Raw genomic sequence first — 57,671 nt, 5'->3', positions numbered from 1 at the left:
TGCGCTTTTTGGACATTGAGTACCAGGAAACTGACGAGAAAGATAACACTGTAACAAAAGTCAAAGAGAACGTCAAGGGTGTGTATGTGGTTTACGGAGGACAGTTGGAATTTGTGCAGGTGTTCACGGAAAAGGATGTAAACGGCTACGCGGTCTGCAAGCTCGAGCTTAGTGAAGACGAGCAGAAGAACCTGGTAACAGACCACACAATACGGCTATATGACAAGGTAGTAGTGGGAGGAGTTGATTTATATGACGGAAAAATTGTTCGCTGACCGTTTTGAGGCTTTTGACCGGAACTATCAGGAAATAATGGAGCAGATAGCCTGGGCAGCGGAGCGTTCAGGCCAAAGGCCGGAAGACATCACCCTGCTGGCAGCTACAAAGACTGTGCCGGTTGAAGTGATAAACTATGCTATCTCAAAAGGGCTGACATGTCTTGGCGAAAACCGTGTACAGGAGTTTTTGGACAAATACGACCGCCTCGACAAAAGCGGGTGCGACCTGCAGTTTATCGGACAGCTGCAGACAAATAAGGTAAAGTATCTGGTAGGCAAGGTGAACTGTATCCAGTCAGTGGACAGTGTGAAGCTGGCGGGGGAGATATCTCGGCTATGTGTTAGAGAAGGCCTGACGATGGATGTGCTGGTAGAGGTGAACATCGGGCGGGAGGAGAACAAGGGCGGCATTGACCCTGAGCGTTTGGTGGAGTTTATCGAGCAAATCCGGGTTTTGCCGGGCATACACGTCAACGGGCTCATGGCAATACCCCCAATATGTGGTGACAAAAAAATTCTTTGCCGCTATTTTTCTGCAATGAAGCAATATTATGTTGACATACAGGGGAAAAGCATGGATAATGTAGATATGGTCTGCCTTTCTATGGGGATGTCATCGGACTTCTCCAAGGCCATTGAGTGCGGCGCGACCATGGTTCGTGTAGGGTCATCTCTGTTTGGGGCTAGGTTGTAATCTTATAGGGAGGTTTTGTTGTATATGGCAGGGCTTATGGATAAGCTGCAAAAGATGTGGAATCCGCCTGAGGATGAGTACGAGTATGAGGAGTATCCAGAGGAGACGCAGACGGAAACGGAGGACACCCAGGACTACGGCTCAAGCCGTGAGGAGTCCCGCAGGGCCGCTCCGATTTCATCGTTTTCATCGTTCTCCGGGTATACGCCTAAGGAACCTACGTCCCGGGATTTTTCTTCCAGGGAATACACACCCCGGGAGGCAAGTCCCGGGCGGGTGGTGAACATCAACGCTAAGACACAGCTGCAGGTGGTGGTGCGTAATCCGGTGTCCTTTGGCGAGGAGGTTCGCTCTATAGCCGACGAGCTGCTGCGCAGGCATACCGTGGTGCTCAATTTGGAGAAGACTGATAAGGAGACCTCCAGACGCATTGTAGATTTTCTAAGCGGCGTCGCCTATGCCAATAACGGTAAAATCAAACGCATAGCGACCTCTACATTTATCATCACGCCGTATACTGTTGACCTCACCGGCGACGACGTCCTGGACGAGCTGGAGAGCAACGGGCTGTACTTCTAAGCTATGGACGGCCAGAGAGAATTGCTTTTGGCAAAGCTTCGGGACTGCCTTAGAACTGGTCAGCGCAGGCCCTGCTATATAGGATTTCTTGATGAAAGCGAGGCCACATTTTGCCGTGATTTTCTCCGTAAAGAGCCTGCCGGGTATTTGCTCTGGGGCGGTTATGAGGAAGCAGAACGAGTCATGGCAGGCTTTTTTCCCGACTATATGGCGCCATCTGCAGACAGTTTCCCGCTAACTGCGCTGACATTTAAGTATCGGCCCGTGGACAAGCTGGGACACAGGGATTTTCTTGGCGCATTTATGCAGCTAGGCATAGAACGCAGCGTTATCGGCGATATTTTAGTGGGAGAGGGATACACGGTGGCCTTTATCCGTCAGGAGATGGAGAGGTACTTTTTAGACAATTTAAGAAAAATAGGCCGGGTGGGCGTGAAGATTGCGGTTGGATACGAGGAGCCGTTGCCGTCTATCCGTGAGTATGAAGACATAAGCGGCGTTGTGGCCTCGGATAGGCTGGACTGCATAGCGGCGCTCTTATGCCGTACCAGCCGTGAAAAGGCCGCAAGGCTCATAATCTCAGGGGCGGTTATGGTGGACCATCAGGAGGTCCTCAGTGTAGACCGGCGGCTGGAGGAGGGCGATGTAATCTCCGTTAGGGGACATGGGAAGTTTGTATTGGATTCTTTCGGGCCGTTGACCGGAAAGGGACGGCTTACAGTAAAATGCAGGAAATATCAATAGGGGAGGAACATCCAAGATGCTGACGGTAAAGGAAATAAATGAGGTGAGCTTCGGAAAGGCTGGCTTCTCTGGTTATAAGCCGGAGGACGTGGATAATTTCATCGACCAGGTAGCCGCGTCTTTTCAGGAGCTCCTTGGACAGAGGGACACAGCAGTAAAGCAGACCGAGGAGCTGGCAGCGCTAAATTCAGAGCTGGCGGCGAAAAATGCGGACTGCCAGCGCAAACTCTCTGTCTTGGCCCAAAAGGTTGAAGCTTACCGTGCAGATGAGGATGGTATTAAAGAAGTGGTTTTAAGCGCCCATCACATGTCCAAGGCGCTGATGAAGGAGGCCGAGCAAAAGGCCGCAGATATCGTGCGGGAAGCCCGCGCCCAGGCAGACGCAAAGCTGCTTGAGGCCAATGAGGAAGCCCGCAGAATCAGGCAGAGTGCCGAGAATGATGTAGCCAAGTCCGCAAAGGAGTATGCACGGCTGGCAGATACCAAGAAGACAGAGCTGGAGGAGATAAAGAAACAGGTAACAGCCTTCCGCTCGTCCCTCTTAGAGATGTATAAAAAACATCTGGAGTGCATTGAGCATATCCCAACGTTCAAGCAGAAGGATGAGCCTGATGAAGCCAAGCCGCTGGCTGTTTCGGAGCCTGTGAAGATTCCCGAGCCTGCTTTGGAGCCGACTGTCAAAACTGCTGAGCCGGAGTTTTTCTCAGAACCAGAGCTCCAGGAACCTGTATACTCAGCTGAACCTGAACTCGATATAGAGCCTCAGCCCCAGGCAGGGCCTGAGCTGGAGCCTGTACAGCCGATACAGGAGTACAGAGAGCCCCATACACCCAGACATGCCCAGCAGCCCCCAAGATCTGCAAGGGAAAAGCCTCCTGTGCAGCAGCCTCAGAGCCCTCAGCCAGTCCAGAGGTCGGCTGCAAGGCCCAGCACCCCCAGCCGCCGCCAGGAACAGCCACAGGCCCGTACCCTAAATGACACTTATAATTATGTCCAGGAGCAGCTGCAGCCTTCGCGCCTGCCTGAAAGCTACCTAGAGGACAACGATTTAACTTCAATCGGTATAGACCTGAACGCCCATACCGATATCCCCGAGGCCCTGCGCCGGGAAAAAAACAACAATTACAGCAACCTCCCTTTTGGGGACGGCGTGGAGGTGGATGGCAGGAAACGCAGGCGCTGACAAGTCTTAGCATCCAGGAGGAGTATGAATTGAGCAGAAAAGCGGTTAAAATAACGGTCTTAGTCGTGGCGGCAATACTTATCGTCATAGACCAGGTTACAAAATTTTGGGCAGTAACTCTTCTGCGGGACGGTGCTGGCGGTACGTCTGTTACCGTGATTCCCGGGCTCCTGAAATTTGACTATCTGGAGAATGCCGCCGCTGCCATGGGAATGTTTGACGGAATGATATACCTAGTCATGATTATGAGTGCGGCAGTCTCAATAGCGATTATTGTCGGGGGCTTTCTATACAAAAACCACACTTGGGCAAGCTATACCTCTATGGCTCTGTTGCTTGCGGGAGGCATAGGCAACCTGATAGACCGCCTTATAAATGTGAATCCTAACGGCGACCGTGTGGTTGTTGATTTTATCCATATTGAGTTCTTTCCGTATATTTTTAACTTCGCTGACTGCTGCGTGACTATCGGTGCAGTTTTACTATTGCTCCACGCCTTTATACTTGCCCGGCGCGAAAAGAAACTGAAAGAACAGGCCGGTTAAAATGGATGACCCAAACTTTACATTCATAGTAGACGACGGTGGGATTCGGCTTGATAAGCTGCTTGCGGCACATCTTGACGGTATAAGCCGGTCAGCTATCCAAAATCTCATAGCGGATGGACGCGTGACAGCAGGTGGAAGACCCTTAGCAAAAAGCGCTAAATTATCTGCCGGACAAATAGTGACAGTGAGCATGCCAGAGCCTGTTGAGCTTGACGTTTTGCCAGAGGACATCCCTCTGGATATAGTATACGAGGACGTCGACATGCTGGTTGTCAACAAGCCAAAAGGCATGGTGGTACACCCGGCCCCTGGAAACTACACAGGCACTCTGGTAAATGCACTGCTCTGCCATTGCGGGGAAAGCCTTTCAGGTATTAACGGTGTGCTACGTCCGGGTATAGTACATCGAATCGACAAGGATACCAGCGGGCTGCTTCTTGTAGCAAAAAACGACATGGCCCACCGCAGCCTCGCTGAACAGATACAGTCCCACAGCTTAACGCGAGAGTACCGTGCCATAGTATACGGAAACCTCAAAGACGATACCGGAGCAGTAAATGCACCTATAGGGCGCCACCCATCCGAACGAAAGAAAATGGCTGTACAGCTTAACGGCCCTGGCGCCAGGGAGGCCGTTACACATTATTTCGTTGAGGAACGTTTACAGGGATTCACTTATCTGCGCCTGCGCCTTGAAACTGGCCGTACGCACCAAATACGCGTCCATATGGCGTATACCGGCCATCCTATCGCCGGAGACCCGGTATACGGCCCTAAGAAAGTTATCACTCAGCTGAATGGCCAGTGTCTTCACGCCGGGCTTATTGGCTTTATTCACCCTAGAAGTGGAGAATATATGGAGTTTTCTGAGAGCCTGCCGGAATATTTCAGTGCTTTTTTGCAAAAATTGAGGGTAAAGGAGTATGAATGATGATTGAAATATTGCCAATGTCCGACCGCGAGCAGGAGCGCGCTATATTGAGCGGGGTAAAGTGTGCCGGGCCAGAGGCGAGAGTTTTGGCTATGTGTGAACGCGGTGATACTCTTGGAATTGTAGCTGTGGAGCTGGAGGGTACTATTCTGCGCATTTTGCGGATTACTGCTGACGGGTATAACTTTACAGAGGCTCCCAAGGGGGAGACTGTATTTATCCTGGACTCCCTAATGCGCTCTGCGGCCTCATATGGGGAAAATTTCGGTGCAGACCGCATTGAGACAGCCTTCCCGGACTTCTTTGGCTTCTTTAAGGCCAGAGGTTTTGACAGCGATGATACCCATGCTTTTACGCCCATGAGTACCATTGTTAGGTACGAGTTTCATTGATATTCGACAAATACCTGCGGCCACAGCAAGAGGCGCGCGGGTTTTTTCTTAAAAATCTATGAAATCTTCGAAAAATCAGTTGCAAGAGAGCCCGGGAAATGGTAAAATTTCTTGGTTAGGGTTATGCCACTTGAAAACATATAGAAATGGAGCGGTGCGGCCCCGGGCACCGCGGGGGAGGCGGACATGCTAAAAAGTATGACAGGCTACGGCAGAGGCGAGGGCATGGTAGGAACAAGGCATATTGTGTTCGAGGTAAAATCCGTAAACCATAAATTTTTTGAAGTCAACTCCCGAGTGCCAAGAGGATATATGTTCCTGGAGGACAGGCTAAAGAATTACCTCCACGAACGGGTAGCAAGGGGAAAGCTTGATGTGTTCCTGCAGATAGAAAACCTTGGTGAATCTGCTGTAGAAGTCGGGGTTAATCACTCCCTGGCTGCAGGGTACTACAAGGCCCTTTCGGAGCTTCAGGAAAGCTATAGCCTTCCTGACGGCCCAAGCTTAGCTTTGCTGAGCCGCTATCAAGATATCTTCACCATAAGCAAAGCCCCTGAGGACGAGGAAGCTCTATGGCAGGACGTATTGGAAATAATCGTTCCCACTGTGGAGTCCTTCCTTCACATGCGTGAAACAGAGGGCGCAAGGCTTAAAGCCGATATTATGAGCAGGGCTGAGCGTATTCTGTCACTGGTGGACCAGGTAGAGCAGCTGTCCCCAGGTACTGTGGCAGATTACCGCGAGCGCCTGCAGAATAAGATACAGGAACTTCTGGGCGACAGCCGGTTTGATGAGCAGCGTGCCCTTACGGAAGTTGCCGTGTTTGCCGACAAGGTGGCGGTAGACGAGGAGACAGTGCGCCTGCGCAGCCACTTTGCACAGATGGAAAAGCTGGCAGAGTCCGAAGGGCCTGTGGGTAGGAAGATTGACTTTTTGGTTCAGGAGATGAACAGAGAGGCAAACACCATCGGCTCAAAGTCACAGAATACTGAGATAGCATATCTGGTGGTTGAGATTAAGTCTGAAATTGAGAAAATACGGGAGCAGATACAGAATATTGAGTAAAAATGCAGAAGGGGGCTGTATATGAGACTGGTAAATATCGGGTTTGGCAATATGGTCTCGGTGTCCAAGGTGGTGGCTGTGGTGAGCAATGAGTCGGCCCCAATAAAACGCATGGTCCAGGAGGCCAAGGAGCGCGGTGCTGTTATCGACGCAACCTTTGGGCGAAAGACAAAAGCGGTCATTATCATGGACAGCGGCAGCATTGTGCTGTCCGCCATAATGCCCGAGACAGTAGCCGGACGCTTTAATGACCGGGAAGATACAGCTGACGGAGGGGAAGAAGATGAGTAAAGGCCTGTTACTTGTGGTGTCAGCACCATCGGCAGGGGGCAAAGGGACCATACTAAAGGAACTGTTCCAGAGGAATGAGAACCTTCGCATGTCTGTCTCTGCTACTACACGCCAGCCAAGAGCTGGTGAGGAGCATGGAAAGCACTATTACTTCATTAACCGCAAGGAATTTCAGCAGTTGATAGACAGCGGCAAAATGTTGGAGTATGCGGAATATGTGGGCAACCTGTACGGCACGCCAAAGGGCCCGGTGGACCAGTGGCTGGATGAAGGCCATGATGTTGTGCTGGAGATAGAGGTGCAGGGCGGAGCACAGATAAAGGAGATAGTGCCGGACTGTGTGTCAGTGTTCATAACGCCCCCATCTCTTGAGGTGCTGGAAAAGCGCCTTCGTGGACGAGGGACCGAAGAGGAGGGCACGATACTAAAGCGCCTTGCGACTGCCAGGCAGGAGCTGACCCAGGCTGGAAACTATGACTATGTGGTAGTCAACGACCGCCTGGAGGACGCTGTGGACGATATGCTGGCTATATTGCGCAGCGAGAAGCTACGGTATGCAAGAGACCCAGGATTTGTAGAAGGCTTATTAGCCGCCGAAAAAGCATAGCTTAAATCAGGCGGCTGAATATAACCACTTAAAGAAAGGAAAGTGCTGCAAGTATGTTGAAACCATCCGCAAATATTATTAGAACCCCGCATATGAACCAGTATTCCCTGGTTATCGCGGTGGCCAAACGGGCCAGGCAAATCTCCGAAAGGGCGGAGGATGAGGGGGTCAAGCTTATTGACAAGCCGGTAGATATGGCCGTACAGGACTTTGTCCATGAGCGTTACCGCATTATTGAGCCGGAAAACATTGAGGAAGGATGAGCATTTTTGTCCAAGTGGCAGTGGAAAACACCGTCTATCACTTTGACAAGCTGTTCACTTATCTGGTGCCGGAATACCTGACGGTGAAAGTCGAGCCAGGAGTTCGGGTGACAGTACCATTTGGCGCCGGTAACCGGGAGCGCGTTGGGATAGTATTTTCCCTCAACGGAGAGGAGAGCTCAGGATTAAAGCCAATTCTTTCCGTGCTGGACCGTGAGCCAATACTGGACTGTAACGCCCTGGAGATGGCTGTCTGGATGAAGAAACGGTATTTCTGTACTCTTTTTGAGGCGGTTAAGCTGATGATTCCTGCGGGGCTTCAGTTCCGGTTAAAGGACAGCTATGTGCTCAGCACTGAATTTACCAATTTCGACCGCGAATGCTATGACGACCTGTCCTGGCAGATAATAATGACCATGCGCGCAGCAGGCCGTGCCGTATCCATGGAAAAGCTCTCCTCAGACATTGGTATAAAACAGGAGTGCCCGGAATTTCAGAGGCTTCTGAAAAATGGAGTTATTTGCAGGGTGAATCTTGCCACCAGCAGGGCGCGGGACGCCGTCTCCAAAATGGTACGGCTAATCCCCGATTTCTCTGGTAAGCTAACTCCCAGACAGAAGGACGTGTACCAGGTGCTTACTGATGCCGGTGAGGTCTCGGAAAAGGAGCTTTGCTACTTTACGGGAGCGTCCCCGGCGGTAGTTAGGGCACTGGCAGAGAAGGGCGCTGCGGAGATTTTTCAGTATGAAGTTTACCGGAGGCCTGAGACCTTTGTTTCAGACAGTGTGGGCGCTGACGCACTAACGCTTTCTGAAAGCCAGCAGCAGGTGCTGGAGGAATTGACCGATGAATACGAGAATGCAGTTGAGGGCAGCCGGTGCGCGCTGTTATACGGCGTCACTGGCAGCGGCAAAACCTCAGTTTTCTTAAAGCTTATCGAGTATGTGCTGGCTAAAGGCCGCGGAGTTATCGTCATGGTGCCGGAGATATCTTTAACGCCGCAGACGCTGCAGCAGTTCCAGCATCAGTTCGGAGACCAGGTTGCTGTGTTCCACAGCGGGCTCTCTTTGGGGGAGCGAATGGACGAGTGGAAACGTGTGCGAAGGGGTAAAGCAAAGATTGCCGTTGGGACACGCTCGGCGGTATTTGCGCCAGTTCAAAATCTGGGCCTGATAGTTATTGACGAGGAACAAGAGCACACCTATAAGTCCGAATCCAGCCCGCGCTACGATGCCAGGGAGGTGGCCCGCTACCGCTGCTCAAGCTCAAATGCTTTCTGCCTGCTGTCCTCGGCAACACCGTCTGTAGAGACATTTCACATGGCCAGAGAGGGAAAGTTTCGCTTCCACAAGCTTGAGGACCGGTTTGGCCTGGCAACTATGCCGGAGGTTGAACTGGTAGATATGAATTGGGAGGACCATCCCGGAAGCGAACACGCCGTGGGGATGTCGTTAGGGGAGGCTTTGCTGGAGAACTTCCAGCAGGGCAGGCAATCAATAATCCTGCTTAACCGCCGGGGATATCACACTTTTGCCAGCTGCCGAAGCTGCAGGGAGGTCATAAAATGTCCTAACTGTAGTATTTCGTTGACGTATCACACTGCTAACCACCGGCTTATGTGCCACTACTGCGGATATTCTGTGCCGCTGATGAAAAAGTGCCCCTCCTGTGGAAGCGAAAGTATCGCCTTTCGGGGGCTCGGTACACAGAAGGCAGAGGAGCAGCTTAAAGAGTTGCTTCCTGAAGCCCGAATACTACGTGTGGATACCGATTCCATGTCCGGCAGATATTCTCTTGAGCGCCGATTGGAGGAGTTCGCCCGAGGGGAATACGATGTGATGGTGGGAACACAGATGGTGGCAAAGGGGCTGGACTTTGAGAATGTGACCCTAGTAGGAGTTCTCTCAGCTGACCAGACGCTGTATAGCGATGACTTCCGCAGTAATGAACGCACCTTTGACCTGCTCACTCAGGTGGTAGGCCGTGCCGGTCGGGGGAAATTGCCAGGTCGTGCGGTAATACAGACCTTTGTGCCGGAAAACCCGGTGCTGCACTTAGCGGCGAAGCAGGACTATTTCAGCTTTGCCAAAAGAGAGCTTGCCTATCGGAAAGCGCTTATGTATCCTCCCTTTGCAGACCTTCTTGTAATCGGAGTTGTAGGAGGAGAGGACAATCTGACCCGCTTGGCTGCAGAGCGTTTCTTGCATGAGCTTGGGAAGCTTGTAGAGAGCGAATACCAGCAGCTGCCAATGCGGGTGCTCAGGCCGTCTCCGGCAGCTATAGCTCGGGTGAGCGGGAAATACCGCTACAAGCTTATTATCAAGTGCCGCAACAGCCCGAAATTCCGTGAGATGATAGCGAGACTGCTCACAGAATTTGCGGGAATCAAAGACTTTCAGCGGGTGACGGTCTATGCAGACCCAAATCCTGACCGTATAATTTAGAGCATCAAATTGAGAAAGGAAAGTGACGGGTAAGAATGGCAATTCGTAACATTGTTAGGGTTGGGGATGATGTCCTTGCAAAGGAGTGCCGGCCGGTGGAGGTATTCGACAATAAGCTCCGCCAGCTTCTGGACGATATGCAGGACACCTTGTATGAGGCCAATGGGGCCGGTTTGGCGGCTCCTCAGGTGGGGGTTTTGAGACAGGTATGTGTCATAGACGTTGGCGATGGGCTTGTGGAGCTTATCAACCCGGAGATAGTCCATGTTGAAGGGGAGCAGTCCGGGGCCGAAGGCTGTCTTTCCCTGCCGGATGAATGGGGGATGGTGTCAAGGCCTCAAAGGGTAACGGTCAAGGCACAAAACCGCAAGGGAAAGTGGTTTGAGACAACCGGAGAAGATTTATTCGCAAGGTGCATTTGCCATGAGGTCGACCACCTGCACGGAATTGTCTTTACTGATAAGGCGAGCAGAATGCTCACGCCTGAGGAAATTGAACAGATGCAGAAGGAGCAGGAACAGCAGGAGCAAAAGGGAAAGAGAAGAAAACGCCGGAGATAAGAAAGGAATGCTATGCGGATAATATTCATGGGTACGCCTGATTTTGCGGTACCGTCACTCCAGGCGGTCATTGACCGAGGGGATGAGATATGCGCAGTTTTTACGCAGCCCGATAAACCCAAGGGGCGCGGACACAAATTGCAGCCGCCGCCGGTAAAGGAATTGGCTTTACAGCATGGACTGCCAGTGCTTCAGCCAGCTTCTTTGCGGGACGAAGATGTGCAAAAAGCTATTGCTGACCTGAAGCCTGAAGCAATAGTAGTTGTAGCATATGGAAAACTGCTGCCGCCTAGCGTGCTTGCTGTACCGCCGCTTGGATGTATCAATGTGCATGGCTCGCTTCTTCCCAAATACCGTGGTGCTGCGCCGATACAATGGGCTGTCATCAACGGCGAAAAGAACACAGGGGTAACCACCATGTTTATGGCTAAGGGCATGGACACAGGTGATATGCTTCTAAAAGCCGAGACAGATATCGGTCCAGAAGAGACAGCCGGAGAATTATTTGACCGTATGAAGCTCATAGGTGCGGAGCTTCTTACTGATACACTTAACCAGCTAGAGCAAGGCTACCTAAAGGGTACGCCCCAGGATAATTCACAGGCAACCCTAGCGCCGATGCTAAAAAAGGAGATGTCTGCCATTGACTGGAGTAAGCCAGCCCGGCAGATACACGACCAGATAAGAGGATTAAACCCGTGGCCGTGTGCGGCAGCTACCATTGACGGCAGGCGTGTAAAGCTGCTGACTTCACAAGTTGTTGAAGGTAGTAATACGCCTGGCACGGTGCATAGTATTGATGGAGAACTGCTTATAGCTTGTGGGCAGGGGATGTTAAAAATAACGGAGCTTCAAGCGGAGACCGGCAAAAGAATGAGTGGAAAAAACTATCTTTTGGGACATACCATTAAAGATGGCGCTTTACTGGAGTAATTACTCGTAAAGCTAAATAACTTTACTGAGGCTCGGAGAGGACTATATTTTACATGTCAAAATCACATGATACTGCCCGCTCAGTGGCATTACGGGCGCTTTTGCATGTTGAACGTGATGCTGGATATTCCAATATTGTGCTGGATAACGCCCTTGATGAATCGCATTTGAATGACTGTGACAAGGCGTTGTCAGCGGTAATTTTCTATGGAGTCCTGGAGAAACGCTTGACCCTGGATTATTATATCTCTCAATGCCTTAGCGACCCTCGCAGGAAACCAGACCGTACAGCTATGGAGGCAATACGTTGTGGGGTATATCAAATCCTGTTTTTAGACCGTGTACCTGATTCTGCAGCGGTAAACGAAACTGTACAGGCTGTGAAAATAGTTGGTAAAAGACAGTTATCGGGGTTTGTTAATGGAGTCCTGAGAGGGTTATTGCGCAAGAAGTTTGAAATTACTCTACCCGATGGAAATAATATCAATGCTCTAAGCATCCGATATTCTATTCCAGACGCTCTAATCCGTCTTTGGGTTAAGAGCTATGGGGAAGAAATCACCCTCAGACTTTTGGAGAGCCTATCACAAAAACCAAAACTTTTTATACGTGTAAATAAGACAAAGTGTAGTATAGATGAACTTATATCTTCTTTGGAGGAAAGTGGTGTAACTCTAAACCCATTACAATCACCACCATATTCAGCGTCATTTGTCAACTGTGGTGCCCCGAATAAGCTTATTCAGTTCAGACAGGGTCTCTTCCATGTACAAGACCTCTCTGCTCAGTGGGTATGCCATATATTAAATCCACAGCCAGGCGAAATTGCGTGCGACTGCTGCGCCGCGCCTGGTGGTAAGACATTTACTATTGCCCAAGATATTGGCACGGACGGTATGGTTTATTCCCTGGATTTGTATGAAAAAAGGGTCGGTCTGATAAAAAGCGGAGCTGAGCGTCTTGGGTTATCTAACATTGAGACTAAAGTTAATGACGCTGCAAAGGGCTTTGAGTGTATACCGTTAGTAGATAAAATGCTCTGTGACGTTCCGTGCTCAGGCTTTGGCGTTATACAGCGGAAACCTGAGATACGGTATAAAGATATAAGCTCTCTGCAAAGCTTGCCGGAGCTTCAATATAGGATATTACAGTGTGCTTCACAGCGAGTGAAACCAGGCGGTATGCTGGTATACTCTACATGCACTCTAAATCCGGCAGAAAATTCAGCAGTTGCCGAGAGGTTTTTACAGGAAAATAACGACTTTGAGCCGATGACTATAGATATAGGTGTAAGGCACAGCATTCAGGAGCCGGGCCATATGCTCACAATGATGCCGTTTGCTGGGACCTCAGATGGATTCTTTGCGGCATCATTCCGAAAAAAGACAAGGTAGGGGCGGATAGTTGGAAAAGATTGATATCAAGTCTATGACCCCGGAGGAGCTTCGGGCGGAGCTCCCAGACCTACCAAAGTTTAGGGTAAAGCAGATATTCTCATGGCTGCACCGGGGTGTAGTAAGCTTTGATGAAATGACAGATATTTCCAAAGAGCTGCGTGCTATGCTGGCAGAGCGATATGAGATAGCTTGCGCGCAAATAATTCTAAAACGGGTGTCAAAAGACGGCACAATAAAATATCTGTTTCAGATGAACGACGGTGAACTGATAGAATCCGTACTCATGAAGTATGCCCACGGATATTCCATTTGCATTTCTACCCAGGTTGGGTGTAAAATGAATTGCAGCTTTTGCGCCACCGGAAAGAGCGGCTTTTCAAGAGACCTGCTGCCGTCGGAGATGCTAAGCCAGGTTCAGGAGGCTCAGCGGGATGAAAATATACGTATATCAAACATCGTCCTTATGGGTATGGGGGAGCCGCTGGATAACTATGACAACGTCCTTAGGTTTCTGGAGCTGGTCTCTCACCCCGACGGAATGAATATAGGTATGAGACATATATCTCTTTCGACCTGCGGTCTCGTTGACCGTATATACGACCTGGCAGAGAAAAAGTTACAGTTGACTCTCTCAATTTCACTGCACGCTCCCAATGATGAGATTAGGAACCGTACCATGCCGGTGAATAGACGATGGAATGTGGAGCAGCTGCTGGCAGCCTGTCGGCACTATTCCAGAGAGACCGGGCGGCGCATCTCCTTTGAGTATGCCATGATAAGCGGGGTAAACGACAGCGACCAGTGCGCTAAGGAGCTGGCCTCACGGCTCCATGGAATGACCGCCCATGTGAATTTGATTCCGATAAATAATGTGACTGATACAGGCTATAAAAGAAGCGATATAGCCCGGCAAAAGCGTTTTATAAGTATACTTGAGCTGGGCGGGTGCACGGCGACTGTACGGAGGACACTTGGGTCAGATATTGAGGCCTCCTGCGGCCAGCTCAGTCGAAAACATAAAGGAGGGAACGGTTATGAGGGTTGACTTCGCTACTGACATAGGAGCAGTACGCAGCTCAAACCAGGACGCCTGTAAGTGCGGGATTTTTCCCGGGGGCAGCGCCTGGGCAGTGGTCTGTGACGGTATGGGCGGCGCCAACGGAGGTAATGTTGCCAGCGCTATCGCGGTAGAACAGATAGAGGGGCTTCTGCTCAACAGATTTAAGGAGGACATGAGCCAGGGCAATATAAAAAGCATGATAGTCAACGCCGTACTCCGTGCCAATGCAGCTATCTACGAAAGGGCTGCAACGAACGCCGAGCTCCGTGGTATGGGCACCACCATAGTGCTTATGCTGGCGGTCGGTAAAAGGCTGCACATAGCCCATGTAGGGGACAGCAGGGCCTATTTAAAGGACAAGGACGGAATAAGACAGCTGACGATGGACCATTCTTATGTACAGGACCTGGTAAACTTCGGCCAGATAACCAAAGAGGAAGCCCGGACACATCCGCGGAGGAATATTATCACAAGGGTACTGGGAGTCCATGACAATGTGAATGTGGACTACGCCGTATGGGATTTTAATGCCGGGGATATAGCTATAGCCTGTACTGACGGCCTGACAAACTATGTGGACGAGGACCTGCTGGAGGAGTATATAGACAGATATGAGGGCAACGGAGAAGCTCTAATCAATGAACTCATTCAGTTCGCTGTAGATAACGGCGGTTCCGACAATATCACCATAGCTGTTGTAAATAATATCTGAGAAAGTTGGGGATAAGCATTTATGGATAAGTATATCGGCAAACGTCTGGACGGAAAGTATGAAATACACAATTTGGTTGGTGTAGGCGGCATGGCCTGCGTATACCGCGCCTATGACCGGGTGGAGGACCGCTGGGTAGCCATCAAGATTCTGAAGGATGAATTTTCAAATAACAGCGAGTTCCTGCGGCGGTTCCGCAACGAAGCAAAGGCCATCACTGTCCTGTCGCACCCGAACATTGTGGATGTATATGATGTCAGCTTTGGCGACAGGCTCCAGTATATCGTGATGGAGTATATCGACGGAATCACCTTGAAACAGTACATCGACCAGGAAGGGGTAATCCGCTGGGATGAGGCCCTGCATTTCACCACGCAGATACTCATGGCCCTGGAGCATGCCCATGAAAAGGGCATAATACACCGGGATATAAAGCCTCAGAACGTAATGCTCTTACAGGACGGCTCTATTAAGGTAACGGATTTTGGCATTGCCAGATTCTCTCAGAGCGAGACTCAGACCATGACCGACAAGGCCATAGGCTCTGTGCACTATATCGCGCCGGAGCAGGCGAGAGGGGACTATATCACCGACAAGGCCGATATCTATTCCGTAGGCGTTATGCTCTACGAAATGGCTACGGGCCGGTTACCCTTTGTGGCTGATAACGCTGTGTCTGTAGCTCTCATGCAGCTGCAGGCTAAGCCTGTCATGCCCAGAGAGCTAAATCCAAGCCTTCCAAGAGGCCTTGAACAGATAACCATGCACGCTATGGAAAAAAATCCTGTGGACCGTTTCCAGTCCGCAGGAGAAATGCTGGACGATATAGACCGCTTCCGCCGCAACCCCAGCACCGTGTTCCACTATGACCTGCAGGCCGGACGGGCGGATTATAACACCCCTCGGAATATTGAGTCCTACGACTCGGCACGTTTTAAGCCAAACTATAACGACAGCTACGAGTATGAGGAGGAGTATGTGCGCTCCCAGCGCGGGGCCCGAGGGGCTATGGCTGTTAAAGGCGTAATCGCTGCAGCCATTATTGTGCTGTTGGCGGTGGGGGCCGTATGGCTCTGGAACAACAGCGAGACTCTGTTCACCCCTGAGGTGGACGACCAAATAGAAATGCCGCACTTTGTAGGTAAAATATACGACGACATTTTAAATGACCCAGAGTTCAGTGAGAACTTTAAGTTTGTCCGTAAAGAGGGCAATAACCCTGACCTGCAGCCAGGGGAGGTAATGCAGCAAAATCCGAATAAGGGTATTATGGTGAAGAAGGGCTCGGAGGTTGAGCTGTTGGTAAACGGACAGGTTGAACAAGTCGAAGTACCCGTTATGGAGAACTACACCCAGGCCGATGCCACTGCCCTTTTGAAGCAGTTAAACCTGAAGGTAAAATACGAGGAGGTTGCCCACGATGAAATAGAGACTGGGCACGTGGTAACTTCCGACCCCCAGGCTAAGAAGATGGTAGACGTGGGCACAACCGTCACGTTGAAAATCAGCAAGGGCCCAGCTACTAAGAAAACGAAGGTCCCTGACGATTTGGTTGGCAAAAAGCAGTACGATGTTGAGGCACAACTTGAGGGACGCAAGTTAAAGATTGGCAACATCATACCCGACGATACCAGCACTCAGCCTGAGGGCACCGTTGTCAGCACCAATCCGGCACCAGGCTCCGAGGTTTCCGAGGGAGCAACGGTGGATATAGTGGTAAGCTCCGGCAAGGGTTCGACAAAGACTATAAGTAAGGATATCTCGCTGCCTTCAGTAGATATGGACATCAACCTCAAGGTATACCGAAATGGTACTCTTGTGGAGGAGAAGACTATAAATCCCGCATATATTGGCAGCAGCTATAATCTGACCTATACAGGCACCTCTGGTCAGGAAACTGTTGTTGTGCAGCTAAACGGCAATGACTATATGTATTTATCATTCAACTACGACACCAAAGAGGCGACCATAACCCAGACCATCGACTTTGTCCCGCCAAGCGATAACAGTGGCGGCGATAACCCTGACAGCAGTGGCAGCAGCGGTGGAGATGATGACGGCAGAGGCTCCGGCGGCGGAGCAATAAGCAATAACTAACTGATGGGGTATATGGAACTTGAAGGATTTGTTATAAAATGTTTGGGCGGCTTCTATACTGTGGAGACTGCCCAGGGCATGGTGACGTGCAGGGCAAGAGGCAGATTTCGCAAGGATGGTATTTCCCCATGTGCCGGTGACCGCGTAACTGTGCAGGCAGACGGCGGCTCCGGGGCTCTTATAGAGATACTACCCCGAAAAAACCATCTTGTCCGCCCGCCTGTTGCCAATCTGGAGCGGCTGTTTGTAGTGGCGTCCCTGCGTGACCCGGCTGTAAACCTGCCGTTGATTGATAAAACTCTGGCAGTCGCGGAGGTCAATGGGGTAGAGCCGGTGGTTATATTCACTAAGATAGACTTAGGAGACCCAGGGCCGCTTTTAGAGACATACCGCCTGGCGGGAATAGAGTGCTGTGCGGTATGCTCAGAACACGGTGAAGGCTTGGCCCAGGTGAGAGCGCTGGCGGCAGGGAAGGTTTCGGCGTTCATTGGGAATTCTGGTGTCGGAAAATCCACCTTGCTAAACGCTGTCTTCCCGGGGCTGGAGCTTGAGACCGGTGAGATAAGCCAGAAGCTGGGCCGCGGACGGCATACTACCAGGCATGTAGAATTTTACCCGCTGCCTGAGGGCGGGTATGCCGCCGATACGCCGGGCTTTTCCACCTTTGATGTGGAGCGCTATAAACTGGTGGACATAAAGCAGCTTGTGGCGGGTTTTCGTGAGATAGAGCGGTTTTCCCACGACTGCCAGTTCACATCCTGCTCGCATACCTGCGAGAAGGGCTGCGCGGTACTCAGGGCGGCGGCTGAGGGAAAGGTCGCCAAATCCCGCATAGAGAGCTATGGGGCAATGTATCAAGAGATAAAGGGTGTAAAGAAATGGGAGCAGAAAAACAAGCATGTATGATAATCGGGGCCGCCCCTCTGGACGGCCGGAAGCTCTTCAAGGAGTTTGACCCAAGGCATTATTATGTTATCTGCGCCGATGCTGGCTACGAGACGGCACTGGATGCCGGGGTACAACCTGACTTGGTCGTAGGTGATTTTGATTCCGCAAAGGAGCTTCCGCCGAAAACAGTTAAATATGTGAGCCTGCCTGTGGACAAAGACGTGACCGATACCATGTTCGCGGTGATGAAGGGCTTTAATCTCGGCTTCAACAGTTTCCTGCTTCTGGGTTGCCTGGGAGGGAAGCGCTTCGACCATACTCTGGCTAACCTGGAGGTGCTACAGTACATCCGTGAGCACGGCGGGCACGGCATAATGGCAGATGAGCATACAAAAATATTTCTTCTTCATGACGAGAAGCTGAAGATGACAAGTATGGTAGGTGTTGGAGTGTCTGTGTTCCCATATAACGGCTCCGCGTGCCTTGTGAGCTATCTGGGGCTTAAATACCCATTAAACCATGAACAGCTTTCTTGTGGCTGTCTTCCCATGGGGGTTAGCAACCAGATAGTTTCAGACCCAGCTGAGGTCCGGGTACATAACGGCTCAGCCCTTGTGGTAGTTGATCAGTAACACTTTTTCTTCTGCTGTGTATACTGGAATAACGAGTAAAACAGCGGAGGTCATGCAGCATGTCAAAGCGAAAATTCAACTGTACCTGTATTAAGGACAAAAATTGCAGGAATATGTGCATTGTCAGCTTTGGCCTGGGTATGACCATCGCCTGCTTCTGCCCGATAGGTTTTGCGCTGTTTCTTTCAGCGGTTATCTTAGTGGCCCTTGGGCTCTCGTTACTACGTATTTGAATGGGAGGCAGCAGAATGAAGGTCGTAATTTTAGAGAAAAAGAAAGGTTTTTGGGGCTTCTTTTTGCGTAAGCTCTATGGGGTGCGCAAAATAGAGGAGGCATAAAACCGCATACTTACACAAGCCGTTCAGTTTGGGGAGGCTGCCCGAACTGGGCGGCTTTTCATTTTTGAGGGGAAGTCCGCATATTTAATATTTGACCGCATACATATTTGGTAAGAAAGTCAAAGGAGAGGATGCTGTATGCAGGCCCAGATTAAGACCGCGCCCTATGAATATTTCGACCCCATATTTGACGGCCGTTACGAGACGCCGCTCGACACCGAATACAATCTTCCAGACTACTGTACGGATATCCAAAAGATATTAAAGTGCCGTGCAGTCCCGGAGGTATCGTCGTACATCATCACTGGCGACACCCTAACCTGTGATGGCGTATGCGACATCCGTGTGCTATACCTGGACGGAAAAGGGGACACCGTGCGCTGCTGTGAGTTCACAAAGGATTTCAGCGCCAGTATCAAGCTAAAGACCTCTGAGGAGAAGGCCGTCGCGTGTGTAGAGGCTTCCATGGCCCACCTGACCTGCAGAGCGGTCAGCGCCCGCAGGATAGACCTTCACGCCGCTGTAAGCCTGCGCGTGCTGGCGGTGGTACAGAAGAAGGAGCTTATCACCTGCAGCATTAACGATGAGACCATCGAGAAGCGTGGCGAAAGCTTTGCCGCGCACCAGGCTGTCAACGCTGTATGCCACCAGTTCACCATCGAGGATACCCTTCCGGTGAAAAACGGCAAGCCGCCTATTGAGAGCATACTGCACCGTGATGTATCATGCCGCATCATAGAGAGCCGGCTCTCTGAGGAACGCCTGACTGTAACCGGCAGTGCCGACGTCTCTTTCCTGTACACCTCAGCGGTGGACAGCAGCACGGAGAAGTTTTCCTCCTCAGTAGACTTCAGCCAGGTGATAGAATGCGCCGGAGCAGACGAGGAATGTATATGCGACCTGCGGATTTCTGCAGGAGAGAGCAGCATACAGCCCAGAGAGGACGATGTTGGCGAGTATACTGGAGTTAGCGTGATGGCAAAGGTGTTTATTATGGCCTTCCTGTATAAGGCCTGCGAGGTGGAGATAATTGACGACGCCTACTCTGTCAAGGCTCCCTTAGAGCTGCGCTACTCCCAAAACGCATTTACTCAGATACATGGGACAGCCTCGGAGGTGCTGAAAAAGAAGTGCAGCCTGGCTATTACAGATGACGAAATACAGAAGGTTTTGGATATCTGGTGTGAACAGGACATGGTGCAGGCAGTTTGCGAGAAAACAAAGCTTAACTACAGAGTCAAGTACAATATATGTATGCTGTATGTCAACAGCCAGGGGAGAATTCTCTATATTGAGAAGCAGTTCGACCATAGTTTCAGTGCGGAGCTTGAAAATCAGCTTACTAAACGTGCGGACAGTACCTGGCATACCGACCTTTGGGAATACCGTATAGTTGATAAGAGCACCGTAGAGGTTTCGGTTGAAACCACAGTTAATTCTACGCTGATGAGCATGAACAGTGTGAAGTACCTGACCTCGGCGGGTGTAGATGAAAACTCACCGGCCTTTGACATCCGGCCAAGATTCCTGATATACTACGCTTCCGCAGGAGAAAAGCTTTGGGACATTGCCAAAAGCCATAGGGCCCTGCTCAGCGATGTAAGGGCGCAAAACGAGCTGTTTGACGACACGGTACCCGAGTCCAGGCCCATTATAATCTGCAACAGATAAGAGGAGACCATAGATATGGAAGATTTTAACGTATACAAAGACATACAGGACCGCACAGGTGGCGAGATATACATTGGTGTTGTGGGGCCTGTCCGCACCGGCAAATCCACCTTTATCAAAAAGTTTATGGATACGGTGGTAATACCCAATATCCCCGATGGACTCCAGCGTGAAAGGGCTGTTGACGAGCTGCCGCAGTCATCTGCCGGGCGCACTATTATGACTACAGAGCCAAAGTTCATCCCGGAGCAGGCCGTGTCAGTACAGATTGACGACGACGCAATGTTCAACGTACGGATGATAGACTGCGTTGGCTATATCGTACCCAGTGCTATCGGCTACATAGAGGAAGACCAGCCGCGCATGGTGCGCACCCCATGGTTTGATGAGCCGATACCGTTCAATATGGCTGCGGAGATAGGTACAAAGAAGGTAATAACCGAGCACTCAACCATAGGGCTGGTGATAACCACTGATGGCAGTATCAGCGATATCCCAAGAGACGAGTATGAGGAGGCAGAGGAGCGGGTCATAGATGAGCTAAACCAGACGAACCGTCCATTTGTCATGTTGCTGAACTGTGTTGACCCCGGCGACCCCAACAGCCGTGCGCTGGCCTCACGGCTTTCAGAAAAATATTCAGTGCCTGTGCTGCCTGTCAACTGTATCGACATTACCGAGCAGGGAATTAAGGAGATAATTGCAAGCCTCCTCTACCAGTTCCCAGTGCGTGAGGTCGAGCTGTCAGTGCCTGGCTGGGTGGCGTCCTTAGGGATGGACCACTGGCTGTATTCATCGGTGTTCGGGACAATAAAGGACTGCTGCGGCATTGCTAGAATGCGTGAGGTGCGCACAATGCTCGAAAATGTCCGGGTGTGCGACCCTGTACAGAGCGTAAATATACGGCAGATAGACCTTGGAAGCGGCTGCACAAGCGCCGAGCTCATATTTGACCAGTCACTGTTCTACAAGATACTCAGTGAGAAGACCGAGCTTGAGATAAAGGATGAGTCTGAGCTTCTGGCTCAGCTTATTGAGATGACAGAGATAAAGAAAACCTTCCAGAAGCTGCGCCAGGCCTACGATGATGTACTTGAAACTGGCTATGGTATAGTTATGCCAGAGGTGGAGGAGCTCAGCCTTGAGGAGCCCCAAATCCTCAAGCAAAACGGCAAATATGGTATAAGGCTGAAGGCCACAGCACCTTCCATACACATGCTCCGTACCCAGATAAACACCGAGATAACACCGATAGTTGGCTCTGAGCAGCAGTCGGAGGAACTGGTAATGTACTTGTTAAAGGAGTTTGAGGAAAACCCAGTAAAGATATGGGAGTCCAATATCTTCGGCAAGTCCCTGCACTCGCTGGTAAACGAGGGTATGCACAATAAGCTATACCGTATGCCTACCGACGCCAGGGAAAAGGTTCGTGAGACCATCGAGCGGATTATCAACGATGGCTGCAGCGGCCTAATCTGTATCATACTGTAATGCAGGACCCTGAGAAGCTGCGGGAAATAGAGAGCATTGGAGAGCCGGAAGAGGGCTCTCCAGATGAAGAACTGTGGGAGGAGGAAGAGCGGGAGGCGGGAGGAAGCTGGAGCGGAGTACCGTTATTACAGGCGGTAATATGTGCCATGGCTGTACTGGCCCTGGTATTCTTCCGGGTATCAGATGACGCGAAGTATCAAGAGATAGGAGCCTGGTACAAGAACGAGATGGCTCAGGAGCTTGAGCTGCCAGTCCTTGAGCGCGCTACCCCTAAGCCATCATATACCCCTGAGCCTACCGCAACCCCCACCCCGGCTATCTCAGCCAGCGCCCCGCAGCAGATGCTCTGATGTTGGCATTTCATATTGGCCCATGCAGGGTCCAGTTTAATTTCAGTTTTTTTGCGCTGATCGCCTTTTGCTGCATTTTTACCGGAGCAAAGGGCGGTCTGGCGTGCTTTCTGGCGGTTTGTCTGCACGAAGCGTCCCACCTCGCTGCTATATTGACGTTGGGAGCATATCCAGAAAAAGTTGTGCTGTCCGCGCTAGGCTGCCGGATAGAGATAACCGGACAGATTGTCCTGACTGACAGGCATAACGTATGGATATCCCTTGCCGGCCCTTTGGCAAACTGGGCCTCTGCCGCAATATCCTTAGTTTTTAGTCTTAGCTGTAGTACATTCTTCGGGGCCAGCTTTGCTATGGCGCTAGCACATAGTCTTCCGATAGAGCCTCTCGATGGCGGGCTGGCTTTACGGTATTATCTGCGCGGCAAATATGCCCAAGATAAGGCTGAACAAATATCCCGTATTATTTCCTTACTATTTCTTATACCATTGGCTACACTGGGATTTTTGGTGCTGCTCAATACACAATATAACTACTCACTGCTAGCCCTAGCACTATACCTTATGCTGTATCTTGTACTAAAATGGGATTTGAGTGCGCCATAGCACTTGCAAAAAAACTGAAAAGAGTATATAATAGTCAAAAACTAAGGAAAAGGGATGAAAATGTACCCAAAAGAAGTTGAAAAGATACTGCAGAAGGTTCAGAAGCCTGGGCGCTATGTGGGCGGCGAGACTCATTCAGTAGTAAAAAACAAGGATGAAGTTGATGTAAGATTTGCGTTCTGCTTTCCGGATATCTATGAGATAGGCATGTCACATCTGGGAATAAAGATATTGTATGGGGCTATGAATCAGGTCCCATACTTCTGGTGTGAGAGAGTATTTGCCCCATGGGTGGATATGGAGCAGGAGATGCTTAAGAGAAATATCCCTCTTTACGCACTGGAGAGCGGCAGCCCTGTAAAGGACTTTGACTTTATAGGATTTACCTTACAGTACGAGCTGAGCTATACAAACATTCTTAACATGCTCAAGCTGTCAGGCATACCTCTGCGCAGTAAAGACCGTCCAGACCTCTTTAATATTGTCGTGGCGGGAGGCCCATGTGCCTGTAATCCTGAGCCTTTGGCAGATTTTTTTGACATCTTCTTCCTTGGAGACGGTGAAGAGGTGGATATTGAAGTCATGGAGCTTTACCGTCAGTGCAAAAAAACTGGAGCCAGCAAGGATGAATTCCTCATGCGTGCCGCACAGATAGAAGGGGTTTACGTACCGTCGCTATATGATGTGGAGTATAATCAGGATGGCACTGTAAAAAGCTGCATACCCAAAGAAGGCGCACCAGCCAAAGTGTGCAAGCGCAATGTGAATAATATGGACAGCGCGTACTTCCCTGAGACGTTTCCTGTGCCTCTAATAGAGGTCATACACGACAGGGTCTCTGTTGAGGTACTGCGCGGCTGCATACGTGGATGCAGATTCTGTCAAGCCGGATTCCTTTACAGACCATTCCGTGAAAAAAGTATAGAGACAATCGACCGCCAATGTCAAGCCCTATGTGCGTCCACTGGCTACGATGAGATATCCCTGTCATCACTAAGTACCAGCGACTACAGCTCCCTCAACGAATTGCTTGACTATCTGCACCGCTGGACAGAGACGGAGAAGGTAAGCCTTTCACTGCCTTCTCTAAGGGTTGACAATTTTTCTCCCGAACTGATGGAGCGTGTTAATTCTGTGCGCAAAAGCGGCCTTACCTTCGCTCCTGAGGCTGGTTCCCAGCGAATGAGGGACGTTATCAACAAGAATGTTACCGAAGAGGAATTGCTTCGCACAGTAAACGTAGCATTTACGGAGGGCTGGACTAGAATCAAGCTTTATTTTATGATAGGCCTGCCCACAGAAACTATAGACGATGTTCTGGCAATACTGGACCTTGGTAAAAAGGTAGTGGACGCTTTTTATGCGAATAAGGAGAAGCCCCGCGGCAAGCCTGTTGAGGTCTCTTTAAGTGCGGCGGCTTTCGTGCCAAAGCCATTTACACCATTCCAGTGGTTTGGTCAGGACACTATGGAGTTGCTGCACGAGAAGCAGTATGAGCTAAAAACAAACAACCCTTCCCGGCGGGTCAGCGTAAGCTATCACGGTGCTGAGACCAGCTTCCTGGAGGCAGTCTTCGCTAGAGGTGACCGCAGGCTCTGTGCTGTTTTAGAGAAAGCAGTTGAGCAGGGGTTCCATTTTGACAGCTGGGATGAATGCTTTGATTTTAACCGCTGGATGGAGCTTTTCAAGCTCTGCGGCCTGGACCCGGTTTTCTACGCCAACCGCACCCGGGGGTTTGATGAAATTTTCCCCTGGGACCATCTTGACTATGGTGTGCGCAAGGAGTTTTTGATTGAGGAATGTAAGCGAGCCTATGAAGGCTTGACAACGCCGAACTGCCTGGAGAAATGCTCAAACTGCGGCGCAGCCTGTTATAAAGGGGGTATCTGCATTGAAAACCGTTAGAGTTTGGTTTAGCAAAACAGGGGTCGCAAAGTATATCTCACACCTGGACCTTACACGCTGCATGTCCCGGGCCCTGAAGCTCTCAAAACTGCCGGTATGGTATACGGAGGGATTTAACCCCCATATCTATATGACCTTCGCCATGCCCCTTTCTCTTGGGGTGGAAGGGCTCAGGGAGTGCATGGATATCCGGCTGACTGAGGATATGGAGCTGTCAGCAGCAGCCCGCCAGTTGGCGGAGCATCTGCCAAAGGACATCTCTGTGCTAGAAATAACAGAGCCGGTGCTCAGCTTTGACGCAACGGCATTTGCGGAATATGAGCTATGTTTTGACTCGAAAGACCCACAGGCTCTGGCAGATGTTTTAGACGAAATATTGTCCTTAGACAGCATAATCGTGATGAAGCACAGCAAAAAAGGGGACAAAGAGTTCGATATCAAGCCTCATTTCGCCCTGCTCGATAAGCAAATTGAGCCAGTCTTATTGAGAGTAAAGCTTCAATCGTCGTGCAGTCAGGAGGGCAGTGTGAATCCATCGCTGCTTCTGGAGGCTGTAAAACAGTACAAAGGTCTGGAGCCCTATGCCGAAATCACCCGTATAAAGCTCTTGGCAAAAGATTTTTCCGATATGCGGTAAAAAAGCCTTGCCTTTCTCTACAAGTTGTGGTATAATATTCAAGCATTTGAGGTTCCGCGGGTTTTCTCTTTGTAGCTTGCCCGTGGGGTTCATGGCGCAGAGTATGCGCAGGAAGCGGACAGTCCGCTGCCGGTACGCCGGCATGAATGTCTGAAATAAAATTTTTGGAGGAATATCAAATGGACGCAATCAAACTTATCTCTCAGGAATCTCTCAAAGAGGAGACCCCTAAGTTCAACATCGGCGACACCGTTAGGGTAGACGTGAACATCCGCGAAGGCGAGCGTGAAAGAATCCAGCAGTTCGAGGGCACTGTTATCGCCCGCAAGGGCAGCGGGGTCAGCGAGACTTTCACCGTCCGCCGTGTTTCCTACGGTGTTGGCGTGGAGAGAGTTTTCCCCTTACATTCTCCCAACGTAAAAGCTGTTCGTGTGGTTCGCCAGGGCCGTGTCCGCCGTGCGAAGCTGTACTATCTGCGCGACAGGGTTGGTAAGGCCGCTAAGGTCAAGGAGCAGCTCAAGTAAAATCCAGAAAAGTATGGGAGAAGGGACGTTTCGTCCCTTTTTCTGTCTTTGTTTTTATATGGCATAGGCCAGTCAGGAGGGATTTACATGGATACCAGTGATAATGCAAGACAGCCTCTCCACGTCAGTGTGCTGGAGTGGCTTGAGACAATTGTGGCGGCGTTTGCAATCGTAACAGTTGTATTTACCTTTGCCGCCCGGGTTATTACAGTAGACGGCGGCTCGATGGAGCCAAACTACTACGACGGCAATCGCGTGCTGATAACCTCCCTTGCAGGTGAGGCAAAACAGGGGGATGTGGTGGTGATAACCCACGCACTGAACGAAACCCTTATTAAGCGCGTTGTTGCCACAGAAGGTCAGGTCGTGGATTTTGATAAGGAACTGGGTGAGCTTATTGTAGATGGAACTGTTGTCCCAGGCGATGTATACGGCACTGAAAATGGGATAACCTTTGCGGCAGAGGATAGGGATGATATTATGGATTTCCCACAGACTGTGCCGGAGGGGCATGTCTTTGTGTTGGGAGATAACCGTGATAACTCCAGCGACAGCCGTCTGCTCTCAGTAGGTATGATAGACCGCAGGAATATTATGGGCCGTGCGGTCTTTAATCTTTACCCTCCGTCTAAAGTAGGCCCTGTGTGGTGAGCATTATGGAGCAGGATAATAGTAGCATGGTGCAGCGTGTCCAGTGGTTCCCTGGGCATATGGCTAAGACCAGAAGGAAAATTACTGAGGACCTGAAACTGGTGGATATAGTTATGGAACTGCTGGATGCACGTATCCCTGCCAGCAGCTCTAATCCCGTGCTTCGTGACATCATTCGCAATAAACCTCGGGTCGTGGTGCTTAATAAAAGTGATTTGGCCGACCCAAAGCAGACAGGGCTATGGGCAGCTAAGTATAAGGAGCAGGGAGTGCGTGCCGTCAAGGTGGAAAGTAAAACCGGCAAGGGCCTGCCCGCACTTTATCAAGCAATACGCGAGGAACTGAAGGAGCAGATAGCCGGCTGGGAGCGAAAGGGTATGACTGGGCGGCCTATCAGAGTGATGGTGCTGGGTATACCCAATGTGGGAAAATCTTCTATAATAAACCGTATGCTGATTGGCGGCGGTGCAGGCAAGGCTGAGGTGAGGGACAAGCCTGGGGTAACAAGACAAAACCGCTGGTTTACTGTTGGCAAAGGTTTCGAGCTTCTGGATACCCCCGGTGTGCTCTGGCCTAAATTTGAAGACCCTATAGTTGGGGAGCTCCTGGCCTTTACAGGGGCAGTAAAAGACGAGATACTGGATGTTGAAGGACTTGCAGGCAGGCTTTTAGAGGTTATAGCGGAGCTTTATCCGCAGTCTCTAGAGGCCAGATACAAGGTTAAACTCCCCACTGAGCCGCTGGCAGGACATGAGCTCCTTGAACTGGTAGGCTGCAAAAGAGGTATGCTGGTTTCCGGCGGTGAAGTTGACACCGAGCGGGCCGCAATCACTGTACTGGACGAGTTCCGCGGCGGTAAGCTGGGGGCTATATCCCTGGAGTGGCCGTGATGGATAGATTTTTTCACCAGCGTCAGGCTGAGGAACAGGGATTTGCCATGGTTTGCGGTATAGACGAAGCAGGGCGCGGGCCTTTAGCCGGGCCGGTCTGCGCGGCGGCAGTTATTTTCCCTTTAGACTGTGAGATTGATGAGCTTGATGACTCAAAAAAACTCAGCGAATTAAAGCGTGAGGAACTTTTTGATGTTGTTATTGAAAAAGCTATTTCCTACGGCATAGGCTGGGCCAGTGAGCGTGAAGTAGACGAGCATAACATCCTCCAGGCCACATTTTTAGCTATGCGCCATGCGGTGGATGCTATGCAAGTTACCGCAGACTACGCTCTGGTAGATGGTAACCGTATGCCACTCCTTTCGATTCCTGGGGAAACCATAGTAAAAGGCGACAGCAAGTGTGCATGCATTGCAGCGGCGTCTATTCTGGCAAAGGTAAGCCGTGACCGTCTACTCCGGGATTTGGACAAGCAGTACCCGGAATACGGCTTTGCCAAGCACAAAGGCTATGGCACGAAAGCACACTATGAAGCAATCAAAAAATACGGTATTCTGCCAGTACACAGAAAGAGCTTTCTAAAAAATCTGCACGAAAAGTAGGGGCGTGATTAAGTCATGGCTCAAAACTCAGGCCGCGCTGGAGAAGAATACGCCGCGAAATGGCTGAAAGAACACGGATACCGTATTTTAACGCAAAACTATCATTCCAGGTTTGGAGAAATTGACATTATCGCGGAAGATTCTCAGTATATTGTATTTGTAGAAGTTAAAACCCGTGCGGCAGGTTCGATGGTCTCACCCTTAGAGGCTGTTACAAAAAGTAAGCAAAAAAAGCTTATGCTGACAGCACAAACCTTCATAATGAAAAGTCCATCTGCTTTACAGCCTCGGTTTGATATTGCTGCAGTCACAACTTTGCATGGTGAACCGCTGGGTTTACAATACTTCACCAATGCCTTTGGATGCTGAGAGGATGATATTATGCGCTATTTTGACCTTCATTGCGATACTATGACTGAGTGCTATGTCAATGACAGGCATATTGAAAACAATGACCTTCACATAGACTGTAACCGTGCCGCCCAATTTGATACCTATGCCCAGTGCTATGCCGTTTGGATGCCAGATAGCTTACACGGAGATAAGGCGTTCCAGCGATTTTCACATGTTGCAGAACGATTCTCTGCGGAGATTAGGAGTACCAATCAGACTATGTGTCAGTGTAAAGCTCCCGGAGACCTTGAACTAAACTCCGGGCACCACTATGCGATACTGACTGTAGAAAACGCTACGGCATTAGGTGGTAAAATTGAGAATGTCGCCGAGTTTGCGCGGTTTGGTGTAAAGCTTTGCGGCTTGACATGGAACGGTGAAAACGAGTTAGGCAGAGGTGTCCAAGCCGCTGGAGAGTGCGGTATAACCTCGTTTGGACGTCAGGTTGTGGAGGAACTGGAGCGAAATCATATCATAATCGATGTGTCCCACGCCAGTCCTGAATTGTTTTTTGACGTTGTGTCCATAGCTAAGAATCCCATTGTCGCGACGCATTCCAATGCAAAGAGTATATGCCACAGCGCAAGAAATCTTACTGACGAACAATTTTTTATTATACGTGAGTCCAGCGGTTTGGTTGGACTGAATCTCTATAAAGGCTTCCTAAATGATGAACAGGGCAAGGCTTGCATGGATGATGTTCTGCGCCATGCCGAACATTTTCTGTCACTCGGCGGCGAGGACACACTGGCAATCGGAGCAGACTGGGACGGCGGGGCAAAGGAGGATTTTGTTGTGTCAGGAATTGAGGAAATACCTGAGCTTATTGAGCTGTTTCTGAGACATAATTACTCGGAATCGCTGACAGATAAAATATTCTTTAAAAACGCTGCGGATTTTTTTAAGCGCGAAAATTTGCTTTGACATTTTACGAAAATTGCGTTATATTATATTAGCTAAATAAAGTGATAGGGTGATATAGATGCAGTACAAGAGCACAAGAAATTCTGAGCTCCGCCTGGAGGCCTCTCAGGTAATTGCCCAGGGTATTTCCTCAGAAGGCGGTTTATTTGTTCCTGAAAAGCTCCCCGATATCAGTAGCGAGCTGTCAGACATGACAGGGCTTAGCTATAATGAGCTTGCAGCGAAAATATTCAGGCTTTTTCTGACTGACTTCACCGATGAACAAATAAGCTATTGTGTTGAGAACGCCTACGCACAAGAGAAGTTCAACGGGGATCCTATAAAGCTAAAAAGCTTGTCTGCACACGATGGCAACAAGCATATTCTGGAGTTATGGCACGGTCCGACGTGCGCATTCAAGGATATGGCGCTGCAGATTCTTCCGTACTTTTTAACCGTTTCACTGTCAAAATCTGCACCAAATAAGGAAGCCGTTATTTTGGTGGCAACCTCCGGAGACACTGGTAAAGCGGCGCTTGAGGGCTTCCGGGATGTGCCCGGTACGAAGGTTATAGTATTCTACCCTCAGGATGGTGTTAGCCTAATGCAGAAACGTCAGATGGCTACCCAGGAGGGTAAGAATGTCGCCGTTTACGCCATTGAGGGTAATTTTGATGATGCCCAGACTGCTGTAAAGAAGATTTTCACTGATTCACAAATGAAAGCGGCCCTGGCTGAGCATAACTTCATGTTTTCCAGTGCCAACTCCATCAACTGGGGACGCCTGCTTCCACAGATTGTATACTACTTCTACGCCTATTTCAGGCTCTGTAAAGTGGAAGGGCTTGCCGTTGGAAAGCCTATAAATGTTGCTGTGCCCACTGGCAATTTCGGAAATATCCTGGCGGCATATTACGCAAGGAAGATGGGGCTGCCCATTAGGAAATTTATCTGCGCCTCCAATTCCAATAAGGTGCTGACTGATTTTATAAACACAGGCGTTTACGACTGCCGCAGGGATTTTTACACAACCTCCTCACCGTCCATGGACATCCTGATTTCCAGTAATCTTGAGCGCCTTTTGTATGCACTTTCCGGTGAAAACAGCACAGTATTATCCGGCTGGATGGAGCGGCTGTCTGCCCGGGGGTATTACGACGTAGGCAGTGAGGTGCTTGCAAAGGTACAGGATATCTTCTTCGGTGGATGCTGTGATGATTCTGCAACAGCTAAAGCAATCAATAGCATATGGCATAATGACGCTTATCTTCTTGACACCCACACTGCGGTAGCTTTTGACGTCTACCGTCAGTATGTCGAGGCTACAGGTGACAGCAATACTCCAACAGTTATTGCCTCCACTGCCAGCCCATATAAATTTGTCAGTAGTGTTCTGGGAGCGCTTAAGCCTCTAAATATTGATGATAACGATGAATACAGAAATATTTCTCAGCTTGAGGCATTAACAGGAACTAAGGCTCCATCACAGCTGAAAAACCTCCGGGATAAGCCAGTGCGCTTTGATGTGACTATAAAAAATTCTCAGGCCGCCAGTTACGTCCTCAAAACACTTGGAATTGGTGAATAGAGATGGCGCTATTTGTAATTGCAGATCTTCATCTGTCCCTGGGAGCGGACAAGCCTATGGATGTTTTCCGCGGCTGGCAGGATTATGTTCAGCGCCTGGAAGAAAACTGGCGGACGGCTGTAGCCCCCGAGGATACGGTAGTTATAGCCGGCGACATTTCCTGGGCCATGAAGCTGGAAGACTGTGTAAAGGACTTTTCCTTTATCAATTCGCTGCCCGGACAGAAACTGCTGATGAAGGGGAATCATGACTACTGGTGGAATACCCGCAGCAAAATAGACCAGTTTCTTTCTGCAAACGGTTTTGATACCATCCGTATATTGCATAATTGCGGATATAGGGTAGGGGACCGGGCAATATGCGGCACCCGTGGCTGGTTATATAATTCTGAGACGGAAGAGGACCGCAAGGTAGTCAACAGGGAGGCCGGGCGGCTTTTAGCGTCAATGGCCGAGGCGAAGGCATTGGGCGGTCAGCTCACCGTCTTCCTTCACTACCCGCCGGTATATGGTGGCATGGAGTGCCGGGAGATACTGGATATTCTTGTGGAAAATCAGGTGTCAGACTGTTATTTTGGGCATATCCACGGGCAATATGCCGCTCAAAAGGCCCTGACCGGCAGTTATAAGGGCGTGAGGATGCACTTGATTTCCTGTGATTATGTAAATTTCCAGCCAGTACTTGTGGAGAATGGCTCCAATTAAGGGATATTTCTGGGCCAATAACCGTAATTTCCTCAGAATATTTGCAAAAAAGGTATAGATTATTGCGCCATGTTGTGCTATAATGGGCAAGATAGTGAAAATCGCGGCGCCTGCCGCCGGGTTGTATAAAGTTTAACATGAGAGGGAAAGTAAAAATGAATTTGAAATCTTCCAACAATGTAGAAACCAACCAGCATGAGCTGGTGCTGGAGGTCACTCCCGAAGAACTGAACCAGGCCATCAACGAGGTATATAAGCGCGAGAGCAAGCGCATGAATGTGCCCGGCTTCCGCAAGGGCAAAGCTCCCAGGGCTTTTATTGAGAAATTTTACGGTGAGGATGTCTTCTATCAGGCCGCAGTAGACCACCTCTATAACCCGATGATGAACACGGCTATCGACGAGTCCAGGCTGGAGGTCGTAGGCGTGAACAGCTATAAAATTGAGAAGATAAGCAAGGAAGAGGGCATTGAGGCCAAGCTGGTAGTTATTGTGCAGCCAGAGGTCAAGATAGACGGCTATAAGGGCATTGAGGTTGTAAAGGAGTCTGCTGAGCCCACTGCCGAAGAAATTGACAATGAGATTGAGCGTATCCGCCAGCGCAATTCCCGGGTCGTCACAGTTGAAGGCCGCTCTGCTGAAGACGGTGATATTGTGGTTATCGACTTTGACGGCTATACTGACGGTAAGCAGTTTGACGGCGGCAAAGCGGAGAATTTCGACCTCACTCTGGGCTCCGGCCAGTTTATTCCCGGCTTTGAGGACCAGATTGTCGGTCATAATGTAGACGATGAGTTTGATGTAAATGTGAAGTTCCCCGATGACTACCATGCCGAAGAGCTTAAAGGGAAGGACGCTACCTTTAAGGTTAAGCTCCACGAGATAAAGCATCGTGAGTTGCCCGATGTTGACGATGAGTTTGTTAAGGACGTCAGCGAGTTTGATACCCTTGAGGAGTATCGCAAGGACATTGAAAAGAATATACGCACCCGCAAGGAGAATGCTGCTGAGGCCAGCGTTGAACAGCAGCTTATAAAGGCTATCATCGATAGGGTGGAGTCTGATGTACCTCAGATGATGATTGACCGCGAGGTTGACGAGATAATAAATTCCTTTGACATGCAGCTGCGCGACCAGGGCATGAATTTGGAAACATATCTGAAGTATACCCAGGGCACGGTTGAGGGCCTGAAGGAGCAGTACCGCGAGCGCGCCGAACAGCAGGTAAGGGTGCGCCTGGGCCTGGCGAAGATAGCTGAAATTGAGGGCTTTGAAGCTACTGACGAGGAGATAGAGGCTGAGTATAAGAAGATTGCCGACGCCTATGGTATGCCCATTGAGAATGTCAAGGGGATGGTACGCTCTAAGGATATTGCCAAGGATGTGTACAACCAGAAGGCAATGGAGCTTGTGAAGGAAAATGTTGTTTATACCGATAAGGCCCCCGAGACTGAGGAGTCCAAGGACTAATTGAAAAAATTGGGCTAAACCGGCAAAACTTGGAATAAATCTTATTGTTCAGATTCATAATACTATACGCGTCTTGTGAAAGGAGTTGCACATGAGCCTTGTACCATATGTAGTAGAACAGACCAACAGGGGTGAACGCTCCTACGATATTTTCTCCCGCCTGCTCAATGACCGAATCATTCTCCTTAACGAGGAGGTCAATAACGCCTCTGCAGGAGTTATTGTAGCCCAGCTGCTCTACCTGGAGGGCCAGGACCCAGAAAAGGATATTGCGCTGTATATTAACAGCCCCGGCGGGGTAATCACGGATGGTATGGCTATTTACGACACGATGCAGTATATAAAGTGCGATGTTTCCACCATCTGTATCGGCATGGCAGCCAGCATGGGAGCGTTCCTTCTGGCTGCCGGGGCAAAGGGTAAGCGATTTGCCCTGCCAAACAGCGAGATAATGATTCATCAGCCCAGCGGCGGCGCGAAGGGCCAGGCAACGGATATCAGCATCCACGCAAACCACATCCTGCGCACTAAGAAGCGGCTGAATGAGATTCTCTCAGAGCGCACCGGCCAGCCCATAGAGGTGGTAGAGCGTGACACTGAGCGGGATAATTTCCTCACCGCCCAGGAGGCTTTGGAGTACGGCCTGATTGACAAAGTGATTGACAAGAGATAACCGGAAAGGATGCGGACGAATGCCAGTGAACAATGAAAACGATATAGCCTGTTCATTTTGCGGCAAGCCCCAAATGATGGCCGGCCAGCTAATCGCTGGGGCAGGTGTATATATCTGTGATTCCTGTGTGCGGCTGTGCATGTCTATCATCAGTGACGAGGACCGTCTGAAGCACGGCAACAGAGTCAGCGAGCGGGATGGCAGTGTTCTGTTGCCAAAACCCGTGGAAATAAAGAGCAAGCTTGACGAATACGTCATCGGACAGAGCGAGGCCAAGATAGCCCTTTCAGTTGCCGTTTATAACCATTATAAGCGTATTTATTTCACCGGGGACGACGGCGTTGAGCTCTCCAAAAGCAATGTGCTGCTTTTGGGTCCCACTGGTGTTGGCAAAACCTATCTGGCCCAGACGTTGGCAAAGCTATTAGACGTGCCCTTTGCCATAGCGGACGCTACCACCCTTACTGAGGCAGGCTACGTTGGCGATGACGTTGAGAATATCCTCCTGCGGCTTATTCAGGCTGCGGACTATGATATCTTCCGTGCCGAGCGCGGCATAATCTATATTGATGAAATTGATAAGATTTCCCGGAAGTCTGAAAACCAGTCTATAACCAGGGATGTCAGCGGTGAAGGTGTGCAGCAGGCTCTGCTGAAGATACTGGAGGGTACCACAGCCAGCGTACCACCGAAGGGTGGACGTAAACATCCCCAACAGGAAGCCATAAATATCGACACTTCCAATATCCTCTTCATCTGCGGCGGTGCATTTGACGGCCTTGAGAAGGTCGTGCAAAAGCGTATGGCCTCCAGTTCCCTTGGCTTTGGAGGGGAAGTTCATGGCAAACGTGAGATGGATGAAAAGAACTGGATGAAAGAAGTCACTCCACACGACCTGGTAAAGTATGGACTTATTCCTGAACTTGTCGGGCGTATTCCTGTGATATCATCACTGGAGGCGTTGGATGAAGGAGCCCTGGTTCGTATTTTAAGAGAGCCTAAGAACTCTCTTATTCAGCAGTATAAAAAGCTGTTTGATTTGGATAGGGTTGATTTAGAGTTCACTGATGATGCCTTGGTGTCAATAGCTAGAAAGACTCTGGAGCGTAAGACTGGAGCACGCGGCCTGCGTGCCATTTTGGAAGACCTGCTTATGCCGATAATGTACCAGGTCCCCAGCGACTACACTGTGGAAAAAGTAGTTATCACCCGAGATATGGTCGATAAAGGCAGCAATCCGGAGATAGTCTATAATAAGGAACGCAAGCCGATGAAAATAAGGATAACTACTCCCAAGCGAAAAGAGCGCAGGGAGTCGGCATCATAAAATTCAAAACAGCTTGAAGGCTGCCGCCGATAAAAACCGGTCGCAGTCTTTCGCTGGTTTTAGGAGAACATCATGCAAAATTTTACAGATGAAATCATAAAAATGGAAGGCAATATGACCCTGCCTATTCTGGCAATTCGCGGGCTGGTTTTCTTCCCCGGGATGATGCTGCAGTTTGACATCACCCGGAAAAAATCGGTGCTTGCGGCGTCTGAGGCTATTGCCCGGGACCGCCTGATATTCCTGGTATCCCAGGTGCATATGTCTGAAAATGAGCCTGTAGGCGACGACCTGTACAAGATAGGCGTCATTGCCCGGGTCAAGCAGGTGCTTCACCATACCAGTGATGGCGCGAAGCTGCATGTAGAAGGGCTTTGCCGTGGCGAGATTATGTCACTGGTCCAGGAGGACCCGTATTTAGTGGGGAATATTGTCAAGTGCCCGGTACTGACTTATAAAAAATCATATAGGTCGGAGGCGCTTATCCGCATAATTCATCAGAAGTTTGACGACTATCTGCGGCTATTTAAGCATGTGCCTCCGGATGTGCTGCTGGGGGTTTTGCAGGAGAAGGACTGCGGACGCCTTGCGGATTATATTACTGCAAATATCTCTATCGACTTTGAACGCAAGCAGTACATACTTGATGAGCTGAGGCCATTAAAGCGAATGCAGAAGCTTATTGCTGTGCTGACTGAGGAGACCCAGATACTGCAGGTCGAGAATGAAATAAACCAGAAAGCTCAAGCACAGATAGACGAGAATCAGCGGGAATACTTCCTGAAAGAGCAGTTGCGTGCGATAACCAGCGAGCTTGGTGAGGATGATAATCCCCAGCAGGAGGCTGACGAAATAAAGGGGAAGGTGCTTTCCCTGAAGCTTCCTAAGGTTTGTGAGGAGAAGCTGCTCAAGGAGTGCGACAAGCTGTACCGTATGCCCTCAGGTTCCCATGAGGCCAGCGTGATAAGGCTGTATCTGGATACCTGCCTGGAGTTGCCATGGCACAAAGCCTCCAAAGAGAAGCTTGATTTGAAACGTGCCCAGAAGGTACTGGACAGGGACCACTATGGCATGGAGAAGGTGAAGGAGCGCTTTATAGAGACTCTTGCTGTACGCAGCCTTGCCCCAGCTCAGACAGGACAGATAATCTGTCTGGTCGGCCCGCCCGGAGTCGGTAAGACCTCTATTGCGCGCTCTATAGCCCAGGCCACCGGGCGAAAGTATGTGAGAGTATCACTAGGCGGTGTAAGCGATGAAGCCGAGATAATGGGGCATAGGAAGACCTATGTTGGCTCTATGCCAGGACGGATTATCAATGCTGTAAAGCAGGCCGGCGTCAATAACCCGCTTCTGCTCCTTGACGAGATTGACAAGCTTGGCACCAACTTTAAGGGTGACCCAGCCTCGGCTCTTCTGGAGGTTTTGGACCCTGAACAGAACTGCGAATTTACAGACCACTACATTGATATGCCCTTTGACTTAAGCCAGGTGCTCTTCATCACAACGGCCAACGATGCCTCCCGTATCCCTGGCCCACTGTATGACCGTATGGACATCATTGAGCTGCGCAGTTATACCCTTGAGGAGAAGCTTAATATCGCAATGAAGCACCTTGTGCGCAAACAGCTGGACAAGCATGGCATAAAGCCGTCCCAGCTAAAATTTACCCGTACTGGTATGCGTCAGCTGATTGACGGCTATACACGAGAGGCCGGTGTGCGTACCCTTGAGAGGCATATCGCCGCAATCTGCCGCAAAGTCGCCAAGATGATAGTGACCGATGAGGAGTTCAAAAGCTATACTGTGCGTCAGGACAAGCTTGAAGAGCTGCTTGGGCCACGTAAGTATATGAAGGATAACGTATCGAAGGAGGATATTGTCGGGCTGGTAAATGGCCTGGCCTGGACTAGCGTTGGGGGAGAACTGCTGCCAATAGAGGTGGCTGTTATGGAGGGTACCGGCAAAATACAGCTCACAGGCTCTCTTGGCGATGTGATGAAGGAATCGGCAAACGCCGCTATAACCTGCATCCGCACCCGCGCGGCAGAACTGGGCATATCTCCCAAGTTTTATGAGAAGTATGACATACATGTACATGCTCCCGAGGGTGCGGTGCCAAAGGACGGTCCGTCTGCTGGTACTGCAATGGCTACTGCCATAACCTCCGCGCTTTGCGGCATTCCAGTGCGGCACGATGTTGCTATGACAGGTGAGATTACCTTACAGGGCCGGGTGCTGCCCATAGGCGGGTTAAGGGAGAAATCCATGGCAGCCTATAAAAATGGTGTTAAGACGGTGCTTTTTCCTGCAGATAACCTGCCTGATTTGGCAGATATAGACCCAATTGTAAAGGATAATGTGCAATTTATTCCCATCAAAAAAATTGATTCCGCACTAGAAAACGCGCTTCAGTATATGCCAATGCCTCTGCCACAGGAAACTACTGTTATACAGGCAGAAGTTGTAAAGGCACCAGCTTCCGGGTATGCCTGCGACAGTGGCACACAGCAAAGGAGTTACCAGTGAATTTTCAGAATGCAGAATTTGAAATGGCTGCAGGTACTGCAAAGCAGCTCCCAAAAGCCGGCTTACCAGAGATAGCTTTCTCAGGCAGGTCAAACGTAGGAAAATCTTCGCTGCTGAATAAACTTGTAAACCGTAAGGCTTTAGCACGGACCAGCTCCACGCCGGGGAAAACTGCTACCATCAATTTCTACAGGCTTATGGAATGCCGTTTTGTGGACCTACCCGGCTATGGCTATGCTAAAGTTGCAAAGAGTGAAAAAGAGCGCTGGGCCGCCTTAGTAAACGGCTACTTTGCCCAGGATAGGCAGCTTCGCCTGGTGCTTCAGCTTGTTGATATGCGGCACAAGCCTACTGCGGACGATTTGCAGATGATAGATTTTTTACAGTCAGGCAGGTACCCCTTCGCGGTTGTATGTACTAAAAGCGATAAATTAAATAAGTCTGAAACTGCGGCGCAGACGGAGCTTTTTACAGAGCTTTTTGCCACAAAGGGCATAGCCTTTTATCCATTTTCTGCCGTAAAAGGCTCAGGCTTGGATGAGATTAAGGCGCTGATTACCGGCGCTGTTGAAGGGTGAAACATATTTGGGAAAGGGATGGTAAATATTTACTCACCTTGTTTAAACATTAATAAAGAGGGCCATTTGGCTATAAGTGGCTGTGATACAATTACTTTAGCAGAGCAATATGGTACACCGCTCTATGTTATGAGCGAGGACGAAGTTCGCCGCGTCTGCAAAAGCTATGTCGATTCCTTTGGGAAATATTATCATGGTAATGGAAGGCCTATCTATGCCAGTAAAGCGTTCAGCTGCAAGGAGATGTACCGTATCGTCACCAGCGAGGGCCTGGATGTGGAGGTAGTGTCAGGCGGCGAGCTTTACACCGCGCTGCAAGCTGGTGTTCCCGGAGAAAATATTCATTTCCAGGGAAATAATAAAACTATGCAGGAGCTAGAGTTTGCCATAGACAGCAATGTAAGTGATATTGTTGTGGATAACTTTGCAGAGCTGGAGCTGCTGGGAAAGCTTGCTAGGGAAAAGGGCAAGACCGTACGTGTTTCTCTACGTATAAAGCCGGGTATAGATGCTCATACCCACGAGTTTATCCGCACAGGCCAGGTAGACTCCAAGTTTGGCCTAGACTTGACAAGCGGAGAAGCTTTACAGGCTGTTACTCGCGCTATCGAGCTGGATGGTGTAAAGCTTATTGGCTTACACTGCCATATTGGTTCTCAAATCATGGAGAAAGAGCCTTTTGTTCACGCTGCTGAGGTTATGCTGGAACTTCATAATCGGATATATAAAGAGCTTGGCGTAGAGCTTGAACAGTTGAATCTGGGCGGCGGTTTTGGTATCCACTATCTCGAGACTGATGATTTTATCCCATACCACGAGTATATGGAGGCGGTCTCTGCAAAAATCGGAGAAAAATGTGTAGAGTACGGTATAAATCAGCCTAAGATTTATATTGAACCGGGTCGCTCTATCGTGGGAGAGGCTGGTATCACCCTGTACACCGTGGGTAATATCAAAGAGATTCCCAATGTGCGCAGTTATGTTTCCATTGACGGAGGCATGTTTGATAACCCGCGCTATGCACTATACCAGTCGGATTATACCTGCCTGATAGCTAATAAGGCCGCTCAGCCAGCTGATTATGTGGCTACTATTGCGGGAAAATGCTGTGAGAGCGGCGACCTTATTCAGGAACACACCCATATCCAAAAGCCTGAGACCGGGGATATCCTGGCTGTGCTTTCAACCGGGGCCTATAATTATTCCATGGCCTCAAACTATAACCGCAACCCCAGACCTGCCTTCGTCATGGTAAAAGAGGGGGAGAGCCGGATTATTATTAAGGGCGAAACATATGAAGACCTCGTGCATAATGACCTTTGATTCGGAGGATAAACACGATGAATGATAAATTACAGGACGGAAATATAGACGCGCTTTTCAGTGCTATTCTGAGCTTGGAAACTGCCGACGAATGCTACAAATTTTTTGAAGACCTCTGCACAGTACCGGAACTGAAGGCCATGTCCCAGCGGCTGGCTGTGGCCCGTATGCTTACACAGCGGCATATCTATTCTGATATTGTCGCTGAGACCGGCGCTTCCACAGCTACTATCAGCCGGGTGGCGAGAGCCTTGAACTATGGCAGTGATGGCTATCACTTGGTGTTTGACCGTATTGGTCTTAGTGGCGATACTTGCGGCAAAGAGGAATGATATGGCAGTGTATTCGGTCTTCTCTCAGTATTATGATATCCTTATGTCAGGCGCGGAGTATCCCCGCCGGGCAGAATATCTGCTGGAACTCCTGAAAGAACTTGGACATCCGCCTGGGCTTACACTTGACCTGGCCTGCGGTACAGGCTCTCTGACGCTGGAGTTATTTCGCCGTGGCGTAGATGTCTATGGTGTGGACGCCTCTGTCGAGATGCTGTCCCAGGCACGGGAAAAATGTATGGACGCAGGGGCGGACATCCTATTCCTGCACCAAAAAATGCAGGAATTGGACCTGTATGGCACTGTCAATACCGTCTTCTGTACACTGGACAGTATAAACCATTTGCAGGGCAGAGAAGAGGTTCGCAGGACCTTCCAGCGGGTTGCTCTGTTTCTTGAACCTAATGGCTATTTTGTGTTTGATATGAACACACTCTATAAACATGAAAAGGTTTTGGGCAACCACACATTTGTATACGATGTTGAGCCGGTGTACTGTGTGTGGCAGAATCGTTGTGCCTTAGGGTCGGGCAGAGTCGATATTGGCCTGGACTTTTTTGAGCGTGATGGAAAGATATACCGGCGCAGCTCTGAGCTTTTTTCTGAATTTGCTTATCCTGTAGAGCAGGTTAGGGAGTGGCTCAATGAGTGTGGTTTTGGAGAGATACATACTTATAACGAGCTGAGCATGGACCCGCCAAGGGCCGATAGTCAGAGGCTCGTTATTGCGGCGAAAAAGTGTGGATAGGAGGAGAATATGGATAGAATCATACGCACTATCACTTCTGACGGCAGCCTGATGGCCTCTGCCATCGACTCAACACAATTGGTCTATACTGCGCAACAGCTGCATACACTTACAAAGACATCAACAGCGGCCCTTGGCAGGCTGTTGACAGGTGCTTCACTAATGGGCGCAATGCTGAAAGAGGCCAATGCGACGCTAACCTTAAAGGTCGCCGGAGACGGTCCTCTCGGCAGTCTTCTGGCTGTAGCTAACAGCAGGGGATATGTCCGCGGCTATGTTGACCACCCTGAGGTTGAGCTTCCCCTAAAGCCTAACGGCAAACTTGACGTTGGCGGTGCGGTGGGGCATATAGGCCGACTGGCGGTCATCAGAGACTTCGGCACCGGGGAGCCATACTCTGGGCAGGTTGAACTGGTAAGCGGTGAAATCGCCGAAGATTTGACCAACTATTATGCCCATAGTGAGCAGACCCCTACAGTCTGTGCTCTAGGTGTTCTGGTCGATAAGAAGGATGGTGACGCCCTGTTAGCCGGAGGTATGCTTATCCAGGCGCTTCCTGGCGCTGACAATACCGCTCTGTCACTGTTGGAGCGAAATGTGGCTGAGATGGACTCGGTGACTACCATGCTGGCGAAAGGGCTGTCCCTGGAGGAAATGTGCCACCTGGCGCTCAAAGGATTCCAGGTTGAGAAGCTGGATGAAACTAAGGTGGGTTATGCATGTAACTGCAGCAAGGAGCGCTTTACCCGCGTGCTTCTCACGCTGCCAATGGAAGAGCTGGAGACGCTGCCGGTAAACAAGGATGGGTTAGTGGAGACCGTTTGCCAGTATTGTAATCGCAAGTATTTGTTCTCTAAAGAGGAGATACAGACCTTAGCCGAAAAAACTCGAAAAAAAGACAAATAAATTTTGATTTTCCTATTGACAAATGAGAGGAAATAAGGTAAAATATAGAATGTCGCTGGGAGCGATATTCCGAGTGGTGAAATTGGGGGCATAGCTCAGCTGGTTAGAGCACCTGCCTTACAAGCAGGGGGTCATAGGTTCGAGTCCTATTGTCCCCACCATATTGGATCTAAGTTGGCCCGGTAGTTCAGTTGGTTAGAACGCTAGCCTGTCACGCTAGAGGTCGACGGTTCGAGCCCGTTCCGGGTCGCCACTAATAGTTCCGAATGGAACTATATTTGCCTCTGTAGCTCAGTTGGTAGAGCAGGGGACTGAAAATCCCCGTGTCATTGGTTCGATTCCGATCGGAGGCACCATTTGCGGGCGTAGCTCATCTGGTAGAGCGCCACCTTGCCAAGGTGGAGGTAGCGAGTTCGAGCCTCGTCGTCCGCTCCAGGAATGAGAAAAGACGCAACCTGTTTGGGAGCGTCTTTTCTCGAAGATGGTGACATAGCCAAGCGGTAAGGCAAAGGTCTGCAAAACCTTCATTCCCCGGTTCAAATCCGGGTGTCACCTCCAAATGTGCTGTGGATATAAATCCATGGCACTTATTTTTTTATAGAAGGGATATAGCCATGCACCTTGAAACCGAGCGCCTTATCCTGCGGGAGATGGTGCCTAATGACTTTGACGCATTGTTCCAAATCCTGTCAGACCCCGAGACCATGCAGCACTATCCAAAGCCATTTGACGAGGAAAAAGTCAGGAGCTGGATAGAGTGGAATCGTGAGAATTATCGGGTGTTCGGGTTTGGGTTATGGGCTGTGGAACATAAAGAAATCCACGAGGTTATAGGTGACTGCGGCGTTACCATGCAGAATATCGGCGGTAAAATCAAGCCTGAAATCGGCTATCATATCCGCAAGGACCTTTGGCGCAAAGGGTATGCTAAGGAAGCTTCCGCTATGTGCCGGGACTGGATATTTAAGCATACGCCATTTCAAACCGTGTACTCCTATATGAAGTATACAAATGTGGGCTCGTACTCCACTGCTATTTCCAATGGAATGCACCTTGTAGACGAATTTGAGGACGATGCTAACACAATCACAAAAGTGTATGCAATTACGCGCCGCCAGTGGCTTGAGCTTCAAGAATTGTGAGGTGACATCATTGGATTGGGGCATACCTACCCTTATTGAACTGCCGGGCCCAGAGGAATCCGCAAGGCTTTGCAGAGAACTCGGTTTTAGTTTTGTAGAGCTAAATATGAACCTGCTGGAATATCAGCAGTTAGATGTACCGCTGCTGCAGTCAGTGGCTGAGAGATACAGTATTTATTTCACAATACATCTGGACGAAAACTTGGATATGTGTGACTTCAATCCCAGGGTTTCTGAAGCATATATGCAGACAATGCTCTATGCTGTGCGCTCAGCGAAGGAACTGGGCGTGCCGGTGCTCAACATGCACCTCTCAAGTGGCGTGTATTTTACTCTGCCGGATAAAAAAGCTTATCTCTATGATATGAACCGCGAGCATTTCTTGGAGAGAATCCGGGAGGCCCTTGCCATGTGCGAGGAGACCGCTGAAGGGGCTGTCACAGTCTGTATTGAAAATACTGGTGTTTTTGCATTGCCGTTCCTGAAGGAAGCTGTAGAATTGTTTCTGCAAAGTCCCTCTTTTGGTCTGACTTTTGATATCGGTCACGACCACAGTGCCGGTGGGGTAGATAAGGCCCTTATTATGGAGCACGAGGATAGGCTGCGGCATTTTCACATACATGACGCATTGAGCAGGAAAAATCACATGATGCTAGGCACAGGAGAACTCGACCTAGCATGGTATATCGCGCTAGCCGAACGCAACAACTGCCGGTCCGTGCTTGAAGTCAAGACTGCACAGGCGCTGCGAGAATCAGCAGAATGGCTGCGAAAACATAAATTTATCTAAATATAGAAAGACCGGTCATGCGTAGCTACACACTTGACCGGTCTTTCTATTTTTTACTTACAGACTTTCTGCCAGCTGCATGGCGTATCTGACCGAAGCCATTGCATCCTGCCCATAGAAATCCGCGCCTATCATATCTGCATACTCCTGTGTGAGCACCGCGCCTCCAACCATTATCTTGACCTCAGGGGCCTCTCTGTGCAGCAACTCGATTGTTTCCCTCATGCTTGCCACCGTTGTGGTCATTAGTGCGCTCAAGCCAACTAGTCCAGCCTTTTCTCTTTTAGCCGCCTTAACTACCGTTTTCGGTGGCACATCCTTGCCCAGGTCTATCACATGGAAGCCGTAGTTTTCCAAAAGCACCTTGACGATATTTTTCCCAATATCATGCACGTCTCCTTTCACCGTGGCAATAACAATAGTCAGTTTGCTCTGCTCAGACGCCTGACCATCCATATGTGTCTTTATAACTTCAAAAGTAGCTTTTGCCGCGTCTGCACTCATAAGAAGCTGCGGCAGGAAAAGAGCCTTTGCTTCAAAGCGTCGCCCAACATTGTCCAATGCGGGGACGATTTCATGGTCTATCATATCCAGTCCGGTCATAGTCTTTGCCAATTCCTCTGCAGCACGAGCTGCTTTATCCTTTAAGCCCTTTTCTATGGCCTCGCGGAGAGAAATTTCCGAAACAGCTATCGGGGAAGCCGCTGCCTCTGTTTGTGAGTATGCCTCGATGTACGCCATACAATTCTCATCATAGCCTGAGAGGGCGCAGAATGACCTGTAGGCGCGCATCATTGGCTCAGATATAGGATTCATAATGGCAGCGTTCAGACCTGTCTGGAGGGCCATAAGGAAGAAGGCAGACGTCACGTTTTCTCTCTGTGGCAGACCGAAAGAGACATTTGAAACCCCCAGAGACGTGTACACACCCAGTTCACTGCGTATGCGGGAAATGGCGTCAAGAGTAACAAGTGCAGCGTCCTGCCCGGCGCTGACCGCCATTGTAAGCGGGTCAATTATAATATCATGCCTGCCTATTCCATACTCTGCCGCCGTGTCTATAATAAGCTTCGCTGCGTCTACACGACCCTGTGCTGTCTCCGGAATGCCTTCCTCAGTAATCGTCAGTCCTATTACTACGCCGCCGTATTTCCTAACAAGGGGGAATATGGCCTCCATAGAGGAGCGCTTGGCTGTGACAGAGTTTACAAGAGGTTTACCGTTATATATACGCATAGCTGCAGCAATAGTCTCAGGGTCAGATGTGTCAATCTGCAGCGGCAGAGATGAGATGGACTGCAATTCTGTTACGACATCACACATAACGGAGCGCTCATTTATCTCAGGCAGGCCCACGTTTACGTCAAGAATATGCGCCCCTGCATCCTGTTGGGTAATACCCTCGCTTAGGATAAATGGCAGGTCATTATCACGTAAAGCCTGTTTAAACCTGGATTTTCCTGTGGGATTTATCCGCTCACCGATAATGATGGGTTTATCGCCAAACTCAACCGCCTTGCTGCCTGAGGTCACTACTGTCCTATGTACCTCCGGCAGAGGCTGACAGCGAAGGTTTTTACAAAGTTTTACAGTCTGCCGCAGATGTTCAGGCGTTGTACCACAGCATCCACCTACGACCCATGCCCCGGCTTGGAGGATTTCTTTCATATATGCGGCAAACTCCTCTGGCCCAACATCATAATATGTGCATCCATCTCGCTCCTTGGGGAGCCCGGCATTTGGATTGACTACCAGCGGCAGCGAAGTACAGGCGCGAAGCTCTCTTATAAGTCCAAGCATTTGCCCAGGGCCCAGCCCGCAGTTCATACCGATGGCGTCTACCCCAAGGCCCTCTAAGATAGCTGCCATAGCCTTGATATCTCCACCAGTTAGCAGCTTTCCGTCTTCGTCAAAGGTCATAGTTACAAAAAGTGGGAGTGAAGTATTCTCCTTTACACCTAAAACCGCCGCCTTAACCTCATATATGTCGTTCATCGTCTCTATCAGCACGCAGTCTGCTCCCACTGCAACGCCAGCGCGTGTCATTTGCCCAAAGGCCTTTACAGCATCTTCAAGCTGCAAATCTCCCATAGGAAATAGCAGTTTACCACTAGGTCCAATATCAAGCGCCACTGTGCCATAGCCAGCCTGTTGTACTGCCTGCCGCGCCAGTGAAACCCCTGCGGCTACAATTTTCTCCATCTCTATGCCGTTTTCCCGGCATTTGAACGGGTTAGCACCAAATGTATTTGTGCTGATTATATCTGCCCCAGCCTCAAGATAGGCTGTATGCACATCCAGTATATCCTGTGGGTGGCTCAGATTCCAAAGCTCCGGAGCTTCGCCGGCTGCGAGCCCTTTTTCCTGTAGGACAGTGCCCATGGCACCATCAAAAAATAAAGGCTTACAGCCCAATCTTGACATAATACTACTCATCTATTCGCTCTCCTTCCTAAAAGGACAATTTTTCGTTGTACAGGTCATGCACTTATTGATATGACACTGTTTTGAATCTTTCGACAGTCCGATAACTGCCGTGATAGACTTAAATGGGACCATCAAAAAGCTGTCGGTCAGTGAAACCCCAATACTTTTGGAAATCTGCAGTGCATCGAAAAGAAACCGCTGACAGCTAAGCTCAAAATCTCCATATCCGGGACTATACCGTGGACGAAGGTACAAGCCATGCTGTTTGGCATACTTCTCAATCTCCTGTTGGACAGTGTCGGCATAGTATTCTACGTAGGCCGCTGCCACAGCTTGAGCAATAGGGAGCATCGGGAGTTCTGTAAAGCTATACCTCTTTACAAGTGAGTCAATGCCCACACCAAGGGTACAAGCAAAGAGAAAGCCTTCGGTACAGCCATCCAGATGTCCGACCAAATCCCGGCTCTCTATCTCCATACCGGCAAGGTTTACACGTCCTTCCGCGCCATTTACAGCTATATCAATATGCTTATATATGTGCCTGGGCCTGGAGGCGGCAACCACCTCTTTTTCGGCCCGGTCTATCATTGAGTTCAGAGTATCGTCGCCTGCAGAAGCTCCAATGTATCGTAAAATCTCTTTGCGGTTTAACATTTCGGTTACCTAATTATGTGGCTAAGGTTACTGAGTATTTTTTCTGCTGTACGAGGGCGGTTCATAGTGTATAGGTGAATATATTTGACGCCATTGGCAATTAAGTCAATAATTTGGTCTGTTGCATAGGCTATTCCAGCCTGCTCCATAGACAATGGGTCATCTGAAAACTTGTCCGCAATCGTCAGAAAGCGCGTGGGCATTGTGGAGCCGGAAAGCTCGGTGGAGCGCTTCACCTGCCTGGCGTTGATAATTGGCATAATACCTGGAACAATGGGCACAGTGATGCCAGCGGCCAACGTCTGATATAGGAATTTATAGAACAGGTTATTGTCAAAAAACATCTGGGTTGTGAGGAAATCAACTCCTGCGTCCACCTTCTCTTTTAGGTGTGCAATATCCTCGCGCTTATGGGCACACTCCACATGACCCTCGGGGTAGCAGGCCGCACCTACACAGAAATCTCCGCTGTCATGGATATCGCGGATAAGCTCAATGGCATAGTTATAATGTGCAGGTCCTGTAAAGTCCACTGGCTTGTCACCACGGAGAGCCATTATATTCTCAATTCCATTTTTCTTTAGCTCAGTCAATTGCTCCCGAATCTGCTCGCTTGTAGAGTCTATACAGGTCAGATGGGCAAGCGCGGTGGTTTGCCGCTTTTTCTGGATATAAGAGGCAACCTCCACAGTCTTTTTTGACGTACTGCCCCCGGCGCCGTAAGTTACGCTGATGTAGTCCGCGCCAAGCTCGCTGATTTGGTCCACTACGTTAAATACCTCTGAAAAGTCCCGGTCTTTTTTAGGCGGGAATATTTCACAAGAAAAACTTACTTTGTCATGATTCAATAACTCTCTAATTTTCATTTTATTCATTCCCTCTGGGATTTTTCTTATATTATATCACGGTTTGGCAGGTTTGAAAAGAGAATACTTCATTTATCGACGGCATATAGTCAAGTAGCTTATCGTAAAAGGAGTAACCCATGAAAAGGAAATTTGGTTTCACCATACTTTTTGCCGCGTCCATCATACTTTTTGTCATGCAGACCATGCAGGCCTTCGGAATCGTCTCCTTTCACGCTGACTTTTTTAGGAAAAAAGGGACGATTATCGTTGATGCCGGTCACGGTGGGGAAGACGGCGGCGCGGTAGCCATAAATGGGGCTCTTGAAAAAGACATAAATCTGGCAATAGCGCTGGAACTGGAAAAAGACCTAAAACAGGCTAATTTTGACGTTATCATGATACGCAGCAGCGATGTTTCGGTTGGCGACCAGAGCCTATCAACTATCTCCGAACGCAAGAGGTCTGACACAAAGTCCAGACTGCGTACTGTAGAGGAAGCTGGCGAGTGCATATTGATAAGCATACATCAAAATCACTTTTCCGAGGGTAAGTACAGCGGCGCGCAGGTCTTTTATTCCGGCAGCCGCCCGGAGAGCGCTGACTTGGCTGAAGCTATACGGCAGAATATTGTCACCAGCCTGCAGCCGGAAAATAAGCGGGAAAACAAACAGGCTGACGGCAGTATATATCTTTTAAAGAACTGTAATGTTCCTGCGGTACTTGTGGAATGCGGGTTTCTGTCCAATTCGGAGGAAACTGAGAGGCTCTGCACAGAGAGCTACCAGAAAGACATGGCAGCGGCTATTTATAACGGACTGATAGATTACCTCCAGAATAAAGAGGAGACAGACTTGGCAAGCTAAGAGTTTTGTGATATAATTAAGCCATCAACATTCGAGGAGCATGTAAATGGCTGGAAAAGCTAAAATAATATATCAGTGTACACAATGCGGCTTTGAGTCCCCAAAATGGGCCGGAAAGTGCCCAGACTGCGGAGAATGGAACACTATGCTTGAGGTGGCAAAGGAGCCGGTTTCACCACAGCACACCGCCGCAGTTAGAAGCCTTGGGAATGTTTCCCAGCCCACACCTATTAATGAGATAAGCACCACGGACGAACACCGCTACAAGACCGGGCTCTCAGAGCTGGACCGCGTTCTTGGTGGAGGCATTGTGAAAGGCTCACTGGTGCTCATAGGCGGCGACCCTGGTATCGGCAAGTCCACGATACTTCTGCAGATATGCGAGTATCTGGGCCGGGAACTTCAGATAATGTACGTTTCCGGCGAGGAATCTGCCAGACAGATAAAACTTCGGGCCACTCGATTGGGTGTGCATAGCCCCAGCCTCAAGGTGCTCACTGAGACCGACGTGCAGTATGTTGTGGAACAAATACGCAATGAGAGGCCTGATTTGGTGATGGTGGATTCTATACAGACCATGAACCACACGGAGCTGACCTCATCACCAGGCAGTGTCACCCAGGTGCGGGAGTGCACAAACACCATGATGCGCTGTGCAAAGACCCTTGATATACCGGTGATTATCGTAGGCCACGTTAATAAAGACGGTGCAATAGCCGGACCTAAGGTGCTTGAACATATTGTGGACGCCGTACTGCTGTTTGAGGGCGACCGCCAGATGACCTACCGTATACTGCGGGCGGTAAAAAACCGTTATGGCTCCACTAACGAGATAGGTGTGTTTGACATGGGTGACCATGGCCTGCAGCAGGTTGAGAATCCCTCCATGGTGATGCTCTCCGGCAGGCCACAGGATTCCTCTGGCACGTGTGTCACAGCCGTTATGGAGGGTACCCGTCCGCTGCTTGCAGAGATACAGGGGCTTGCTACAACCTCTGGTTTTGGCACACCCAGGCGCATGTCCACAGGCTTCGACCATAACCGGCTGGCACTGATACTTGCTGTACTCGAGAAACGTGCGGGATACTATTTTTCCAATCTTGATACTTATGTAAATATTATTGGCGGACTTCGGCTGGACGAGCCCGCGGTAGATATGGCTGTGGCAATGGCTCTGATTTCCAGCCTGAAAGATGTGCCCATACGCGAAGATACTGTGGTGTTTGGCGAGATAGGGCTCGCTGGGGAGCTCCGAAGCATTAGCCATAGCGATTTGCGTATTACTGAAGCCGGCAGGCTGGGATTTACCCGATGTATCCTGCCTTATCACGGGTTGAAAAACCTGGTGGGGAAGACCTTTGACGGTATAGAAGTGATTGGCGCGAAAAACATTCGTCAGGCGTTTGAAGCGGCTATATGAGCAAAAATATACTGTCAAGCAACCTGCTTGACAGGCCTGCCGAGCTTATGATTGTATCGGGAGAGTATCCTGAACTTAGGGCTAGCCTAAGTAAGCTGGGAATAAAAACTGTTGCAACCACAGCAGACAATCGTTTGCCCGGGCCTGTACAGTGGCATCCTGATATGCAGGTATGTATTATTGGCGGCAAGGCTATTGTTTTGAGAGATGGCAATTTACATAATGTGTTAAGCAGATATGACATACCTGTTCTCCAAACGCTCGGATTACCCAAACCCGTATACCCGGGTGATGTTTTATGTAATGTACTTGCCTGGAATGGATACGTCTTGGGGAATTTCAAGACAGCAGATGTAACAATTAGACAGGCTGCAGAGAAAATACAGGCCGCTTGGCTAGATGTGAAACAGGGCTATGCAGCGTGCGCTACAGTTCTAGTTGATGAAAAATCAGCTATAACAGCTGATGAGGGAATAGCCAGATGTCTGGAAAAAAACGGTATGAATGTACTTCTGATACACTCAGGAGATATCTTACTGCCTGGATATCCCTACGGATTTATCGGCGGCGGCTGTGGCAAGCTTGCACCGGATGTAATGGCGTTTGCTGGTAAACTTGACAGCCACAGAGACAATGAGCATATCAGAGCTTTTTTAAATATACGTGGTATAAAAGTCGTAGAACTGTTGGATGGGGAATTGCTGGATGTCGGTGGGTTGGTCGCTTTGTGCTAAAACTTTGTTCGATAAAAAAGGAGCTTATGGGTTATGAAAAATCTTTGGATTGATATCCCTCTGGAAATATATGAATCTCATATGAGTTTATCTGATGTGGCTCAGCTTCAGGCGTTGAACAATATCATGCGGGAGCAGGTGATGGCATACCCGGTAGCTGAGAGCGTTGCAGTTTTGGGCGTTGCTGGTGGTAATGGATTAGAACACTGTTTGGAGCGATTTAAGCTTGTTTATGGCATCGACATAAATCCGGCTTATTTAGCAATGTGTGCAAAGAGATTTAGGTGGGCTGTAGATAAGTCGCTGCGGCTGATTGAGACAGATTTGTCCAAGCCTGAGTCCGTGATATCGCAGGCCGATTTGATTATAGCTAACCTGCTGATTGAATACGTCGGCATCGAGACATTTTGTAAGAAGGTTGCAGTGGCACAGGCTCAGTATGTGTCGTGCGTGATACAAGGTACAGACTGTGAGCAGAGCTTTGTGTCAGAGTCGCCATATCAGTCAGCGTTTCATGGTATTGGAAAACTGCATCAAGATGTGGACGAGATGAAGCTGACAGATGAAATGGCGTTGCATCACTACATACAAGTGTACAGAGAAAGCTATGACATGCCCAATAGCAAAAGTCTTGTTCGGATGGATTATAGTCTGGATGGCAGAAGATAAAAGTATAGGCAATTATACAAAATGAATATTTTGTATAATTGAGGGGAGGTTAAAAAGCCATATATGAGCTTTTCAATAAAAAATGAGATGTCCGCCATTGTACAGCAGTACGCCATGTACCTACGTAACATAAAAGGTTTATCTGCCAAGACTGTAGATAACTACTGTATGGACCTTAGGACATTCTTCAGATTCTTAAAACATTACCAGAATATTGTCCCAAAATCCACGCCACTAAATGAAATCACAGTGCAGGATATCGATTTGGAATTTATCCGGAGTATTACCACCAACGACATATTTGAGTTTATGAATTATGTAGCTGATGAACGCAGCAATATGAGCTCTACCCGCCAGCGGAAATCATCGTCACTAAAGTCCTTCTTCAACTACCTGACTATCCATGAGAAGCTTCTGGAGGTAAACCCTACGGAAAATCTGACGCCTCCAAAGTCAAAGAAGGCTTTGCCGCACTTCCTTTCCCTCGAACAAAGCATCGAACTAATAAACGCAGTAGACGGCCCAGACCAGGAGCGCGACCGTTGTATGCTCACTCTGTTCCTTAATTGCGGTATGCGGCTTTCGGAACTGGTGAGTATAAATATAAGCGATGTGTTGCGTAATAATAACACTATGCGTATACTTGGTAAAGGAAATAAAGAGCGCATAGTCTATCTGAATCAGGCCTGTCTGGACGCCATTGACGGCTACCTAGCTGTTCGGCCAAAGGATGGCGTGATAGACCGAAACGCACTGTTCCTCAGCAGCCGCAAACAGCGTATCAGCCCAAAGACAGTGCAGTTTATCGTAAAAAAGTATCTTGAGAAGATTGGCCTGGGTGGACCGGGATATTCGGTACACAAGCTGCGGCATACTGCCGCAACACTTATGTACCGGTACGGAGATGTAGATATCCGGGTGTTACAAGACATTCTGGGCCATGAAAACCTTGGCACGACAGAAATATATACCCACACATCCGATAAGCAGATGGAGGCCGCGGTCAACGCGAATCCTCTTGCAAATATGAGTCCGCCAAAGAAAAAGCAAAAGAAAGCTGTGCCGGACGAAGAAACCTGACATATAATAAAAAGCCTGGAGAGGTCTCCCCTCTCTAGGCTTTTTATTATATTATGCAAGTTCCTTTGTTTGCGGTTAGTCCTGATGCCCGTCTTTCATATTAGATTTCTTTATCAGCCGACCATTTACATAGACATACTTGTCCTCATCTTCGTCCTCCTCTGAGGGTTGCGAGAATAGTCCCGGAAACTCCTCCTCAACAGTAGTAGAGGGCTTTTCCGCCTCGCCACTCTCCATGCGTTTAGCCGCCTGTATCATATAGCGGTCAATAACAGGGTACACGGCAAAGCTTACCAGGTACGATACAAAAGAGAAAACTAAGAACAGGAGCAGTAATACATACACCAGCAAGGTTATATTAAGCAGAGGAATATTCAGGAAAGCAAACAGCATTAAGCATAAAATCACGGTAACAAGGAGGTTCCTGCCGAAACCAGCTACGGTGAAAATCATGGCATTCTTGTATGCGTGGCTGAATTTTAAATCGAAGGTCACAAACATTATTGGCAGATAATACTGAGCGAACAGGAACACCACAGCTACCACTACGCACAGCCACAACGGGATGTAGTATATCCACCCGGAGGATGACATGCCATAATAATACAAGACCGCAAAGGTCAGCATAGTAAATACCAGATAGCAGATAGCGCCATTTAACAGGAAGTATTTCCAGTTACCCTTGACGGCGTCCCAGAAGTCGGACCAGACAAAAGCATGCTCCTCCCTGGCAAAGTTCCTCGTTACAAAGGCCAGGCCTGCCGTAAACGGTGCAAGGAGTATCAGCGGCAGCGGCACCACGAAGGAAGCCCAAGCATCTACCTCAAATACGTTAGCTATTATAACCATATAGTGAGTGGGCGCCATATATATGGCTATCATCAAGATGAAAGCAACTATTGTTGGAAGGATAAATATAAGGTTAAGCTGTACAAGCTTTGAAAATTTCCGGGCAAAAATCTCAAAAAAGCGGATAGGCGCAGCCTTAGGAGGCTCGTCCTTGCTTACGCCTGGTCCAGGCTTGTCATAATTCCCAAATCCAAAAAGGCTCAAAAAATCAGCTCCTAACTATACATTGTATTTGTTTAACCCAATTTTGCCTTGGGATGGCAGTCACGGTATACCTGCTGAACATGGTTGTCCAACAACTGCACGTACACCTGAGTGGATGAAATATCAGCATGTCCCATCATGGTCTGAATATCCTTAACGGACGCTCCATTCTCCAAAAGATGCAATGCAAATGAGTGGCGGATTGTGTGCGGCGTTATTTCCTTGGTAATGCCTGCCTCCACAGCATAACTCTTAACGATTTTCCAGAAGCCCTGGCGTGTAAGACGTCCACCGTTGAGATTCACAAACAGTGCGCCACCGCCGCCCGGACCAGCAATCAGGCCGCGCATACGGTAGATATAATCAGAGACAGATACCACTGCCGACGGATAGACCGGTATGGTACGTACCCCCTTGTTTCCCCGGCAATAAAGGACTCCGGAGCGCAGGTTAATATCCTCAATATCTAGGTTTATCAGCTCTGAAGCCCTGATTCCAGTAGCATAGAGCAACTCAAGCATGGCCTTGTCCCTGCATCCCTTTGGCTCAGTGGTATCCGGCTGTGCCAACAACAGCTCAATCTCGTCGCCCTGCAGCACCTGCGGCAGTTTCTTCTCTGTCTTGCCTATCCTAATGCCTCTTGCAGGGTTAGAGTCCACCAAATCTTTATAAATGAGAAATTTATAGAAACACCTGACAGAGGCTAAATTTCGGGAAATGGTCGTTGGAGAGCGGTTCATCTCCTGAAGATGGTCCACAAATCCCTGAACATCCCTTTCATCAGCCTTTAAAGGGGTAATATCAATCTTTGATAGATATGACAGGTAATTCATGGTATCCCGCAGATACGATTCACGGGTGTTCACAGAGTTAGGCTTTTCCCTAGACAGAAACTCGCTGAACATTGAGTAATAATCTTGCATCAATTTAAACACCTTCCTCATTTACAAATCCAGCCTGGCTAAATCATTCCATAAATAGAGGCCAACAAGCCACCGATAACGGACACCGCTACCGAAAAGCAAATAAAACACATAAAATCTTTAAAGTAAAGCTGAAAATCCAAAGTTTCCTGGTGCCTTGAAAATCCAGCCCTGGCAAGACCGCCGGAAAAAACAAATGCTCTGGTTGCAAAGAGAATCAAGAGAAGCGAGACAGCCGCCGCTGCAGGCGTAAAGCAGACAGCTGAACGCCATAACTCTGAGAGGCTCTTGCCGTCAAGTAGAAATAGCACGCTTACAGCCACAGACACCCCTTTGCAGAACATAAGCACCGGTATACCAAAAGCTCCAAAAGCCGTAACACCCAGCAGGAACACACCAATTAGGCTAATCAATCCGTTCAGCAGTACAGACGAGAAACACTGCAGAAAGCCTAAGCCAAGTGGTGGAATACCCGAGAAAAACAGCGGCATTATTATCCTGTCGCCTAGCAAGCTAAACACCTTTACAGCCCCCCCCGCTACAGTGATACCACAAATGAAACTCGCGCTGAGCAGTAAAAACACAGGACGAACTGAAAACCGTTCCAGAAACTGCATGTCAAATAAATAATCCTCTTTTTTCATAGTGCCACTCCTTCCTTTGTTAAAATGACTATGCCTTGAGAATACAGTTTATTCTCAGAAGGAGGGCAAAATGAAAAAGTATTCAAAATTTATTTGCAACCTGGGTTTACGGAGTTTATCAACATATTCATTGCTTGCATCTATCTCGTCATGGTGCGCAGTGTGTTTTCCACAATCTGTGTTTAAATGTTGAAATCACGGCTGGATTCCAGCATAAAACTCGCGATTTGTTCCTGCATGTACTACTATAATACAAATGGAAGAATTTTGCAAGAGGGAAACGAATATTTTTACCTTTTTACCGCAGCCCTTTACCACTTATGTCAACCTAATTATGTAAATTGATGAATATTAAGTGCCAATTATTATGACAACTCGCCAAGAGCGGGCATGTATACTTATTCCACCGTCTAGAATTGCTATAATTCGCACTGTAAAGCTATTCTCTTTACAGCTTCTTCCTCTCCCCTATCTCGAACACCAAAAACAGCCGTGACACCTTCATCAGGTACCACGGCTGCTCTCACAAACTCAATACTATTTAGATATCTTACTCTCCATGCGCTTAATCTCAGTGGCTATTCCCGGAAGGTCGTGTATAGTTACAACCCCATCCTCATTCATATCCATCGCCAGATACTGTGCCTCAGTTTCAACCTCCTGGACATCCAGATAATACAATGAAGCGAACACGATGTCAGACTCCAGCACCTTCCCATCGCCAGTGCAGTCTGCCCGGATAACTATTGTAATTTCATCCCCACTGCCATCGCCATATGGAAGCCTAATCTTCATCCCGGTCTTCAGCACAGCTTCATGTATAGCGCCGCCGTCCTGATTGAAAGCCTCTATGCTTTGCGGTGCATAAATTTTTCTCAAATCTGATATTCTCGAGCCGCTCAACACAGAGATATATTTCCCGTCATTGCCGCTCAATTCCCTAAATCTGCATCGCTCAATTATCTTGCCCACCTCGTCGTTCCCGCCAGGCGTAGGTCCGGGGCTTTCTTCTGGTTCGTTGCTGGGCTCCGGCTCGCTGCTGCTCTCAGGCTCTGAACTGGGCGACTCTTCCTCACCGTTGTCCGGGGTTGGCTCAGCTGTTGGTTCTGGGCTAGGTTCCTCGGTCTCCCCCGGATTATCCGTTGGCTCAGGTGTCGGCTCAGGCTCACGGTCCGGCTCACGAAATATAAGCCTTGTCAGGCATAACATTTCGTCTTTAATTATGAGGGCATAATCCTCTACTATCCCACAGACATAACCCTCAGTATTAGCTGTTTCGACCTCAATAACTTCTTCGCCAGACCAGTCATACTTGTGAACCACACCGGAACTGTCTGCCGCGAACAGATAGCTGTCTGTCCCTAGACAGGCGAGAGGATTCAGTACATCAATGTCAACAGCTACCTGCTCAATACTCCCGTCTCTAATTCTCACTATCATTCCAGATTCATCTATGTATACATCTTCCCCCACCAGTTTGCTTGGGCAAGGTGCGTCCAGGAACAGTTCACTGCAATCCATATCGCCCCCTCTCCAGCGATACAGAACTCCACCAGTGTACATATAGACCCAGCCGCCTTGTGTTGAGTCAAGAAATTCAACATCCGCAACTCTTGTTTCCTCCGGCTCTGAGAGTGATTCACACTGCCACAGCTCACCGTTTGATGAAAGTATATATATTATGTACTCATGTGTACCCTGCTCGGTACCCGCATTGGAAAATACCAGTTTGTCACTTTCCTCTGGAAACAGCCCATGCATATCCGTTTTAAAATTTTGTAAGTGTGATTCCAAAGAATAGAGCGACGTATTAAAACTCATTTCATCACACTGTCCAATCCCCAGAGTACCGCCATCCAGAAAGAATGCCCTACCATCTTCCACAACATCTACTGGAGTCAGCTTGCTGTCCGTACTAGAGCCATCCTTATAGTACGCAAGCAATTTACCGGAATCCTCTAAAAGCATCACAATATTATTTTCATGCCTGCCAAACACCCGAAGCTCTACATCACCGCCTATAACCTGTACCGGCACCTCGTTATTGCCTCCGGCAATGAGAATAATGCTGAGAGCAAAAATCAGTGCCAAAATAAGAAATATTCTCCACTTACCCAGCCGTGTAAAACCTGCATGTTTCCTTTTACGCTTCATACCACACCCCCTCAGTATTTCAACATACTACCCAAAGCTACAATCTACTATATATTGTATACTAATTCATCTCCATATTCAATAAGCTATCTAACTAAAATTCACCTCATTGATTCGTGAAAATAGACAAAAAAGAAAAGCAGAGGCTCAAATCACGGAGTTCACTGCTTTTCAATTCAAATATTTTTATTGCAGGATAGATACGGCGTCGCCAATAGTCTTCTCCATGGCTTCTTTACCGTACTTATCAACCTCAGCCTTGTTTTTCTCACCGTGGGTCAGGCAGCCCGCGCCGCCGATACATCCGCCGTTACAGGCCATGCCCTCAATGAAATTGCCAGCTAAAGCGTTCTTGGATTTCTTCAGCAGGGCCATACGGCAGGCCTCAATACCGTCGCATGGTACTGCCTTCAGGTCAAACTCTATTCCCTGCTCCTTCATCGCCTGTGCCACAGCGTCAGACACACCGCCAGAGCGGGCAAAGATACGGCCATAGTAGGATGCGTTGTCCAGCACGTCCTCCTCAAGGGTCGTAATATCCATATCCATGCTGTCGAACAAGGCCTGGAGCTCCTCGAAAGTAAGTACCGCATCAATAAGAGGGCGTACACGCTCCTGTCTGGCCTCAGCCTTTTTGGCTGTACACGGACCGATAAATACCACCTTGCCGGTTGGGTCGGTCTTTTTAAGATACTCCGCCAGAGCCGCCATTGGCGACAGGTTATGGGAAATGTTCTCCTCTAACTCCGGGAACGCCGACTTGACATATGACACAAACGCTGGACAGCAGGAGCTCGTCAGGAATCCTTTCTCCGCCAACTCCCGGGATTCGCTCATAGCC

At 49.2% G+C, this 57,671-nt stretch carries 60 protein-coding genes and 5 tRNA genes (2 of these 65 cut by a window edge); 57 read left to right on the top strand and 8 right to left on the bottom strand.

Annotated features, from left to right (window positions below):
• The 52 genes from D5270_RS01010 to D5270_RS00755 form a co-directional block, all read left to right on the top strand.
• Window positions 1–275, top strand: partial view of an HlyD family efflux transporter periplasmic adaptor subunit gene (locus tag D5270_RS01010; RefSeq protein WP_166542337.1) — the final stretch only. Its footprint begins 1,048 nt before the window's first position; only the last 275 of its 1,323 coding nucleotides appear in the window; the start codon falls outside the window, past its left edge; it ends in the stop codon at window positions 273–275.
• Window positions 253–972, top strand: a complete 720-nt coding sequence (locus D5270_RS01005) for a YggS family pyridoxal phosphate-dependent enzyme (RefSeq protein WP_166542336.1) — start codon at window positions 253–255, stop codon at window positions 970–972. Before D5270_RS01010 ends, D5270_RS01005 begins: the two co-directional genes overlap by 23 nt.
• Window positions 973–996: 24 nt before the next feature.
• Entirely contained in the window at window positions 997–1,551 is a 555-nt protein-coding gene (locus D5270_RS01000; RefSeq protein WP_166542335.1) for a cell division protein SepF, read from the top strand.
• A gap of 3 nt (window positions 1,552–1,554) precedes the next feature.
• Window positions 1,555–2,295, top strand: coding sequence for a YlmH family RNA-binding protein (locus D5270_RS00995; RefSeq protein WP_166542334.1), 741 nt, complete (start codon window positions 1,555–1,557; stop codon window positions 2,293–2,295).
• Between the two features lie 16 nt (window positions 2,296–2,311).
• On the top strand, window positions 2,312–3,478 hold the full coding sequence (locus D5270_RS00990; RefSeq protein ID WP_166542333.1) for a DivIVA domain-containing protein: 1,167 nt from the start codon (window positions 2,312–2,314) through the stop codon (window positions 3,476–3,478).
• 29 nt (window positions 3,479–3,507) lie between these two features.
• Complete coding sequence (lspA, locus tag D5270_RS00985; protein WP_166542332.1) at window positions 3,508–4,023, top strand: signal peptidase II; 516 nt, start codon at window positions 3,508–3,510, stop codon at window positions 4,021–4,023.
• 1 nt (window position 4,024) lies between these two features.
• Window positions 4,025–4,957, top strand: a complete 933-nt coding sequence (locus tag D5270_RS00980; RefSeq protein WP_166542331.1) for an RluA family pseudouridine synthase — start codon at window positions 4,025–4,027, stop codon at window positions 4,955–4,957.
• Complete coding sequence (locus D5270_RS00975; RefSeq protein WP_166542330.1) at window positions 4,954–5,349, top strand: hypothetical protein; 396 nt, start codon at window positions 4,954–4,956, stop codon at window positions 5,347–5,349. The genes D5270_RS00980 and D5270_RS00975 overlap by 4 nt, the downstream gene beginning before the upstream one ends.
• A 186-nt stretch (window positions 5,350–5,535) precedes the next feature.
• Window positions 5,536–6,414, top strand: a complete 879-nt coding sequence (locus D5270_RS00970) for a YicC/YloC family endoribonuclease (RefSeq protein ID WP_166542329.1) — start codon at window positions 5,536–5,538, stop codon at window positions 6,412–6,414.
• A gap of 21 nt (window positions 6,415–6,435) precedes the next feature.
• The gene (locus D5270_RS00965) at window positions 6,436–6,705 is read left to right on the top strand and encodes an extracellular matrix/biofilm biosynthesis regulator RemA family protein (protein WP_166542328.1); all 270 of its coding nucleotides are present in this window, start codon (window positions 6,436–6,438) and stop codon (window positions 6,703–6,705) included.
• Window positions 6,698–7,312, top strand: coding sequence for a guanylate kinase (gmk, locus tag D5270_RS00960; RefSeq protein ID WP_166542327.1), 615 nt, complete (start codon window positions 6,698–6,700; stop codon window positions 7,310–7,312). The genes D5270_RS00965 and gmk overlap by 8 nt, the downstream gene beginning before the upstream one ends.
• Before the next feature lie 92 nt (window positions 7,313–7,404).
• Complete coding sequence (locus tag D5270_RS00955; protein ID WP_243150039.1) at window positions 7,405–7,575, top strand: DNA-directed RNA polymerase subunit omega; 171 nt, start codon at window positions 7,405–7,407, stop codon at window positions 7,573–7,575.
• Between the two features lie 14 nt (window positions 7,576–7,589).
• Window positions 7,590–10,019: a replication restart helicase PriA gene (gene priA, locus D5270_RS00950; RefSeq protein ID WP_330587307.1), complete on the top strand. Its 2,430-nt coding sequence runs from the start codon at window positions 7,590–7,592 to the stop codon at window positions 10,017–10,019.
• Window positions 10,020–10,054: 35 nt separating this feature from the next.
• Entirely contained in the window at window positions 10,055–10,579 is a 525-nt protein-coding gene (gene def, locus D5270_RS00945) for a peptide deformylase (RefSeq protein WP_161472819.1), read from the top strand.
• Between the two features lie 12 nt (window positions 10,580–10,591).
• Window positions 10,592–11,512: a methionyl-tRNA formyltransferase gene (fmt, locus tag D5270_RS00940; protein WP_166542324.1), complete on the top strand. Its 921-nt coding sequence runs from the start codon at window positions 10,592–10,594 to the stop codon at window positions 11,510–11,512.
• 53 nt (window positions 11,513–11,565) lie between these two features.
• Entirely contained in the window at window positions 11,566–12,906 is a 1,341-nt protein-coding gene (gene rsmB, locus D5270_RS00935) for a 16S rRNA (cytosine(967)-C(5))-methyltransferase RsmB (RefSeq protein WP_166542323.1), read from the top strand.
• Between the two features lie 10 nt (window positions 12,907–12,916).
• Window positions 12,917–13,954 (top strand): 23S rRNA (adenine(2503)-C(2))-methyltransferase RlmN, encoded by a 1,038-nt coding sequence (gene rlmN / locus D5270_RS00930; RefSeq protein WP_166542322.1) that lies wholly within the window; start codon window positions 12,917–12,919, stop codon window positions 13,952–13,954.
• The gene (locus tag D5270_RS00925) at window positions 13,944–14,681 is read left to right on the top strand and encodes a Stp1/IreP family PP2C-type Ser/Thr phosphatase (protein WP_166542321.1); all 738 of its coding nucleotides are present in this window, start codon (window positions 13,944–13,946) and stop codon (window positions 14,679–14,681) included. The genes rlmN and D5270_RS00925 overlap by 11 nt, the downstream gene beginning before the upstream one ends.
• A gap of 21 nt (window positions 14,682–14,702) precedes the next feature.
• Window positions 14,703–16,778, top strand: coding sequence for a Stk1 family PASTA domain-containing Ser/Thr kinase (pknB, locus tag D5270_RS00920; protein ID WP_166542320.1), 2,076 nt, complete (start codon window positions 14,703–14,705; stop codon window positions 16,776–16,778).
• A 12-nt stretch (window positions 16,779–16,790) separates the two neighbouring features.
• Window positions 16,791–17,684, top strand: a complete 894-nt coding sequence (gene rsgA / locus D5270_RS00915; protein WP_166542319.1) for a ribosome small subunit-dependent GTPase A — start codon at window positions 16,791–16,793, stop codon at window positions 17,682–17,684.
• Entirely contained in the window at window positions 17,657–18,298 is a 642-nt protein-coding gene (locus tag D5270_RS00910; RefSeq protein WP_166542318.1) for a thiamine diphosphokinase, read from the top strand. The genes rsgA and D5270_RS00910 overlap by 28 nt, the downstream gene beginning before the upstream one ends.
• Window positions 18,299–18,357: 59 nt before the next feature.
• A complete protein-coding gene (locus tag D5270_RS00905; RefSeq protein WP_166542174.1) occupies window positions 18,358–18,531 on the top strand; it encodes a hypothetical protein in 174 nt (57 codons plus the stop codon).
• Between the two features lie 243 nt (window positions 18,532–18,774).
• Window positions 18,775–20,307 (top strand): DUF3794 domain-containing protein, encoded by a 1,533-nt coding sequence (locus D5270_RS00900; RefSeq protein ID WP_166542317.1) that lies wholly within the window; start codon window positions 18,775–18,777, stop codon window positions 20,305–20,307.
• 15 nt (window positions 20,308–20,322) lie between these two features.
• A complete protein-coding gene (gene spoIVA / locus D5270_RS00895) occupies window positions 20,323–21,798 on the top strand; it encodes a stage IV sporulation protein A (RefSeq protein WP_166542316.1) in 1,476 nt (491 codons plus the stop codon).
• Window positions 21,798–22,148, top strand: coding sequence for a hypothetical protein (locus D5270_RS00890; protein WP_166542315.1), 351 nt, complete (start codon window positions 21,798–21,800; stop codon window positions 22,146–22,148). Before spoIVA ends, D5270_RS00890 begins: the two co-directional genes overlap by 1 nt.
• Window positions 22,148–22,750, top strand: coding sequence for a hypothetical protein (locus D5270_RS00885; protein ID WP_166542314.1), 603 nt, complete (start codon window positions 22,148–22,150; stop codon window positions 22,748–22,750). Before D5270_RS00890 ends, D5270_RS00885 begins: the two co-directional genes overlap by 1 nt.
• Before the next feature lie 54 nt (window positions 22,751–22,804).
• Window positions 22,805–24,655, top strand: a complete 1,851-nt coding sequence (locus D5270_RS00880) for a TIGR03960 family B12-binding radical SAM protein (RefSeq protein ID WP_442858583.1) — start codon at window positions 22,805–22,807, stop codon at window positions 24,653–24,655.
• Entirely contained in the window at window positions 24,642–25,292 is a 651-nt protein-coding gene (locus tag D5270_RS00875) for a TIGR03936 family radical SAM-associated protein (protein ID WP_166542313.1), read from the top strand. Before D5270_RS00880 ends, D5270_RS00875 begins: the two co-directional genes overlap by 14 nt.
• Before the next feature lie 179 nt (window positions 25,293–25,471).
• Complete coding sequence (gene rplS / locus D5270_RS00870; RefSeq protein WP_166542753.1) at window positions 25,472–25,816, top strand: 50S ribosomal protein L19; 345 nt, start codon at window positions 25,472–25,474, stop codon at window positions 25,814–25,816.
• Window positions 25,817–25,903: 87 nt separating this feature from the next.
• Window positions 25,904–26,467, top strand: coding sequence for a signal peptidase I (lepB, locus tag D5270_RS00865; protein WP_166542312.1), 564 nt, complete (start codon window positions 25,904–25,906; stop codon window positions 26,465–26,467).
• Window positions 26,468–26,526: 59 nt separating this feature from the next.
• Window positions 26,527–27,357 carry a ribosome biogenesis GTPase YlqF gene (ylqF, locus tag D5270_RS00860; protein ID WP_243150038.1) on the top strand — a complete coding sequence of 277 codons (831 nt, stop codon included), beginning with the start codon at window positions 26,527–26,529 and terminating at the stop codon, window positions 27,355–27,357.
• The gene (locus tag D5270_RS00855) at window positions 27,357–27,959 is read left to right on the top strand and encodes a ribonuclease HII (RefSeq protein ID WP_166542310.1); all 603 of its coding nucleotides are present in this window, start codon (window positions 27,357–27,359) and stop codon (window positions 27,957–27,959) included. Before ylqF ends, D5270_RS00855 begins: the two co-directional genes overlap by 1 nt.
• Before the next feature lie 15 nt (window positions 27,960–27,974).
• The gene (locus D5270_RS00850; RefSeq protein WP_166542309.1) at window positions 27,975–28,328 is read left to right on the top strand and encodes a YraN family protein; all 354 of its coding nucleotides are present in this window, start codon (window positions 27,975–27,977) and stop codon (window positions 28,326–28,328) included.
• 12 nt (window positions 28,329–28,340) lie between these two features.
• Window positions 28,341–29,276: a dipeptidase gene (locus D5270_RS00845; RefSeq protein ID WP_166542308.1), complete on the top strand. Its 936-nt coding sequence runs from the start codon at window positions 28,341–28,343 to the stop codon at window positions 29,274–29,276.
• 58 nt (window positions 29,277–29,334) lie between these two features.
• Entirely contained in the window at window positions 29,335–30,843 is a 1,509-nt protein-coding gene (thrC, locus tag D5270_RS00840; protein ID WP_166542307.1) for a threonine synthase, read from the top strand.
• Window positions 30,844–30,845: 2 nt separating this feature from the next.
• Window positions 30,846–31,547: a metallophosphoesterase gene (locus D5270_RS00835; RefSeq protein WP_166542306.1), complete on the top strand. Its 702-nt coding sequence runs from the start codon at window positions 30,846–30,848 to the stop codon at window positions 31,545–31,547.
• A 155-nt stretch (window positions 31,548–31,702) separates the two neighbouring features.
• Entirely contained in the window at window positions 31,703–33,016 is a 1,314-nt protein-coding gene (tig, locus tag D5270_RS00830) for a trigger factor (protein WP_243150036.1), read from the top strand.
• Window positions 33,017–33,107: 91 nt separating this feature from the next.
• The gene (gene clpP / locus D5270_RS00825) at window positions 33,108–33,689 is read left to right on the top strand and encodes an ATP-dependent Clp endopeptidase proteolytic subunit ClpP (RefSeq protein ID WP_161472799.1); all 582 of its coding nucleotides are present in this window, start codon (window positions 33,108–33,110) and stop codon (window positions 33,687–33,689) included.
• A 19-nt stretch (window positions 33,690–33,708) separates the two neighbouring features.
• Window positions 33,709–35,016 (top strand): ATP-dependent Clp protease ATP-binding subunit ClpX, encoded by a 1,308-nt coding sequence (gene clpX / locus D5270_RS00820; protein WP_166542304.1) that lies wholly within the window; start codon window positions 33,709–33,711, stop codon window positions 35,014–35,016.
• Window positions 35,017–35,118: 102 nt separating this feature from the next.
• A complete protein-coding gene (gene lon, locus D5270_RS00815; RefSeq protein ID WP_166542303.1) occupies window positions 35,119–37,542 on the top strand; it encodes an endopeptidase La in 2,424 nt (807 codons plus the stop codon).
• Window positions 37,539–38,120 (top strand): ribosome biogenesis GTP-binding protein YihA/YsxC, encoded by a 582-nt coding sequence (yihA, locus tag D5270_RS00810; protein ID WP_166542302.1) that lies wholly within the window; start codon window positions 37,539–37,541, stop codon window positions 38,118–38,120. Before lon ends, yihA begins: the two co-directional genes overlap by 4 nt.
• A gap of 18 nt (window positions 38,121–38,138) precedes the next feature.
• A complete protein-coding gene (gene lysA, locus D5270_RS00805) occupies window positions 38,139–39,443 on the top strand; it encodes a diaminopimelate decarboxylase (protein WP_166542301.1) in 1,305 nt (434 codons plus the stop codon).
• Window positions 39,444–39,460: 17 nt separating this feature from the next.
• On the top strand, window positions 39,461–39,775 hold the full coding sequence (locus tag D5270_RS00800; RefSeq protein ID WP_166542300.1) for a YerC/YecD family TrpR-related protein: 315 nt from the start codon (window positions 39,461–39,463) through the stop codon (window positions 39,773–39,775).
• A gap of 1 nt (window position 39,776) precedes the next feature.
• Complete coding sequence (locus tag D5270_RS00795) at window positions 39,777–40,523, top strand: class I SAM-dependent DNA methyltransferase (protein ID WP_166542299.1); 747 nt, start codon at window positions 39,777–39,779, stop codon at window positions 40,521–40,523.
• A 9-nt stretch (window positions 40,524–40,532) separates the two neighbouring features.
• Window positions 40,533–41,429 carry an Hsp33 family molecular chaperone HslO gene (gene hslO / locus D5270_RS00790; protein ID WP_166542298.1) on the top strand — a complete coding sequence of 299 codons (897 nt, stop codon included), beginning with the start codon at window positions 40,533–40,535 and terminating at the stop codon, window positions 41,427–41,429.
• An 84-nt stretch (window positions 41,430–41,513) separates the two neighbouring features.
• Window positions 41,514–41,590: transfer RNA gene (locus tag D5270_RS00785), tRNA-Val, on the top strand.
• Between the two features lie 15 nt (window positions 41,591–41,605).
• Window positions 41,606–41,682: transfer RNA gene (locus D5270_RS00780), tRNA-Asp, on the top strand.
• 27 nt (window positions 41,683–41,709) lie between these two features.
• Window positions 41,710–41,785, top strand: a tRNA-Phe gene (locus D5270_RS00775).
• Between the two features lie 3 nt (window positions 41,786–41,788).
• A tRNA-Gly gene (locus D5270_RS00770) sits at window positions 41,789–41,864 on the top strand.
• Window positions 41,865–41,912: 48 nt separating this feature from the next.
• Window positions 41,913–41,987 (top strand) — tRNA-Cys (locus D5270_RS00765).
• A gap of 56 nt (window positions 41,988–42,043) precedes the next feature.
• Complete coding sequence (locus D5270_RS00760; protein ID WP_166542297.1) at window positions 42,044–42,571, top strand: GNAT family N-acetyltransferase; 528 nt, start codon at window positions 42,044–42,046, stop codon at window positions 42,569–42,571.
• Complete coding sequence (locus tag D5270_RS00755) at window positions 42,552–43,361, top strand: sugar phosphate isomerase/epimerase family protein (RefSeq protein WP_243150035.1); 810 nt, start codon at window positions 42,552–42,554, stop codon at window positions 43,359–43,361. The genes D5270_RS00760 and D5270_RS00755 overlap by 20 nt, the downstream gene beginning before the upstream one ends.
• Before the next feature lie 57 nt (window positions 43,362–43,418).
• Here the strand turns inward: D5270_RS00755 and D5270_RS00750 are convergent, their stop codons facing one another.
• The 3 genes from D5270_RS00750 to metF are packed head-to-tail and all read right to left on the bottom strand — an operon-like array spanning window position 43,419 to window position 47,308.
• The gene (locus D5270_RS00750; RefSeq protein WP_166542296.1) at window positions 43,419–45,797 is read right to left on the bottom strand and encodes a homocysteine S-methyltransferase family protein; all 2,379 of its coding nucleotides are present in this window, start codon (window positions 45,795–45,797) and stop codon (window positions 43,419–43,421) included.
• The gene (locus tag D5270_RS00745) at window positions 45,798–46,442 is read right to left on the bottom strand and encodes a vitamin B12 dependent-methionine synthase activation domain-containing protein (protein ID WP_166542295.1); all 645 of its coding nucleotides are present in this window, start codon (window positions 46,440–46,442) and stop codon (window positions 45,798–45,800) included.
• Between the two features lie 5 nt (window positions 46,443–46,447).
• A complete protein-coding gene (gene metF, locus D5270_RS00740; RefSeq protein WP_166542294.1) occupies window positions 46,448–47,308 on the bottom strand; it encodes a methylenetetrahydrofolate reductase [NAD(P)H] in 861 nt (286 codons plus the stop codon).
• A 119-nt stretch (window positions 47,309–47,427) separates the two neighbouring features.
• Between metF and D5270_RS00735 the strand changes: the two genes are divergently transcribed.
• From D5270_RS00735 to D5270_RS00715, 5 genes are all read left to right on the top strand, one after another.
• Entirely contained in the window at window positions 47,428–48,153 is a 726-nt protein-coding gene (locus D5270_RS00735; RefSeq protein ID WP_166542293.1) for an N-acetylmuramoyl-L-alanine amidase, read from the top strand.
• Between the two features lie 46 nt (window positions 48,154–48,199).
• Complete coding sequence (radA, locus tag D5270_RS00730; RefSeq protein WP_166542292.1) at window positions 48,200–49,573, top strand: DNA repair protein RadA; 1,374 nt, start codon at window positions 48,200–48,202, stop codon at window positions 49,571–49,573.
• The gene (locus D5270_RS00725) at window positions 49,570–50,307 is read left to right on the top strand and encodes a DUF6873 family GME fold protein (RefSeq protein ID WP_166542291.1); all 738 of its coding nucleotides are present in this window, start codon (window positions 49,570–49,572) and stop codon (window positions 50,305–50,307) included. The genes radA and D5270_RS00725 overlap by 4 nt, the downstream gene beginning before the upstream one ends.
• A 33-nt stretch (window positions 50,308–50,340) precedes the next feature.
• A complete protein-coding gene (locus D5270_RS00720; RefSeq protein ID WP_166542290.1) occupies window positions 50,341–50,976 on the top strand; it encodes a class I SAM-dependent methyltransferase in 636 nt (211 codons plus the stop codon).
• Window positions 50,977–51,039: 63 nt separating this feature from the next.
• On the top strand, window positions 51,040–52,056 hold the full coding sequence (locus D5270_RS00715; RefSeq protein ID WP_166542289.1) for a tyrosine recombinase XerC: 1,017 nt from the start codon (window positions 51,040–51,042) through the stop codon (window positions 52,054–52,056).
• Window positions 52,057–52,131: 75 nt separating this feature from the next.
• On the opposite strand, the gene D5270_RS00710 is transcribed toward D5270_RS00715, so the two are convergent.
• The 5 genes from D5270_RS00710 to D5270_RS00690 all read right to left on the bottom strand — a co-directional run.
• Complete coding sequence (locus D5270_RS00710) at window positions 52,132–53,109, bottom strand: YesL family protein (protein ID WP_166542288.1); 978 nt, start codon at window positions 53,107–53,109, stop codon at window positions 52,132–52,134.
• A 32-nt stretch (window positions 53,110–53,141) separates the two neighbouring features.
• The gene (locus D5270_RS00705) at window positions 53,142–54,032 is read right to left on the bottom strand and encodes a tyrosine recombinase (protein WP_166542751.1); all 891 of its coding nucleotides are present in this window, start codon (window positions 54,030–54,032) and stop codon (window positions 53,142–53,144) included.
• Window positions 54,033–54,070: 38 nt separating this feature from the next.
• On the bottom strand, window positions 54,071–54,676 hold the full coding sequence (locus tag D5270_RS00700) for a hypothetical protein (protein ID WP_166542287.1): 606 nt from the start codon (window positions 54,674–54,676) through the stop codon (window positions 54,071–54,073).
• Between the two features lie 537 nt (window positions 54,677–55,213).
• Window positions 55,214–56,830 (bottom strand): hypothetical protein, encoded by a 1,617-nt coding sequence (locus tag D5270_RS00695; protein WP_166542286.1) that lies wholly within the window; start codon window positions 56,828–56,830, stop codon window positions 55,214–55,216.
• A gap of 186 nt (window positions 56,831–57,016) precedes the next feature.
• A protein-coding gene (locus D5270_RS00690; RefSeq protein WP_442858582.1) for a 4Fe-4S dicluster domain-containing protein crosses the window boundary here: on the bottom strand, window positions 57,017–57,671 show its 3' portion. It continues 785 nt past the right edge of the window; only the last 655 of its 1,440 coding nucleotides appear in the window; its start codon lies beyond the right edge, outside the window; the stop codon is at window positions 57,017–57,019.

The sequence above is a fragment of the Acutalibacter sp. 1XD8-36 genome, from assembly GCF_009917525.1.
Lineage (GTDB): Bacteria > Bacillota > Clostridia > Oscillospirales > Acutalibacteraceae > Acutalibacter.
The sequence above is the reverse complement of the archived record's forward strand: the minus strand, read 5'-3'. Positions and strand labels throughout refer to the sequence as shown.

Excerpts from the sequence above, each read along its gene's own strand:
- D5270_RS01005 (WP_166542336.1), top strand. The coding sequence starts at position 253 with ATGACGGAAAAATTGTTCGCTGACCGTTTTGAGGCTTTTGACCGGAAC.
- D5270_RS01000 (WP_166542335.1), top strand. The coding sequence starts at position 997 with ATGGCAGGGCTTATGGATAAGCTGCAAAAGATGTGGAATCCGCCTGAG.
- D5270_RS00995 (WP_166542334.1), top strand. The coding sequence starts at position 1,555 with ATGGACGGCCAGAGAGAATTGCTTTTGGCAAAGCTTCGGGACTGCCTT.
- D5270_RS00990 (WP_166542333.1), top strand. The coding sequence starts at position 2,312 with ATGCTGACGGTAAAGGAAATAAATGAGGTGAGCTTCGGAAAGGCTGGC.
- D5270_RS00980 (WP_166542331.1), top strand. The coding sequence starts at position 4,025 with ATGGATGACCCAAACTTTACATTCATAGTAGACGACGGTGGGATTCGG.
- D5270_RS00975 (WP_166542330.1), top strand. The coding sequence starts at position 4,954 with ATGATGATTGAAATATTGCCAATGTCCGACCGCGAGCAGGAGCGCGCT.
- D5270_RS00970 (WP_166542329.1), top strand. The coding sequence starts at position 5,536 with ATGCTAAAAAGTATGACAGGCTACGGCAGAGGCGAGGGCATGGTAGGA.
- D5270_RS00965 (WP_166542328.1), top strand. The coding sequence starts at position 6,436 with ATGAGACTGGTAAATATCGGGTTTGGCAATATGGTCTCGGTGTCCAAG.
- gmk (WP_166542327.1), top strand. The coding sequence starts at position 6,698 with ATGAGTAAAGGCCTGTTACTTGTGGTGTCAGCACCATCGGCAGGGGGC.
- D5270_RS00955 (WP_243150039.1), top strand. The coding sequence starts at position 7,405 with ATGAACCAGTATTCCCTGGTTATCGCGGTGGCCAAACGGGCCAGGCAA.
- def (WP_161472819.1), top strand. The coding sequence starts at position 10,055 with ATGGCAATTCGTAACATTGTTAGGGTTGGGGATGATGTCCTTGCAAAG.
- fmt (WP_166542324.1), top strand. The coding sequence starts at position 10,592 with ATGCGGATAATATTCATGGGTACGCCTGATTTTGCGGTACCGTCACTC.
- rsmB (WP_166542323.1), top strand. The coding sequence starts at position 11,566 with ATGTCAAAATCACATGATACTGCCCGCTCAGTGGCATTACGGGCGCTT.
- D5270_RS00925 (WP_166542321.1), top strand. The coding sequence starts at position 13,944 with ATGAGGGTTGACTTCGCTACTGACATAGGAGCAGTACGCAGCTCAAAC.
- pknB (WP_166542320.1), top strand. The coding sequence starts at position 14,703 with ATGGATAAGTATATCGGCAAACGTCTGGACGGAAAGTATGAAATACAC.
- rsgA (WP_166542319.1), top strand. The coding sequence starts at position 16,791 with ATGGAACTTGAAGGATTTGTTATAAAATGTTTGGGCGGCTTCTATACT.
- D5270_RS00910 (WP_166542318.1), top strand. The coding sequence starts at position 17,657 with ATGGGAGCAGAAAAACAAGCATGTATGATAATCGGGGCCGCCCCTCTG.
- D5270_RS00905 (WP_166542174.1), top strand. The coding sequence starts at position 18,358 with ATGTCAAAGCGAAAATTCAACTGTACCTGTATTAAGGACAAAAATTGC.
- D5270_RS00900 (WP_166542317.1), top strand. The coding sequence starts at position 18,775 with ATGCAGGCCCAGATTAAGACCGCGCCCTATGAATATTTCGACCCCATA.
- spoIVA (WP_166542316.1), top strand. The coding sequence starts at position 20,323 with ATGGAAGATTTTAACGTATACAAAGACATACAGGACCGCACAGGTGGC.
- D5270_RS00890 (WP_166542315.1), top strand. The coding sequence starts at position 21,798 with ATGCAGGACCCTGAGAAGCTGCGGGAAATAGAGAGCATTGGAGAGCCG.
- D5270_RS00885 (WP_166542314.1), top strand. The coding sequence starts at position 22,148 with ATGTTGGCATTTCATATTGGCCCATGCAGGGTCCAGTTTAATTTCAGT.
- D5270_RS00880 (WP_442858583.1), top strand. The coding sequence starts at position 22,805 with ATGAAAATGTACCCAAAAGAAGTTGAAAAGATACTGCAGAAGGTTCAG.
- rplS (WP_166542753.1), top strand. The coding sequence starts at position 25,472 with ATGGACGCAATCAAACTTATCTCTCAGGAATCTCTCAAAGAGGAGACC.
- lepB (WP_166542312.1), top strand. The coding sequence starts at position 25,904 with ATGGATACCAGTGATAATGCAAGACAGCCTCTCCACGTCAGTGTGCTG.
- ylqF (WP_243150038.1), top strand. The coding sequence starts at position 26,527 with ATGGCTAAGACCAGAAGGAAAATTACTGAGGACCTGAAACTGGTGGAT.
- D5270_RS00855 (WP_166542310.1), top strand. The coding sequence starts at position 27,357 with ATGGATAGATTTTTTCACCAGCGTCAGGCTGAGGAACAGGGATTTGCC.
- D5270_RS00850 (WP_166542309.1), top strand. The coding sequence starts at position 27,975 with ATGGCTCAAAACTCAGGCCGCGCTGGAGAAGAATACGCCGCGAAATGG.
- D5270_RS00845 (WP_166542308.1), top strand. The coding sequence starts at position 28,341 with ATGCGCTATTTTGACCTTCATTGCGATACTATGACTGAGTGCTATGTC.
- thrC (WP_166542307.1), top strand. The coding sequence starts at position 29,335 with ATGCAGTACAAGAGCACAAGAAATTCTGAGCTCCGCCTGGAGGCCTCT.
- D5270_RS00835 (WP_166542306.1), top strand. The coding sequence starts at position 30,846 with ATGGCGCTATTTGTAATTGCAGATCTTCATCTGTCCCTGGGAGCGGAC.
- tig (WP_243150036.1), top strand. The coding sequence starts at position 31,703 with ATGAATTTGAAATCTTCCAACAATGTAGAAACCAACCAGCATGAGCTG.
- clpP (WP_161472799.1), top strand. The coding sequence starts at position 33,108 with ATGAGCCTTGTACCATATGTAGTAGAACAGACCAACAGGGGTGAACGC.
- clpX (WP_166542304.1), top strand. The coding sequence starts at position 33,709 with ATGCCAGTGAACAATGAAAACGATATAGCCTGTTCATTTTGCGGCAAG.
- lon (WP_166542303.1), top strand. The coding sequence starts at position 35,119 with ATGGAAGGCAATATGACCCTGCCTATTCTGGCAATTCGCGGGCTGGTT.
- lysA (WP_166542301.1), top strand. The coding sequence starts at position 38,139 with ATGGTAAATATTTACTCACCTTGTTTAAACATTAATAAAGAGGGCCAT.
- D5270_RS00800 (WP_166542300.1), top strand. The coding sequence starts at position 39,461 with ATGAATGATAAATTACAGGACGGAAATATAGACGCGCTTTTCAGTGCT.
- D5270_RS00795 (WP_166542299.1), top strand. The coding sequence starts at position 39,777 with ATGGCAGTGTATTCGGTCTTCTCTCAGTATTATGATATCCTTATGTCA.
- hslO (WP_166542298.1), top strand. The coding sequence starts at position 40,533 with ATGGATAGAATCATACGCACTATCACTTCTGACGGCAGCCTGATGGCC.
- D5270_RS00760 (WP_166542297.1), top strand. The coding sequence starts at position 42,044 with ATGCACCTTGAAACCGAGCGCCTTATCCTGCGGGAGATGGTGCCTAAT.
- D5270_RS00750 (WP_166542296.1), bottom strand. The coding sequence starts at position 45,797 with ATGAGTAGTATTATGTCAAGATTGGGCTGTAAGCCTTTATTTTTTGAT.
- D5270_RS00745 (WP_166542295.1), bottom strand. The coding sequence starts at position 46,442 with ATGTTAAACCGCAAAGAGATTTTACGATACATTGGAGCTTCTGCAGGC.
- metF (WP_166542294.1), bottom strand. The coding sequence starts at position 47,308 with ATGAAAATTAGAGAGTTATTGAATCATGACAAAGTAAGTTTTTCTTGT.
- D5270_RS00735 (WP_166542293.1), top strand. The coding sequence starts at position 47,428 with ATGAAAAGGAAATTTGGTTTCACCATACTTTTTGCCGCGTCCATCATA.
- radA (WP_166542292.1), top strand. The coding sequence starts at position 48,200 with ATGGCTGGAAAAGCTAAAATAATATATCAGTGTACACAATGCGGCTTT.
- D5270_RS00725 (WP_166542291.1), top strand. The coding sequence starts at position 49,570 with ATGAGCAAAAATATACTGTCAAGCAACCTGCTTGACAGGCCTGCCGAG.
- D5270_RS00720 (WP_166542290.1), top strand. The coding sequence starts at position 50,341 with ATGAAAAATCTTTGGATTGATATCCCTCTGGAAATATATGAATCTCAT.
- D5270_RS00715 (WP_166542289.1), top strand. The coding sequence starts at position 51,040 with ATGAGCTTTTCAATAAAAAATGAGATGTCCGCCATTGTACAGCAGTAC.
- D5270_RS00705 (WP_166542751.1), bottom strand. The coding sequence starts at position 54,032 with ATGCAAGATTATTACTCAATGTTCAGCGAGTTTCTGTCTAGGGAAAAG.
- D5270_RS00700 (WP_166542287.1), bottom strand. The coding sequence starts at position 54,676 with ATGAAAAAAGAGGATTATTTATTTGACATGCAGTTTCTGGAACGGTTT.
- D5270_RS00695 (WP_166542286.1), bottom strand. The coding sequence starts at position 56,830 with ATGAAGCGTAAAAGGAAACATGCAGGTTTTACACGGCTGGGTAAGTGG.